51 protein-coding genes and 1 riboswitch (2 of these 52 only partly in view) are annotated in these 57,671 nt (G+C 52.6%); of the genes, 5 read left to right on the forward strand and 46 right to left on the reverse strand.

Annotation, left to right across the window (positions count from 1 at the left end; genetic code table 11):
* The 21 genes from BQ7367_RS13180 to BQ7367_RS13280 all read right to left on the reverse strand — a co-directional run.
* On the reverse strand, positions 1 to 1,000 hold the 5' portion of the coding sequence (locus tag BQ7367_RS13180) for a cobyric acid synthase (RefSeq protein WP_072525854.1). Its footprint begins 518 nt before the window's first position; the window shows 1,000 of its 1,518 coding nt (coding positions 1–1,000); it begins with the start codon at positions 998 to 1,000; its stop codon lies off the left edge, out of view.
* Complete coding sequence (locus tag BQ7367_RS13185) at positions 982 to 2,094, reverse strand: pyridoxal phosphate-dependent aminotransferase (protein WP_235837601.1); 1,113 nt, start codon at positions 2,092 to 2,094, stop codon at positions 982 to 984. Before BQ7367_RS13185 ends, BQ7367_RS13180 begins: the two co-directional genes overlap by 19 nt.
* A gap of 27 nt (positions 2,095 to 2,121) precedes the next feature.
* Complete coding sequence (cbiB, locus tag BQ7367_RS13190; protein WP_442855389.1) at positions 2,122 to 3,093, reverse strand: adenosylcobinamide-phosphate synthase CbiB; 972 nt, start codon at positions 3,091 to 3,093, stop codon at positions 2,122 to 2,124.
* A gap of 17 nt (positions 3,094 to 3,110) precedes the next feature.
* Positions 3,111 to 3,881, reverse strand: a complete 771-nt coding sequence (locus BQ7367_RS13195) for an adenosylcobinamide-GDP ribazoletransferase (RefSeq protein WP_072525855.1) — start codon at positions 3,879 to 3,881, stop codon at positions 3,111 to 3,113.
* Between the two features lie 8 nt (positions 3,882 to 3,889).
* Positions 3,890 to 4,948, reverse strand: coding sequence for a nicotinate-nucleotide--dimethylbenzimidazole phosphoribosyltransferase (cobT, locus tag BQ7367_RS13200; RefSeq protein ID WP_072525856.1), 1,059 nt, complete (start codon positions 4,946 to 4,948; stop codon positions 3,890 to 3,892).
* Position 4,949: 1 nt separating this feature from the next.
* Positions 4,950 to 6,473 carry a cobyrinic acid a,c-diamide synthase CobB gene (locus BQ7367_RS13205; RefSeq protein ID WP_072525857.1) on the reverse strand — a complete coding sequence of 508 codons (1,524 nt, stop codon included), beginning with the start codon at positions 6,471 to 6,473 and terminating at the stop codon, positions 4,950 to 4,952.
* Positions 6,470 to 7,711: a bifunctional cobalt-precorrin-7 (C(5))-methyltransferase/cobalt-precorrin-6B (C(15))-methyltransferase gene (locus tag BQ7367_RS13210; protein ID WP_072525858.1), complete on the reverse strand. Its 1,242-nt coding sequence runs from the start codon at positions 7,709 to 7,711 to the stop codon at positions 6,470 to 6,472. Before BQ7367_RS13210 ends, BQ7367_RS13205 begins: the two co-directional genes overlap by 4 nt.
* Positions 7,704 to 8,435, reverse strand: coding sequence for a precorrin-3B C(17)-methyltransferase (gene cobJ / locus BQ7367_RS13215; RefSeq protein WP_072525859.1), 732 nt, complete (start codon positions 8,433 to 8,435; stop codon positions 7,704 to 7,706). Before cobJ ends, BQ7367_RS13210 begins: the two co-directional genes overlap by 8 nt.
* 12 nt (positions 8,436 to 8,447) lie before the next feature.
* Positions 8,448 to 9,206, reverse strand: coding sequence for a precorrin-4 C(11)-methyltransferase (gene cobM, locus BQ7367_RS13220; protein WP_072525860.1), 759 nt, complete (start codon positions 9,204 to 9,206; stop codon positions 8,448 to 8,450).
* Positions 9,203 to 9,979, reverse strand: coding sequence for a precorrin-2 C(20)-methyltransferase (locus BQ7367_RS13225; protein ID WP_072526226.1), 777 nt, complete (start codon positions 9,977 to 9,979; stop codon positions 9,203 to 9,205). The genes cobM and BQ7367_RS13225 overlap by 4 nt, the downstream gene beginning before the upstream one ends.
* Before the next feature lie 46 nt (positions 9,980 to 10,025).
* Positions 10,026 to 11,207 carry a cobalt-precorrin-5B (C(1))-methyltransferase CbiD gene (gene cbiD, locus BQ7367_RS13230; RefSeq protein ID WP_072525861.1) on the reverse strand — a complete coding sequence of 394 codons (1,182 nt, stop codon included), beginning with the start codon at positions 11,205 to 11,207 and terminating at the stop codon, positions 10,026 to 10,028.
* A gap of 17 nt (positions 11,208 to 11,224) precedes the next feature.
* Entirely contained in the window at positions 11,225 to 11,689 is a 465-nt protein-coding gene (locus BQ7367_RS13235) for a DUF1648 domain-containing protein (RefSeq protein WP_072525862.1), read from the reverse strand.
* Positions 11,690 to 11,749: 60 nt separating this feature from the next.
* Positions 11,750 to 12,202, reverse strand: a complete 453-nt coding sequence (locus BQ7367_RS13240; protein ID WP_072525863.1) for a peroxiredoxin — start codon at positions 12,200 to 12,202, stop codon at positions 11,750 to 11,752.
* An 18-nt stretch (positions 12,203 to 12,220) separates the two neighbouring features.
* Complete coding sequence (locus BQ7367_RS13245; RefSeq protein ID WP_072525864.1) at positions 12,221 to 12,592, reverse strand: VOC family protein; 372 nt, start codon at positions 12,590 to 12,592, stop codon at positions 12,221 to 12,223.
* Entirely contained in the window at positions 12,589 to 13,071 is a 483-nt protein-coding gene (locus BQ7367_RS13250; protein ID WP_072526227.1) for a GNAT family N-acetyltransferase, read from the reverse strand. The genes BQ7367_RS13245 and BQ7367_RS13250 overlap by 4 nt, the downstream gene beginning before the upstream one ends.
* A 29-nt stretch (positions 13,072 to 13,100) precedes the next feature.
* On the reverse strand, positions 13,101 to 13,883 hold the full coding sequence (locus BQ7367_RS13255; RefSeq protein WP_072526228.1) for a sirohydrochlorin cobaltochelatase: 783 nt from the start codon (positions 13,881 to 13,883) through the stop codon (positions 13,101 to 13,103).
* A gap of 26 nt (positions 13,884 to 13,909) precedes the next feature.
* Positions 13,910 to 14,761, reverse strand: coding sequence for an energy-coupling factor ABC transporter ATP-binding protein (locus BQ7367_RS13260; RefSeq protein WP_072525865.1), 852 nt, complete (start codon positions 14,759 to 14,761; stop codon positions 13,910 to 13,912).
* 68 nt (positions 14,762 to 14,829) lie between these two features.
* Positions 14,830 to 15,594 (reverse strand): cobalt ECF transporter T component CbiQ, encoded by a 765-nt coding sequence (gene cbiQ / locus BQ7367_RS13265; RefSeq protein WP_072525866.1) that lies wholly within the window; start codon positions 15,592 to 15,594, stop codon positions 14,830 to 14,832.
* Complete coding sequence (locus BQ7367_RS13270; protein WP_072525867.1) at positions 15,581 to 15,898, reverse strand: energy-coupling factor ABC transporter substrate-binding protein; 318 nt, start codon at positions 15,896 to 15,898, stop codon at positions 15,581 to 15,583. Before BQ7367_RS13270 ends, cbiQ begins: the two co-directional genes overlap by 14 nt.
* A complete protein-coding gene (locus tag BQ7367_RS13275; RefSeq protein ID WP_072525868.1) occupies positions 15,899 to 16,657 on the reverse strand; it encodes an energy-coupling factor ABC transporter permease in 759 nt (252 codons plus the stop codon).
* A gap of 154 nt (positions 16,658 to 16,811) precedes the next feature.
* Positions 16,812 to 17,061: riboswitch (cobalamin riboswitch) on the reverse strand.
* An 8-nt stretch (positions 17,062 to 17,069) separates the two neighbouring features.
* Positions 17,070 to 17,597, reverse strand: a complete 528-nt coding sequence (locus BQ7367_RS13280) for a cob(I)yrinic acid a,c-diamide adenosyltransferase (RefSeq protein WP_072525869.1) — start codon at positions 17,595 to 17,597, stop codon at positions 17,070 to 17,072.
* Positions 17,598 to 17,816: 219 nt separating this feature from the next.
* On the opposite strand from BQ7367_RS13280, the gene BQ7367_RS13285 reads away from it, so the two are divergent.
* The 3 genes from BQ7367_RS13285 to BQ7367_RS13295 all read left to right on the forward strand — a co-directional run bounded on the left by BQ7367_RS13285 (position 17,817) and on the right by BQ7367_RS13295 (position 20,991).
* Positions 17,817 to 19,130, forward strand: coding sequence for an IS30 family transposase (locus BQ7367_RS13285; RefSeq protein ID WP_072525870.1), 1,314 nt, complete (start codon positions 17,817 to 17,819; stop codon positions 19,128 to 19,130).
* Positions 19,131 to 19,414: 284 nt separating this feature from the next.
* Complete coding sequence (locus BQ7367_RS13290; RefSeq protein ID WP_072525871.1) at positions 19,415 to 20,092, forward strand: helix-turn-helix domain-containing protein; 678 nt, start codon at positions 19,415 to 19,417, stop codon at positions 20,090 to 20,092.
* Between the two features lie 20 nt (positions 20,093 to 20,112).
* A complete protein-coding gene (locus tag BQ7367_RS13295) occupies positions 20,113 to 20,991 on the forward strand; it encodes an IS3 family transposase (RefSeq protein WP_235837623.1) in 879 nt (292 codons plus the stop codon).
* A gap of 170 nt (positions 20,992 to 21,161) precedes the next feature.
* On the opposite strand, the gene BQ7367_RS13300 is transcribed toward BQ7367_RS13295, so the two are convergent.
* The 14 genes from BQ7367_RS13300 to vanG form a co-directional block, all read right to left on the reverse strand.
* Positions 21,162 to 22,364 (reverse strand): IS256 family transposase, encoded by a 1,203-nt coding sequence (locus BQ7367_RS13300; protein ID WP_200786814.1) that lies wholly within the window; start codon positions 22,362 to 22,364, stop codon positions 21,162 to 21,164.
* A 408-nt stretch (positions 22,365 to 22,772) separates the two neighbouring features.
* On the reverse strand, positions 22,773 to 23,822 hold the full coding sequence (locus BQ7367_RS13305; RefSeq protein ID WP_072525873.1) for a coiled-coil domain-containing protein: 1,050 nt from the start codon (positions 23,820 to 23,822) through the stop codon (positions 22,773 to 22,775).
* Between the two features lie 300 nt (positions 23,823 to 24,122).
* Complete coding sequence (locus tag BQ7367_RS13310) at positions 24,123 to 25,157, reverse strand: coiled-coil domain-containing protein (RefSeq protein ID WP_072525874.1); 1,035 nt, start codon at positions 25,155 to 25,157, stop codon at positions 24,123 to 24,125.
* Between the two features lie 197 nt (positions 25,158 to 25,354).
* On the reverse strand, positions 25,355 to 26,950 hold the full coding sequence (locus BQ7367_RS13315; protein ID WP_072525875.1) for a glutamate synthase subunit beta: 1,596 nt from the start codon (positions 26,948 to 26,950) through the stop codon (positions 25,355 to 25,357).
* 12 nt (positions 26,951 to 26,962) lie between these two features.
* On the reverse strand, positions 26,963 to 31,495 hold the full coding sequence (gene gltB, locus BQ7367_RS13320; protein ID WP_072525876.1) for a glutamate synthase large subunit: 4,533 nt from the start codon (positions 31,493 to 31,495) through the stop codon (positions 26,963 to 26,965).
* Between the two features lie 306 nt (positions 31,496 to 31,801).
* Positions 31,802 to 32,722 (reverse strand): CPBP family intramembrane glutamic endopeptidase, encoded by a 921-nt coding sequence (locus BQ7367_RS13325; RefSeq protein WP_072525877.1) that lies wholly within the window; start codon positions 32,720 to 32,722, stop codon positions 31,802 to 31,804.
* A complete protein-coding gene (locus tag BQ7367_RS13330; protein ID WP_072526230.1) occupies positions 32,719 to 33,969 on the reverse strand; it encodes an alanyl-tRNA editing protein in 1,251 nt (416 codons plus the stop codon). The genes BQ7367_RS13325 and BQ7367_RS13330 overlap by 4 nt, the downstream gene beginning before the upstream one ends.
* Positions 33,970 to 33,971: 2 nt before the next feature.
* Positions 33,972 to 35,738: an arginine--tRNA ligase gene (gene argS, locus BQ7367_RS13335; RefSeq protein WP_072525878.1), complete on the reverse strand. Its 1,767-nt coding sequence runs from the start codon at positions 35,736 to 35,738 to the stop codon at positions 33,972 to 33,974.
* A gap of 895 nt (positions 35,739 to 36,633) precedes the next feature.
* The gene (locus BQ7367_RS13345; protein WP_072525880.1) at positions 36,634 to 37,545 is read right to left on the reverse strand and encodes a magnesium transporter CorA family protein; all 912 of its coding nucleotides are present in this window, start codon (positions 37,543 to 37,545) and stop codon (positions 36,634 to 36,636) included.
* A 61-nt stretch (positions 37,546 to 37,606) separates the two neighbouring features.
* Positions 37,607 to 39,670, reverse strand: coding sequence for a polyphosphate kinase 1 (gene ppk1, locus BQ7367_RS13350; RefSeq protein WP_072525881.1), 2,064 nt, complete (start codon positions 39,668 to 39,670; stop codon positions 37,607 to 37,609).
* Between the two features lie 121 nt (positions 39,671 to 39,791).
* Entirely contained in the window at positions 39,792 to 41,165 is a 1,374-nt protein-coding gene (locus BQ7367_RS13355) for a PhoH family protein (RefSeq protein ID WP_072525882.1), read from the reverse strand.
* 218 nt (positions 41,166 to 41,383) lie between these two features.
* A complete protein-coding gene (gene vanT, locus BQ7367_RS13360; protein WP_235837602.1) occupies positions 41,384 to 42,508 on the reverse strand; it encodes a serine racemase VanT catalytic subunit in 1,125 nt (374 codons plus the stop codon).
* Positions 42,474 to 43,043, reverse strand: coding sequence for a M15 family metallopeptidase (locus tag BQ7367_RS13365; protein ID WP_072525884.1), 570 nt, complete (start codon positions 43,041 to 43,043; stop codon positions 42,474 to 42,476). Before BQ7367_RS13365 ends, vanT begins: the two co-directional genes overlap by 35 nt.
* Positions 43,040 to 44,143, reverse strand: a complete 1,104-nt coding sequence (vanG, locus tag BQ7367_RS13370) for a D-alanine--D-serine ligase VanG (RefSeq protein WP_072525885.1) — start codon at positions 44,141 to 44,143, stop codon at positions 43,040 to 43,042. Before vanG ends, BQ7367_RS13365 begins: the two co-directional genes overlap by 4 nt.
* Before the next feature lie 387 nt (positions 44,144 to 44,530).
* On the opposite strand from vanG, the gene BQ7367_RS13375 reads away from it, so the two are divergent.
* Positions 44,531 to 44,743 carry a hypothetical protein gene (locus BQ7367_RS13375; protein WP_072525886.1) on the forward strand — a complete coding sequence of 71 codons (213 nt, stop codon included), beginning with the start codon at positions 44,531 to 44,533 and terminating at the stop codon, positions 44,741 to 44,743.
* 375 nt (positions 44,744 to 45,118) lie between these two features.
* On the opposite strand, the gene BQ7367_RS13380 is transcribed toward BQ7367_RS13375, so the two are convergent.
* The 7 genes from BQ7367_RS13380 to BQ7367_RS13415 form a co-directional block, all read right to left on the reverse strand.
* On the reverse strand, positions 45,119 to 46,336 hold the full coding sequence (locus BQ7367_RS13380; RefSeq protein WP_072525887.1) for a dicarboxylate/amino acid:cation symporter: 1,218 nt from the start codon (positions 46,334 to 46,336) through the stop codon (positions 45,119 to 45,121).
* A gap of 201 nt (positions 46,337 to 46,537) precedes the next feature.
* A complete protein-coding gene (locus BQ7367_RS13385) occupies positions 46,538 to 47,182 on the reverse strand; it encodes a TipC family immunity protein (protein ID WP_072525888.1) in 645 nt (214 codons plus the stop codon).
* Complete coding sequence (locus BQ7367_RS13390; protein ID WP_143142991.1) at positions 47,183 to 47,791, reverse strand: hypothetical protein; 609 nt, start codon at positions 47,789 to 47,791, stop codon at positions 47,183 to 47,185.
* 232 nt (positions 47,792 to 48,023) lie between these two features.
* Positions 48,024 to 48,773, reverse strand: a complete 750-nt coding sequence (locus BQ7367_RS13400) for an LXG domain-containing protein (RefSeq protein WP_072525891.1) — start codon at positions 48,771 to 48,773, stop codon at positions 48,024 to 48,026.
* Positions 48,774 to 48,829: 56 nt separating this feature from the next.
* The gene (locus BQ7367_RS13405) at positions 48,830 to 49,105 is read right to left on the reverse strand and encodes a hypothetical protein (protein ID WP_072525892.1); all 276 of its coding nucleotides are present in this window, start codon (positions 49,103 to 49,105) and stop codon (positions 48,830 to 48,832) included.
* 37 nt (positions 49,106 to 49,142) lie between these two features.
* A complete protein-coding gene (locus tag BQ7367_RS13410; protein ID WP_072525893.1) occupies positions 49,143 to 49,430 on the reverse strand; it encodes a hypothetical protein in 288 nt (95 codons plus the stop codon).
* 150 nt (positions 49,431 to 49,580) lie between these two features.
* Positions 49,581 to 50,447 carry a LysR family transcriptional regulator gene (locus BQ7367_RS13415; protein WP_072525894.1) on the reverse strand — a complete coding sequence of 289 codons (867 nt, stop codon included), beginning with the start codon at positions 50,445 to 50,447 and terminating at the stop codon, positions 49,581 to 49,583.
* Positions 50,448 to 50,606: 159 nt separating this feature from the next.
* On the opposite strand from BQ7367_RS13415, the gene proB reads away from it, so the two are divergent.
* Entirely contained in the window at positions 50,607 to 51,413 is an 807-nt protein-coding gene (proB, locus tag BQ7367_RS13420) for a glutamate 5-kinase (RefSeq protein WP_072525895.1), read from the forward strand.
* Positions 51,414 to 51,480: 67 nt separating this feature from the next.
* Here the strand turns inward: proB and carB are convergent, their stop codons facing one another.
* The 4 genes from carB to BQ7367_RS13440 form a co-directional block, all read right to left on the reverse strand.
* The gene (carB, locus tag BQ7367_RS13425) at positions 51,481 to 54,681 is read right to left on the reverse strand and encodes a carbamoyl-phosphate synthase large subunit (protein ID WP_072525896.1); all 3,201 of its coding nucleotides are present in this window, start codon (positions 54,679 to 54,681) and stop codon (positions 51,481 to 51,483) included.
* Entirely contained in the window at positions 54,681 to 55,751 is a 1,071-nt protein-coding gene (locus tag BQ7367_RS13430) for a carbamoyl phosphate synthase small subunit (protein WP_072525897.1), read from the reverse strand. The genes carB and BQ7367_RS13430 overlap by 1 nt, the downstream gene beginning before the upstream one ends.
* 142 nt (positions 55,752 to 55,893) lie before the next feature.
* Positions 55,894 to 57,153 (reverse strand): transglutaminase domain-containing protein, encoded by a 1,260-nt coding sequence (locus tag BQ7367_RS13435; RefSeq protein ID WP_072525898.1) that lies wholly within the window; start codon positions 57,151 to 57,153, stop codon positions 55,894 to 55,896.
* Positions 57,154 to 57,185: 32 nt separating this feature from the next.
* Positions 57,186 to 57,671, reverse strand: partial view of a peptidoglycan-binding protein gene (locus BQ7367_RS13440; RefSeq protein WP_072525899.1) — the 3' portion only. Its footprint extends 780 nt past the window's final position; 486 of the gene's 1,266 nt are visible here — the last part of the coding sequence; its start codon lies off the right edge, out of view — the gene reads right to left on this strand; its stop codon occupies positions 57,186 to 57,188.

Raw genomic sequence — 57,671 nt, forward strand, 5'->3', positions numbered from 1 at the left:
GATAGCCTCCGCAGATGCCAAACACGGTCCTGCCCTGCTCCGCATGGCGCAGGATCTTCGCCTCCAGTCCGTTCTGCCGCATCCAGAGAAGATCTCCGATGGTGTCCTTTGTTCCCGGGAGGATGACCGCGTCAGGAGCGCCGAACTCTTTGGCGGAAGAGACGTATCTCACCCGGATCTGCTCCACGGCCTCCAGAGGGGCAAAATCGGTGAAATTGGAGATCCGGGGCAGCCGGATCACCGCCACATCCACAAGGAATGACTCCCGCTGCCTTTTGAACCGCTCGGACAGACTGTCCTCCTCGTCCAGGTCCAGATGAAAATAGGGGATCACTCCCAGCACCGGTATTCCGGTCCTCTCTTCCAGCATATCCAGCCCCGGCTTTAAGATGGAGCGGTCGCCCCGGAACTTGTTGATCACGGTCCCCTTGATCCGGGCCCGTTCATCCCTTTCCATCAGCTCCGCCGTCCCCAGAATCTGGGCAAAAACGCCGCCCCGGTCGATATCTCCCGTCAGAAGTACCGGCGCGTCCAAAAGCTCTGCCAGCCCCATATTTACGATGTCATCCTGCCGCAGATTGATCTCTGCCGGGCTTCCCGCCCCTTCAATGACGACCACATCGCACCGGTTTGCCAGCTTATGATAGGCGTCCAGGATCCAGGGAATATACTCCTTCTTCTTCCTGTAATATTCCACCGCGGACATCATCCCCACCGGCTTTCCGTTTAAGATCACCTGGGATCCTGTGTCACTGGTGGGTTTTAACAAAATGGGATTCATGGCTGCCTCCGGCTCGACCCCGGCGGCTTCAGCCTGCATCACCTGTGCCCGCCCCATCTCCAGCCCGTTGGCTGTAATGAAAGAATTGAGCGCCATGTTCTGGGATTTAAAGGGCATGACGCGGTACCCGTCCTGCAGAAGCACCCGGCACAGCCCGGCTGTCAGAACGCTCTTTCCCACATTTGACATGGTTCCCTGTATCATGATCGGTCTGGCCATTCTGCACGCTCCTTTCCGCCTGTGTTCTCTCTTTCACCGGCTTCCCCGGCAGGGTGCTCCTGAAGAATCTCCTCCAGCGCCTTTAACAGCCGGCCGTTCTCCTGTTCTGTGCGCACCGCGATCCGGTACCAGCCTTTCCCCAGCCCCCGGTAATCGGAGCAGTCACGGATCAGGATGCCCCTCTGTGCAAATTCCCGGAACAGGTCATATTCGCTGTACAGAAGGATATAATTGGCCTGGGAGGGAATATAGTCAACCCCCAGTCCGGCCAGGGCATTTTCCAGTCTCTGCCGCTGCTCTCGGACCAGCACTCTTGTCCGCTCCACTCTCCCGTCATCCTCCAGCGCCGCCAGGGCGGCCTCCTGGGCCGGGACTGACACGCTCCAGGGCTGGGAGGCGCCTTCCATCCGTCTTATAAGATCCGGATCCGAAGAGATTCCGTATCCCAGCCGCAGTCCGGGCATGGCATGGAGCTTCGTAAAGCTTCTCAGGAGAAACAGTTTCCGGAAACGAGGAGCCTCTTTTCTGAGAGAGAAGGACTCTTCCTCCGGGAGGAACCCCATGAAACACTCATCCAGGACAAACCGGATCCCCAGATCCTCACACCGCTCCGCCGTCCGGACCAGGATCTCTCTTTTTGTCACCCGGCCTGCCGGATTGGAAGGCGCGCACAGAAAGAGCATGTCCATCCCCCCGTCCAGCCTGTCCGGAAATTCCTCCGTGATACAGAACAGATCCTTTTTCTCCGTCTCATAATACTCGATCCCGCAGCCTGCCGCCTGAAGAGCTTTTTCATATTCAGAAAACGCAGGGACCGCTACAAGGGCCCTCTTTGGCTTCTCCGCCAGCGCCAGAGTATAGATCAGGTCTGCCGCCCCGTTTCCGAACAGGAGAGAACCGCCGGGCACATCCAGCTTTTCTGCCAGCCTTGCCCGAAGTCTCCGGCACCTGATATCGGGATAGGCCTCCATGTGCCGCACCCCTTCCTCTGCCGCGCGCAGCACCCTTCCGGAAGGCCCCAGAGGATTTACGTTGACCGAAAAATCCAGCATGCCCTGATAGGTATAAATATCTCCTCCGTGTACCGTTCTCATCGGTTCTTCCTCCCTGTTTCCGCCGTTTTACATCAACAGCCCTGCCGCCGTCCGGATCCCTCCGAACACGGCCAGCATCAATACCGCTGTCACATACATCAGACGTCCTGCCCGGGGAATATCCTCCGGCTCAATGGGCCGCAGGGCATCCCCGATCTGTTCCTTCTGATATCGTTTTCCGAAATAAAAAGCGTCTCCCGCCAGCCTTACGCCCAGCGCCCCGGCACAGACAGACTCTGTCTGCGCCGCGTTGGGGCTGGCGTGTTTTCTCCGGTCCCTCTTCCAGATCTTCCGGGCGCCTTTTCCGTTCATCCCGGTCAGATACGCCGCCGCGATCATAAACACCGCGGTGACCCGGGCCGGGATGTAATTGAAGAGATCATCCATCCCGGCGGGAATCCGACCGAACCGAAGATATCTGTCATTCTTATATCCGACCATGGAATCCATGGTGTTCACTGCCTTGTACAGAAATCCCAGCGGCGCTCCCCCCAGCAGCAGGAAGAGCAGAGGTGCCGTTACGCCGTCAGACGTGTTCTCCGCCACCGTCTCCACGGCTGCCCGGTTCACTTCCTCCTTCGTCAGGTTCTCTGTATCCCTTCCCACGATCATGGACACAGCCCTGCGGGAGCCTTCCAGATCCCCGGCCTTCAGCCTGTCATATACTTTCATGCTCTCGTTCCACAGACTGCGCGCCGCCAGGATCTGATAACACCAGAACGCCTCCAGGGCAAAACACAGGGCCGGATGGACCCGACGGGCCCCGTACAGGATTCCCAGCGGAATAAGAAAAAAAGTCCCCGCCACCAGGATCCACATCACAGCGCCGGCCGCGGCAGGATGGCTTCTCCCGGGGCCTCTTCGCAACAGGGCCTCTAAAGCTGAGATCTCTTTCCCGATCAGCCGGACCGGATGGTACAGCCAGACCGGATCTCCCAGGATCAGATCCAGGAGAAATCCTGCGGCACAGGCCGCAGATACAATCAATCCGTCATTCAATCCTTCCGTCTCCTTTTCTATCCTGTAAGCACTGCCCCCGCCAGCATGGCCAGCTCGCAAAGCTGCAGAAAATATCCTGCCAGATCCCCTGTGGTTCCTCCAAACTGCCGTCTGCAGAGTCCATAGTAATACACGTACACCGCCCCGGCAAGAGCCAGCATCATGCATCCCTGCCTCCAGTCCGCAAGGATCATTCCTGCCGCGCCCAGAAGGAGCCAAACGGCAAGGATCAGGCGGACCGTTCCTTTCTGCGCCTTTTCCTGGAAGGTCCGCAGCAATCCCCGTTTCTTCGCGGGAGGAAAACTGACTGCCGCGATCCCGCTCAGCGCCCTGGATACCGGAAAGATCAGGGCGGTCAGGATCAGGATCCGCCGCGGATCTTCCTTTCCCGGGATCTCGCTTAAGAGGGCGAAGACGGCGAGGAAATAGCAGCACAGTCCGATCACGGCAAACGCCCCTGTATGCGGATCCTCCATGATGGCAAGTCTGCTCTCCCGGTCTTTGTGGGAGCTCAGCGCGTCAACGGTATCGGCGAATCCGTCCAGATGGATCCCTCCGGTGACCGCTGCGGGGATCAGGGTCATCACCGCAGCGAAAAGCAGCGCTCCGGCTGTGGTATATTCCAGGATCAGACTTCCCGCCAGAAGCTCTGCCGCGCCGATGAACACCCCCACTGCCGGGAAGAAACCCATCGCATACTTCATATTTTTTTCCTCCCACTCCACTCTGGGCACCGGAATCCTGGAATACATAGAAATGGCCACTGCCATCGCCTTTAAGATCGTCATATCCTGCCTCACCTGAATTCTTTATATTCTTCGATGTGGATGTCCGCAAATGTCGCCATCTCCCGGTAAACGGACAGCCCCATCTCCAGAAGCGGCAGTACAGCCACCGCGCCGCTGCCCTCTCCCAGCGTCATGTTACAGTCAAGGAACGGGGACAGCCCCAGCGCGTCCAGAACCATCCCTCCTGCCGGTTCCCCGGACCGGTGGGACGGCAGCATATAATCTGCCGCGTCCGGCGCCATCCGTGCGGCGCAGAGAGCGCCCACCGAGGAGATAAATCCGTCGACCACCACGGGAATGTGGTATATGGCGCCGCCCAGAAATACTCCGGCCAGTCCCGCAATATCCAGTCCTCCCACCTTTGAGAGCACATCCAGGACATCTTCCCGGCGGGGTTGGTGAAGCCGGATGGCCCGGCGGATCGTTTCCGTCTTTCTGCGCAGTCCCTGGTCACTCAAACCGGCCCCCCGGCCTGTCACTTTCTCCGGATCACAGTCCAGCAGGACAGAGGCCACGGCGCTGCTGGTGGTGGTGTTCCCGATGCCCATCTCCCCGGTGGCCAGGATGTCATATCCCTGCTCCGAGAGTTCTCCGGCCAGCCGGATCCCGGTCAGAACGGCCTGCTCTGCCTGCTCTCTTGTCATGGCCGGCTCCCGTGCCATATTCCGGGTGCCGAAGGCCACCTTATACTCCGGCTTCGTAAGCCCGGGCACATCCACTGCCATGCCGATGTCCACGGGAAAAAGGTCCGCCCCCGCCACTTCAGACATCATACACACGCTTGCCGCATGCCGCGTGAAATTTTCCGCCACGACAGCCGTTACTTCCTGTCCGGTCTGGGTCACTCCTTCTTCCACCACCCCGTTGTCCGCGCACAGGATCACCAGTCCTTTTTTCTTAAGCACAACATCCGCAGTTTTGCGGATACCGGCGATCCGGATCACCGCGTCCTCCAGCTTCCCCAGGCTGAACAAAGGCTTTGCCACCGATTTCCAGCGCTTCCCGGCCTGCTCCATGGCGGCCGCATCAGCGCCTTTGATCTTTCCCAGTATTTCTTCCAATTTCATCTCAGTACCTCCCCGGACAGCCTGTCTTCTCCCTGCCATCCCTTACGCTCTGTCTCCATGTCCCGCACCGGCCGGCAAACCGGCCGGCGAAAGCGGGAAGAGACGGAAGATAAAGGTGAGGAAATCCGGCGAACAGATTCCCTTCTGCCCGGATACATCGCCAGCTTCGCCTCCCGTCCGGCTTTTCGGCTACACAGCTTTTCGCTTCGGCGGTGCTGTCCCAATAGTGGAACTCATGTCCCCGGATTGTCTCCCCCGGCAGAAGATAGCTTTCGGTACCTTCTGCCTCGGATTCCCCGGAAAGTCGGATCTTCACATATCCGAACTGCTTCAGGCCCGTCCCGGGATAAGCGCTGCCTTTTACCACGCCCGCCATGGGCCAGTCCCGGCCCTCTCTGTCCCGGATCGTCTCGTGAAGATACAGATATCCTCCACATTCCGCCAGACAGGGCATTCCGGCCCCCAGAGCCTTCCGGACGTCCCGGAACATCTCTTTTCTCTCTGACAGTTCCCGGGCGTACAGTTCCGGATATCCGCCGCCCAGGATCAGCCCGTCCAGATCCTCCGGCAGCCTGTCATCTGAAAGCGGACTGAACGGGATGATCTCACAACCCAGACTGCGGAGCAGTTCCAGATTTTCCGGATAGGAAAAGCAGAATGCCGCATCCCGGGCCACGCCGATCCTCAGGCGATCCGGCCGGATGGACGGGATCTTCCCATCTTTTGTATCCCTGCCCTTCTCCTCTGTCCTCTCCCGGCACTTTCCGATGGCGTTCTTTCCGCCTCCGGCATTTCCCGGGTATCCCGCCAGTTCCAAGATCCGGTCCAGTTCCACAGTTCCCGAAAGAATCTGGCCCGCCCGGGCCATCTGTTCTTTCAGGCTGCGGATCTCCTGAGGAGTCACCAGCCCCAGATGACGGCTCTCGAAATGAAAGGCCTCATCCGTCGGGATCCGGCCCAGCACCGGAATCTTATACCCCATCCGGTCCAGTTCCCTCTCCAGCATGGACTTCATTCCAGGATAACGGGCTTCAGAGACCTGATTTAACAAAATACCTTTAATGGAACTGTCCGGCCGGTGTCCGGCCATGCCTGCGGCCACTGCCGCAAGGGAGAGCGCCGCTCCCCGGCAGGGAAGGATCAGTATAACAGGCAGTCCCAGAGTCCGGGCCATATCGTAGGAGCTGGCTTCCCAGGAGTCCACGGACAGGCCGTCATAATATCCCATGACTCCCTCCGTAATCACCAGATCCGCCCCGGTCCCGTGACGGACGTATCCTTCTTTCAGCTCCTCCCTGCCGGAGAAGAACAGATCCAGATTTCTGGAATCCAGTCCCAGCACTTCCCGGTGGAACATGGGGTCAATATAGTCCGGACCGCATTTGCACGCCTTTACCTTCAGTCCCCGGTCCCGGAAAGCCGCCATCAGGGCACAGGATACCGCCGTCTTCCCGCTCCCGCTGGCAGGCGCCGCGATCAGGAAACCCGGAACCGCCGCCCCTGTATTGCTGTCCTGTGTCCTCATTCCTTTCCACCTCCCGCGGAAAAGATATAAACCGGATTCATTCCCGTCATCAGATGATGCGTTCCTGCCTGCCTTGCCCGTGAGACGGTCATCTGGGTGACTTCCAGCTGTTCCAGAAGTCCTGCCTTCTCCGCCTGCATTACCTCCTCCACAGTCTCCAGAGAAACGGCATTGATCACGATCCGGGCCTGTGGATTTTTCCGCCGCACTTCCTGAAGGATCTCTCTTAACCGGCCGGAGCTTCCCCCGATAAACACATGGGTGGGCGGCTCCACATCTCTCAGGGCTTCCGGAGCTTCTCCCTCTATGATACGGATTCCGTCTGCCCGAAACTTCCTTCGATTCTCCTGCAGGAGCCGGACCGCTTCCGGGACTTTTTCCACCGCGTATACCCGGATGCACTCCCCTGACAGGGCGGCCTCCACCGAGACAGACCCGGTGCCTGCCCCTACGTCATAGACCACTGCCATATCCTCCAGTTCCAGCCGGGCGATGCTGACCGCCCGTACCTCTTCCTTGGTCATGGGCACGTCCCCCCGGATGAACTCCCGGTCCCTTCTGTGAGGGCCGCGGCGCAGACAGGGAGACGGATTGATGACAAAGACAGCGCAAAGTCCGTCCAGATCCTGTTCCCGGAAATCTCCCGGATGCCCGGACAGGATCTGTTCATCCGGATAGGCAAGCCTTCTGCCCACATACAGGATCACGTCCCCGAACCCGTATTCCCGCAGGCCCTCCAGCAGTCTTTTTCCGGAATCGCTGCCGCCCAGCAGCAGAAAGGTTTTGCTGTTCTGATCCACCATGCGGATAAAATTCCCCTCGGTTCCGTGAAGACTTGCCAGAACCGCGTCTTCCCAGGAGATCCCCAGCCGGGCTGCCAGATAAGCAGGCGTGGAGACTCCCGGAATAATCTCGGTCTCAAACCGGTCCGGCCGCCGGAAGAACGCTTTTCTTAACTTTTCCGCCCCGCTGAAAAATCCCGGATCCCCGGACAGGAGCACAGCCGCGTCCCGGTATTCGCCGTGTGTTTCCAGGAAAGAAACGATCCGGTCTGCCCGGTATTCCTCAAACTCCGGTTTCCGGGGCAGCTCCGGGATCTGCCGGGCGCACTGGAGCATCCGTCCGGCTCCGATCAGGCAGCTGCTCTCCCGGATCCTTTTCTCCGCCTGAGGCGTCAGCAGATCCGGCGTTCCTGTTCCGATCCCGATCAGGGCTATTTTCTGTCTGTTCTCATACATCTTTGTACCCCCTGGGCGTCACCATTCTTCCCTCCAGTTCCACTGTGCCGGAATTCCCGATGAATACCGTGGTAAACATATCTGCCGGTGTGTCCCTCAGCTGTTCCAGCGAAAGGATACGGCAGGACTCCTCTTCTCTTCCGATATTCTGCACGATCCCGCAGACATTCTCCGGCTTCCGGTACTCCAGAAGGATCTCACAGGCTTTTCGCAGATGATCTGCCCGCCTTCTGCTGGAAGGATTGTACAGGCAGATCACAAAATCCGCCCCGCCGGCCGCCCGGAGACGTTTTTCTATCACTTCCCATGGCGTCAGCAGATCGCTCAGGCTGATAACCGCGAAATCATGCATCAGCGGTGCTCCTAAAAGCGCCGCTCCGCTGATGGCCGCCGTAACCCCCGGTACGATCTCGATCCCGATCCCGGGATAGTCCCTCCCAAGAGCGCAGATTAGCCCTGCCATACCGTACACGCCTGCGTCGCCGCTGCACACCATGGCCACGTCGACACCCTTTTTTGCCTCCTCGAAAGCCATGCGACAACGCTCTGTCTCCCTCCGCATGGGAGTGCTCAGGAATCGTTTGTCCGGGAACATCTCCCGGATCAGATCAATATAAACCGTATACCCGATAATGACCGGACAGTGTTCCAGCACTTCTCTTGCCCGGACCGTCATCTCATCCGGGGCTCCGGGACCCAGGCCCGTCACATAGATCTTGCTCATTGTTTCTCTCCCTTATTTCTTTTCCACCTTCCGGAACTCTGTTGAAAAGGAAGGGTCATAGAGTCTGGATCTGTCATATTCCCCTTCCAGAATACGCCCGATGACGATCAGCGCTGTCTTGGAAATCTTCTCTATCTCCGCAGTCTCCGCCAGCGTCTCTACCGTACACCGCAGCACCTTCTCCTGGGGCCAGCTGGCTTTATATACAATGGCCGCGGGAGTGTCCGGAGCATATCCTCCGGATATCAGTTCCTCCGACAGCTGTTCCAGCATCCCGGCGCTCAGGAAAATGACCATGGTGGCCTGATGAACGGCAAAGCTTCGGATGGATTCCCGCTCCGGCACAGGAGTCCTTCCCGCCATCCGGGTGATGACCACTGACTGAGACACCCCGGGAAGTGTATACTCTGCGCCCAGAGCCGCCGCCGCGCCGCAGAAAGAACTGACACCCGGGCATACCTCCCAGGCGATCCCCTGCTCTTTCAGCGCATCCATCTGTTCTTTCACTGCCCCGTAGAGGGAAGGATCCCCGGTGTGGAGACGCACGATCTCCTTCCCCGCCCGGTCTCCTGAAAACATGACCTCCAGGACTTCCTCCAGGGTCATTTCCGCGCTGTTATAGATCTCGCATCCCTCCCGGCACAAAGACAGAAGTCCCGGATTGACAAGAGAACCCGCGTAAATGACAATATCCGCCTTCTCAAGAAGGCGCTGTCCCCGGACTGTGATCAGGTCTTTCGCTCCCGGCCCGGCTCCCACAAATGTGATCATGATCCTGCTCCCTTCTTTTTTCTCTCCTTTGCCACTACCAGGGAATAGTATCCTGCGTCTTCCGGTATCTCTTCCGCCGAGAAAAAGACACGCTCTCTGTCCATCCCGCAGTTCTCCACCATTCCCACATCCAGCTCCTGTCCGGTCAGAAGGCGCTTTACCTCCGCCATATTTCTTCCGGCTTTCATCAGCACCTTCGTCCCCTTCAGGGCAAGTCCGGCTTCGATGTCATAGGATGCCGGCAGGATATGCAGTTCTTCCCGGTTCTCAGCCAGTGCCATGTCCATCCGGGCCGCCGCTGCGCAGAAAGACGGAACACCTGCCGCCAGTGCCGTGGGAAATCCCTTGTTCTTCAGCCGCTTATGGATATACATACAGGTGGAATACAGCGTCGGATCACCCAGGGTCAGGAAGACCACATCCTTCCCCTGCTCCAGGACCCCGGCCACAAACTCTGCTCCCTTGTCATGGATCTCTTTGAGCGTCTCCCGGTCTTTGATCATCGGCATAGGCAGGAAAATCTTCGGCTTTGAGGAGATCTCCGGCACTGCCTGAAGCGCAGTCTGATAAGCCGCACAGCCCGCCAGATACCCATTTAGCCCTCTGCTGCCGGTTTCCTCCGGTTCCTTCCACGCAAGTGCCGGTTCTGTAAAATTTCTGTCTGACACCGGGATTGCCAGCACATCACACTCCCGGATCAGCCTCACCGCGGACAGTGTCAGCAGGCCCGGATCTCCGGGCCCTACCCCTGCCCCTGTAAATCTTCCTGTCATCCTTTCTCTGTCATCCTTTCTCTGTCGTCCGTTTCCCGGCATCCTGTCATCCTTTCTCCGATATCCTGGTGGCTTCCTGCCGGATCCGTTCCAGCAGGCAGTCCGATCCTTTGGTCTTCCCCAGGATTCCTTCTTCCGGTGTGAACACCACTGCTCCCACCTGCAGCTGCTGCCCGGCCCTCTGGCTCAGATGAAACCCGATCCGCTCCGTCACGGTCTTCATCACGGGCACCAACATCTGCTTCTCTTTCAGGATCCCGAAGGCCTCCGCTGTGCTGACACAGTCCATAAGCCGACACACGGTCTCCCGGCCGGCTCCGGCCATAGCCGCGTGGGATGCCAGCACTTCCATCCGGCAGTCCGCCTGCCTGGAATGAGTATTCATCACTCCTGCCGCCAGCTTCACGAATTTTCCCGCGTGCCCCGCCAGGAGGAGTCCTTTCATCCCCAGGATCCTCGCGTCATCAATGGCCTCGCCGATATAGTTGCTGCATTTTACGGCGTCTTTCTCCTCGATATGGAGAACGTCTCTTAAAAATTCCATCCCGTAATTTCCGGGGACTGCAAGACAATATGTATGTCCCTGCTCTTTTCGCATCTTCATCTCCAGCCAGATGGTATCTGTCAGTGCCTTCTCACTCATGGGTTCCACGATCCCGGTAGTGCCCAGGACCGACAGCCCACCCCGGATCCCCAGCCGGGGATTAAACGTGAGCAGAGCTGTCTTTTCTCCCTCCGGAATGGAGATGGTGACCCTGACCCGGCCCTGATATCCATAGCGGGAACAGATCTGGCTTACTTCCTGCCCGATCATCCTGCGGGGCACCGGATTGATGGCTGCCTGTCCCACGGACTGCTCCAGTCCCGGTCCTGTGACGCGCCCCACCCCGGCTCCGCCGTCAATGAGCACCTGCCCCTCACAAAAGCACAGTTCTTCCACTCTGCCCTCTGCCAGCCGTTCTACTCTGGCAAAGATCAACAGCCCGTCGGTGACATCCGGATCATCCCCGCTGTATTTTCTTATCCCACATTCCACAAAGTCTGCTGTCCTCGTGATCTTCTCTACCTCCAGGCAGAGCCGGATGCCCGCGGGGGTCGTCAGCTGTACCTGCGGGATCTCTTCCCCGGAAAACAGCATCCGGGCGGATGCCTTTGCCGCGGCCGCCGCGCAGCTCCCGGTAGTATATCCCAACCGGAGCCCAAAGCGGGTTCTTCCGATCTCCATCATGCGCAGCCCTCCTTCCGTCATCTGTTCCGGATCAGGCAGATCAGCCAGAAAGCAATATCTCCCAGAGTCAGTATCAGAGTGACCGGCAGAAACCATCCCGGAAGGGGTCCTCCAGTAGATGTATTGACTGTCAGATAGGACAGGACAGCCACCATGGCCAGCTTCAGTGTCCCGATCATATATTTCAGGATCCGGTAGACCCGGGCGCTGTTTTCCGGCGTGACACTGACCCCGGTATTCCACATGGCCGGATGCCTGCTCAGCAATGTGATGAACAGGTACAGGATCCACGTTACGGCCAGCGGAAAGAAGATCTCCCCCTTGGATCCCCAGCGGTCGATCTCTCCGGCCGCATTATAGTGCATCGGGATCTGGTCCGGGAAAAAGCTCCACCCGGCCAGGACATAGATCGTCACCCCTGCCAGGATCACCAGGCAGAGCACTTCGATCGCGATATCAATTCTGTTCCTTGGGATCTTCATGAGTCTTCACCTCGCTATTCCACAAAATCGTCAAATCCGCACAATGTCCAAAACTTCATTTTAGAGTTCTTCCAGCATCTGCGCCGGATTCTCAGCCGCTTTGACCTTTCCGAATGCCCGGATGATAATTCCCTCCTCATCGATCAGATAGGTCGTCCTCACAACACCCATAGTCTTTCTGCCATACATGTTTTTTTCCTTCCACACATCATAGGCCTGGATACAGGTCAGTTCCGGATCAGACAGAAGGGGAAACGGCAGGCCGTACTTCTCCTCAAATTTCTTGTGGGAAGCCACGCTGTCTTTGCTCACTCCGATCACCACCGCGCCCTTCTCTGTAAACTGGGGATATCGTTCCCCGAACCCGCACGCCTGTTTTGTGCAGCCGGGCGTATTATCCTTCGGGTAAAAATACAGGACCACCTTCCTGCCCCTGTATTCCTCCAGAGTGTGGGTCTGTCCATTCTGATCCGGCAGTTCAAAAGCCGGCGCTTTTGTTCCTACTTCCAGCATCATTTCTTCCTCCTTTTTTTAATTCATCTGTACAGGCGCTCCTACCTCAATGAGATTTCCGTCAGGATCATAGAATCGGATGGTTCTCTGTCCCCAGGGCTCTTCCCGCAGCCTGTTTACATATTGTATGGTTTTGTCATAGCTGTCCAGTTTTTCCTGAAATCCCCGGATATCAGTCTCTTCAAAGTAAAGTTCTGCCGCATTGTGATACAAAACTGCCTCCTTCCGGGTCAGCCTTTCCCAGATCGAAACTTCCTGAAGGACCAGTCCTTCCGTCAGGATCACATTACCGTCATGATCCAATACAACATCAAGTCCAAACAACTCTTTGTAAAATCTTTTTGACCGCTCCATATCCTTTACCACGATCAGGATATTTTTCAGCTTCATACCTTCGGCTCCTCCTGTGCTCTGCTGTCCGGCATGCCCTGTGCCCCGGACGTTTTCTTCCACTCCATGATATACTCCGCCTCTCCGGTCTCCGGATCGATATCCTCTTTTTGGATCGTGAAGTCTTCCCGCCGGTAGAATCTGACCGCCCTGCGGTTTTTCTGGTAAACATGTAAGGTCAGCCCGGAACGGATCTTTTTTACAAAATCCAGCAGCTGCTTTCCTGCCCCCTGTGACCGGGCTTTTCTTCGGACAAAAATCCCTTCTATATGATCCCCGTTCAGCCCGATAAATCCCAGGATTTCCGTGAACTTCTGTTCCTCCAGAACATACACTTCCGCCTGGGGAAGCATCTCCCCCACCTGGGCAAAATGTTCCTCCCAGTACGCTGAAGGGATAAAATCATGGGCCTCCGTGTTTGACTCCAGCCAGATCCGCATTACAGCATCTATATCTGTTTCCTGAAATTTTCTGATCATATCCTCCGTTTCCTTCCTGTCACTCCGGGTCAAACCGTGTCTTCACTTTCTGCCTCTTCGATGTGTTCCATGAAAATCTTCCGGATCCCGGAAAACTCTCCCAGCCCTTTCATGATCACCCTCACGTCGTACCCTTTCTCTTCCAGACGACTCTTCCAGGAATCCTCTTCCCCGGCCATGTCATTTTGGGCATGATCCCCCGCCACCAGCATGAATGGCATCAGGGCAGTCTTTTTCTTTCCAGATATCTCCAGCTTTGTCATTACATTTTTGAGCTCCGGGAAGTTCTCCACAGTACCCACCAGCACCTGCTCATAGCCGAGGGCATGGAAGGTATATTCCAGTGTAGGGTAGGCGGAATTTGCATGGTGGTCTGTCCCGTGTCCCATAAGCACCAGCATCTCTCCCTCTTCCAGCTTCGTTTGTCCCATCACCGCGTGAACTGCTTTCTTATAATCCTCCACACTGCTCAGCAGCGGCCTTCCTGCCCGGATTCGCCGAAACAGGCCCCTGTGTTCCCTCAGATCTTCCATCATCCGGTCATTCTCCACACCGTTGATGATATGGGTGGGCTGGACAATCACATCCTCTATGCCTTCTGCCGCCATGCGTTTCAGCGCCTCTTCCACGGTGTCTACCTTCCGGTTTTCCCGGCTCTTAAGTTTCCGGATGATCATATGACTTGTAAATGCCCGGTATACACGCCGGTCGGGAAAAGTTTCCGCGGCTTCTCTCTCGATCACGCCGATCGTCCGATCCAGTGTATCCAGATAACTGGTCCCGAAACTCACAATCAGAATCCCTTTGTTCATTTCTGCGTCCTCCTGTTCTGCAGTGGTCATGATACAGTCCCCGCACATAAAAACTGTTCCAGCTCTTCCAGATTCCGGGGCGGAGCTTCTTCTGAAAGGATCCGTTCCCGCTTCTTCATATTCTCCCATATCCGCAGCACCGCAGGCATTTCCAGTCCCGCAGCCTCAAGCGCGGCGCGGTCGGAAAATACCTGGAGAGGCGTTCCCTGCCGGATCACTCTGCCTTCCTGCATCAGAATGATCTCATCTGCCCAGCTGTATGCGTAGTCCACGTCATGGGTCGCCATAAGGACCGTGATCCCCTTCTCTGTCAGCCCTTCCGTGATCTCTCTTACTTTTTTCCTGTGTTTCGGATCAAGGGAAGACGCCGGCTCATCCAGTATCATCACTTCCGGATGCATAACAAGAATGTCCGCAATGGCCACCAGTTTCTTCTCGCCGCCGCTGAGAGCGTGCGCCGGACGGTCCTGAAAAGACATAATCCCCAGTTCCCTGATCACCTGCTCTACTTCCCGCCGGGCCTGTTCTTCCTCTGTTCCTAAATTGAGGATCCCGAAGGAGATTTCCTGATACACACTGGCAGAAAACAGCTGGTTGTCCGGCTCCTGAAAGACCACGCCCACTCTGCGCCGTACATCCATAAGCCCTCTGCGCGTGTATTCGATCGGTTTTCCGCCGATCCGGATCTCTCCGCTGTCCGGCCTGCGTATTCCGTTCAGGCAGAGGAACAGGGTGGATTTTCCGGAGCCGTTCCCGCCCATGAAGGCCGTCCTGGATCCCCGGCGCAGTCTGAGATCTACGTGATCCAGCGCTTTTTGCGTGCCGCCCTCATAAGTATAACAGAGCCCTTCTGTCTCTACGATCCAGTCCTTCTCCATGATCTGCTCCTCTCATTACTTTTCCTATTATACCTCATATTGAATGTTCCCGCTACAGAACCGGAATGTTATCCTGCCACAGCCAGACCGACGGCCGCCAGTGCGAACAGCACAATCAGAGCGATCTCTTTTTTCCTTGGCGGACGCTCCTGTGACAGTACACGAATCCTCCCGTCATAACAACGCGACTCCATCGCATCATAAAGGGCGTTGGCCCGTTTCAGCGCAAGGACAAAAAGCGCCGCGCCCATACCTCCAAAAGACCGGATCCTTGTCCGGAAATTTCTGTTTCCCAGTCTTGATTCCTGAGCAGTCATAATAGCTGACGCCGTCTCCAGAAATACGAAAATGAACCGGTAGATCAGAAGCATCAGTTCAATAATCAGAGCTGGAAGGTGCAGTTTCTTAAGCACCTCCAGAATATCTGTCATCGTTGTATTCAGCGCCAAAAAATAGAGACAGGCCACCGAGGCCATCGCGGTGGTGCACAGCCGGGCACCCTCTTTTATGGAGGCAAAACTCCCGGTAATGTACCAGCCTCCTACAGGAATTGCAAAGGCGTCCAGAGGTGTCCTGCCTACATCGATAAAAAGCGCCAGCGTCCCCGCAAGTAAAAATGCCCCGGGAATCAGCAGCAGTTTAATGTACCGGGACACAGGAATCTTCCCGATTCTCACGGTCAGAATCCCGTTCACTGCAAACACAAACATCGCTGCAAGATAAGACCGGCTTACAATACAGATCACCAGCCCAAGCAGAGTATATGCACACTTTTCTGCCGCGTTGACATATCTCAATCCGGACTGATAACAAAGCTTGTCAATGATAATCATCTTTTTTCATCCATTTTCTGCGCTCTACGAAACGGCCCATAAAAAACGCAATCACTCCGACTCCGATCCCGGTCTGCACGCAGAAGATCAGGCTCTCAATCTCTCCCGGAATCTCTCCGCCCAGCGCTTTTTCCAATACCGGAACAGCCCATGGTTCATACTCTCCACTGATCTCCTCTACCATCACACTCCCTGCGTCGTCGGAGCCTCCGAACTCTGCTCCTCTCAATGCCGCAAGCGGGATCACAGTAATCAATACTACAATAATAAGAAGAAGGATAACTGTCTTCGCATTTTTGGACATTTATATTCCCTCCTTACTTTCACGAATAAAACCGATCATTTTTAGTTCCGGACCCGCGTAGGTTTCCAGACCGATCACGATAACCACCGTAAGGATTCCTTCAATCACGGCAAGCGGAAGCTGTGTCGGAGCGAACACTCCCAGAAATTTTAACACGGAAGCAGCTACTCCACCCGTTTCTGACGGGTATGCGACAGCCAGCTGAATGCTTGTCACACAGTAAGTAAACAAATCCCCTGCAAAAGCGGCCAGAAAAACGCCTGTCCTACGGTTTATCCCCAGTTTCCGGCACAGCCTGTACAACCCGAAAGATACAACGGGCCCGGCAATGGCCATGGAGAATGTATTGGCACCCAGCGTTGTAAGCCCCCCGTGAGCCAGAAGCAGAGCCTGAAAGAGCAGGACGATGATACCCAGTATGCTGACAGCTGACGGGCCGAACAGAATCGCCCCCAGCCCGGTTCCCGTCATATGGGAACAGCTTCCGGTGACTGAGGGGATCTTCAGTGATGAGATCACAAAAATAAAAGCCCCTGCCATGGCGATCAGGGTAATATTTCTGCGGTTTTCCATTATTTTGTTTTTCAGTGAAATAAAACCTGCAATCAGAAACGGCAGGCAGACGGCTCCCCACGCCACGCAGTAGCCTGCGCTCAGGTAGCCTTCCATGATGTGCATCGCGTGCGAAACAGGCACGACAGCAGACATCGCGGCAATCGCGATGGATGCTTTGATCAGATTCTTTTCTGATGTTTTCATTTTTTCCTCCTTTTGTGACGATTTTTAAGTATGCCGCCGTTCTGGGAAAAACAGAAAACGCCATACTCTGTGAAAGTGGGAATTTCCTCCCATCTGATATTTCCGGCGCCACAAAAAAGAGATTTGCGGCATACACCGGTCATATCCCCGTAACCTCCAGACCCGGTTAAAAGTGAATATTCTGACTTAGGCGTCATCACAGACATCCCGCCTTCCCACAGGCTTGCCGCCCACAGTGACCTTCCGCTTTCCGGCTTTTGTCGTTTGGGACAAAAGACGCATCGCAGAAATGGGATGCTGCTCTTCCAATACAGCAACGGGTATTGTGCAGGATTCTCACCTGCTTCCTCGGCGGCCCTGCGCGTTTCGCACAGCAGCCACATTCTTTTAACCTGTATGCCGGATCTGGCTTTCAGTACTCAATCCCTTCTCTCGCCCGGATGCCCCGGTCGAAGGGATGTTTCACCTTGCGTATCTCTGACACATAATCTGCCAGTTCCACAAGACGGTCATCCGGATCCCGTCCCGTAAGGACGACCTCCAGACTGTCAGGTTTCTCTTTCAGGAACGAAAGCGCTTCCTCCCGGGGAATCAGCCCGTACTGCCAGGCTGCCATAAATTCATCCATGACCAGGACGCCATACGCTTCATCGGATATCCGCCCGAGAATTTCCTTCCACAGATCTCTGTAGGTTCTCCCCGCTTCTTCCTTTTCCTCTTCATTCAGTCTGTAAAAGAAACCATACACTTTATCCAGATGGATGACATCGATCTCCGGAATTGCGTCCAGTACGTTCAGTTCTCCCGAATCCTCATTCTTCAGGAAACGGGCAAAAAGAACCTTCTCGCCCCGTCCTGCCGCACGCACGGCAAGCCCCACCGCAGCCGAGGTCTTTCCTTTGCCGTCGCCACAGTAGATATGGATCAGTCCCTGGATCATATATACTCATCCTTTCTGTCAAGTTCCCATCCATTCTATCACACCCTTTCTTCCATGGCAAGGCGCCGGAATAAGCATGGCATCCCCCCAAAAATGAAATTTTAAATTCCACCTCCCCCAGGGGGAGTAGCGTTTACTTCTGCACAGTTGATATTTACTCTTTCATACATCCATGGTATGGTTATCTCTCCTTCTGACAGCAGTAGAAGGAGGCTCATCATGAGTAAATATATTCCTGGTAACCAAAAACACCTTACCCTTGAAAACCGTATCTATATTGAAAACGAACTGAATAAAGGCACTTCCTTTAAGGATATTGCCAGGTTCCTGTGTAAGGATCCGACCACAATCTCTAAAGAAGTCAGAGCTCACCGTCTCTCAGACTGGTATCACAAAGGGACTTTCTATAATGCCAAAAACTTCTGCATTCACCGCTTTCACTGTAAGAAGACGAACGCCTGCGGAAAGATTGTCCTCTGCGGAATCAAATGCGCATCCTGTCCTACCTGCAACCAAACCTGCAGAAACTTTGAAAAAGAGCGCTGCGTCAGGCTTGACCGGGCTCCCTATGTCTGCAACGGCTGTACGAAAAAAATCAATCACTGCACGATTGCCCACAAATACTCTTATAACGCCAGGTTCGCTGACAGGAAATACCGGGAAAAACTCCGGGATTCCAGAGCAGGGATCAACACGACTAAACGGGAGCTTCACAAAAAGGATCAGATCATTTCCCCGCTGATCGAACAGGGACAGTCTCCCTATCATATCCTGACAAACCACCCGGAACTGGACATGTCCGTCCGTACCCTGTATTCGTACCTTGACCAGGGGCTCTTTACGGCCAGGAACATAGATCTGAAGCGGAAGGTCCATTTCAAGCCAAGAAAGTGCCATAAAACACAGATCACGGACAGGGCAGTCTTTACCAACCGATCCTATCGTGACTTCTGTTCCCTTTCCCTTACAGGCTATGTCCAAATGGATACGGTTCATTCTTCCAGGGAATCAAAAAAGACCCTGCTGACCATGTTTTTCACCCAAGAAAAACTCTTCCTTGCTTTTCTGATGAACCGCTGCACGAAAGGCGCTGTCCGTCTTGTTTTTGACCGTCTGGAAAAGCGTATGGGAACCTATGAATTCGCTTCCGTGTTTGAATATATCCTGACGGACCGGGGCTCTGAATTTGGTGATCCGGATGCTTTGGAAACCGGAGTGGACGGAATACAGCGTTCCAGCATTTATTACTGTGACCCGATGCAGAGTGGGCAGAAGGGCGGATTGGAACAGGCACATACGATGCTGCGGATGATCCTCCCAAAAGGACCCAGTTTTGAATTCCTTACGCAATGGGACGTAAACCTGATTGTGAATCATATCAATTCCACACCAAGGGAAAGCCTGGGTGGAAGGACGCCATACAGCGTCGCGTTGGAAGCACTTGGAGAAGAGGTCTTAAACGCGTTTCAGCTTAGACCGATTGCCCCGGATGAGGTAAATCTGACGCCTAAGCTGATCCGCTTTAACCACTAATCAACTGATCGAAATCTGCTGTCAGACTGGAAGTAAACGTTTCACATTTTTTAGATGTGGCCGGTGGAATTCAGTCATGCACACTGTATTCCAGCGGTCCGTTTCCCATGCCCAGAAATCAAGTATTTTTCGATGAGTTTAGCTAATTATAACAGAAAACAGGAGATTTTGCTTAAAAATCCCCTGTAAAATCTGCAAAAAATAAAGTATGGTGGAATTGATATGCTCCCCTTTAGGTAGACAGTTGAAATAGTAAAACTGTTTATCTAGAAGGGAGTTTTATTATGCCTAGAGGAATATTACCAGAAGTGAAACTGCAGGCTGTAAAAGATTACATTTCAGGAAACGGATCCCATCTCTCTCACGCACGTGAACTTGGAGTGAGTAAAACCGTTTTTACTAGATGGGTTAACAAGTATAAAACATTCGGAGAATCCGCTTTCATCAGAACAGGTCACAATCAATCTTATCCAGCCTCCTTTAAAAAAGATGTTGTTGAAGCGTATCTAAACGGAGAAGGATCTTACTGGGAACTGGCAGTTACCTATAACATTCCTGCCGAAACTACAATCAGACAGTGGGTTTTGAAGTATAATGGACATGAGAAGCTGAAAGCTTCCGGAACAGGAGGAAATGCTATCATGACCAAAGGAAGAAAAACCACCTTCGATGAACGGGTTGAAATCGTGCAATACTGCATCGCTCATGATCATAATTATGCCAAGACAGCAGAACAGTTTGAGATTTCTTACCAACAGGCACGTAATTATACGATAAAATATGAGAAGCAGGGAGTGGAGGCTCTTCGTGACCGGCGAGGAAGGCGAAAACCAGAAGAGGAAATGTCAGAACTCGAAAAACTGCGGGCCGAAAATCGGATTTTGCGGGCCGAAAAAGAGCACGCACAAATGGAGGCGGACTTCTTAAAAAAACTTGCAGAAATCGAAAGGAGGCGGGGCTGAGCCGGCAAAGGAACAAACCCATTTATCAGGTGATCAAAGAGGAACATGAAGAACACCATTACTCAATCCGGTCTTTATGTAAACTTGGCGGCATTACAAGAGCAGCTTACTACAAATGGCTGAACCGTATAGAGACAGCAAATGACCGGCTGAACAAACAGATTTCCGACCGGTTGGAAGCAATCCATCAAGAACATCCTGACATGGGATATCGGAGATTGAATGATAAACTCCGTCACGATAATGGCATCAAAGTAAATGATAAGAGGATCCTGCGTATATGCAGGAAACAGCAGATAAGGTCAAACTTGAAATATCGTTATGACGGCTGTACAAGACCATCGAAAAATCCAGCTTTTATAGCAGAAAATATTTTAAACAGAGATTTTCATGCAGATGGTCTGAACAAGAAATGGGTAACTGATGTAACAGAGTTTAAGTATGGCACTTCATTTGACCATATCCATAAGCTATACCTGAGTGTGATTCTGGACTTATGTGATCATCGTCCAGTTGCATATGTGTTAAGTGATCACAATAACAATCAGCTTATATTTGATACTTTCGATCAGGCAGTAAGAAATAATCCGGGAGTTCATCCAATCTTTCATAGTGACCGGGGTTTCCAATACACTTCCCGCGTGTTTCACCAAAAGCTAATAGACGCGGGAATGACACAGAGCATGTCCCGAGTAGCACACTGTACGGATAATGGGCCTATGGAAGGATTCTGGGGGATACTAAAACGCGAAATGTATTATGGGAGGAAGTATCATACCAGAGAGGAACTTGTACAAGCGATAATGGCATATATAGACTATTACATAAATGACCGCCCGCAAAGGTGCCTTGATGTATTAACACCGTTTGAATTTCATGAACGGTTATTAGCCGCATAAAAGAGACCGTTTCAAGTTTTGTGTAAACTAAAAAACTGATATAAGATATGTCATTAGTTACTTTGGGCAGAGCCAATTTTTTGAGGTTCTGCCCTTGCTTGTATTATAATGCAGTTTCCAGACATGTCAAGCAGGGCTGGCTAATCCAGCCCTCTCAGACGGGAAGCTGCTTATAATCCGGATAGTCTTTCTTCAAAGAAAATCTCCAGCTGCGAATGGATCTGCCCCCAATCCTGCCGGTGGCCTGTCCATTTTTTCGTGATATCCATCATGGCTAAATACAGCATTTTTAAGAGACTCTCATCAGAAGGAAACACTGTCTTAGATTTTGTGACCTTTCGGAGCTGGCGGTTAAATCCCTCGATTGCATTGGTGGTATAGATCAGACGGCGGATCGCTTCCGGGTACTTAAAATAAGTCGAAAGATTCGCCCAGTTATCTTTCCAGGATTTCGCTATTTTCGGGTATTTTCCGCTCCATTTGTCATCAAAGCTGTCCAGCTCTGCTAATGCGATTTCTTCTGTTGGAGCTGCATATACACGTTTCAGATCAGCCATCAGGGGCTTGATCTCCTTATAGGAAACGAACTTCGTGGTATTCCGAATCTGATGAATGATACATTGCTGGATTTCTGTCTGGGGAAATACCGCCTCAATTGCCTGAGGAAATCCTGTCAGCCCATCCACACATGCAATTAGGATATCTTCTACTCCGCGGTTCCTTAGCCCGTTCAAAATAGAAAGCCAGAATTTCGCGCTTTCATTTTGTCCAACATACATGCCAAGCACGTCTTTATGTCCTTCCATGTCAATCCCAATGGCGCTATAAACTGCACGTCTTACAATCCGTCCTTCATTGCGCACATGATAATGGATGGCATCCATGAAAACCACAGCATAAATTTCTTCCAATGGTCTTTCCTGCCATTCTTTCACAATGGGAAGAATCTTATCCGTGATCCGGCTAATGGTGCTGTCAGAGATTTCGATGTCGTACAGTTCACGCATATGGCTTTCAATATCATTTGTGGTCATTCCTTTGGCATACATGGAGATGATCTTTTCCTCCATGTCCTGAGTGACGGTATTCTGGTATTTCTTGACAATCTGCGGTTCAAACCCGCCTTTCCTGTCCCTGGGGATGTCGATTTCCATGTCTCCATAGCTGGTATGCATTGTCTTCTGAGAATGTCCATTTCTGGAATTATCCGTTTCCTTGTTACGATAATCATACTTAGAATAGCCTAATTCCTCGTCCATCTCCTGGTCCAGAGCACCTTCCAGAATGATGGACATCATATCCCGCATGATGGAGTTAACATCTGTCCCATCTTTGACTTTAACATTGTTTTCTTTCATGTAGTTACCCATCATTTCTCGAAGGGCTGCTTTTTGTGGGGTATCCTTTTTTCTTGCCATAAAATAAACCTCCAAACTGGTAAGTCTATCTTACATCAGTTTGAAGGTTTACACAAACTTTGGGATACTCCCGCATAAATGATTGCCCGGCACAAACCGGGCAATACAAAAATTTTATATTTTTTTCATTGTCTACTTGACGGGTAGCACACCAAATTTACCTCTTCACTGGAATTTAAAATTTCAATTTAGCGCATGGCATCCCCCGGGTAATCCACACTTATAAAAATACCGGTCTCCCTTTTCGGAGACCGGCTTCGTTTCCGCAGTTAACTGCTGCTCTTTTTTACAATTCTATCAACTTTAAATATAAATCTCCCTGACCGCACTGACAGAATAAAAACAGTTCAGCAGGGTTCCCTCTTAGTACCTTACATAAATCATACCGCTCTGCACCGATCCGATTATGACGCCGATGCCATAATCCGCACAGTGGATCATCAGACCGTCCCCTATGTATATTCCACAGTGACCTGCATTCACACATACATCACCGGGCTGAGGATCACTTACCTGGGTCCAGCTCAAGAACGTATATGTATTTCCCAGCCTCTGATACTGTCCGGTCAGACAGTATGCCACGAATCCGGAACAGTCAAAAAGGCCCGGACTGCATGCCCCCATACTGTACTCTGCTCTTCCAAGCCAGCTGTACGCACGGTCAACAATGGCATTCCCTGTTACCTCATCATAAGATGGCTCTGAATAGGAAGGACTCCCGTCATTTCCCGCAGTCTCATCGGTACCGCTGTTTCCGCTGTTCTCCGCGGCAGCCGCTTCTTCTTCCGCCTTCCGTTCTTCCTCTGCTTTTCTTGCGGCTTCCTGGATCAGCTCATCCAGATTATCTATTTCATCCTGCTTGGAAGAGATCGTTTCTGTCAAAGTCGCCTGCTGCGCCTCATACTCTGCTTCCGTCGCCTTCAGATTTTCCAGCTCTGTCTCAAGCTTTGTCTGAAGATCTTCGATCTCTGTCACTGTATCCGCATATTCCTGGAGCTGTTCCCTGTCATATTCATGAACCTGCTGAGAATACTCCGCCTGAGAGAGCATATCCGTAATATCCCCTGAGGTCAGCACCTTTTCCATAGTAGCCGTGCCGCTCCCTGACTCATACATATACTTGATACGGAGCTTCATAGCCTCGTACTGCTCCTCTTTCTTTGCTTCAGCAACTTCTAAATCTTCCTGTGCCTGTGTGATCTCCTGTCCGGTATTGATCAGCTCGGTCTCCAGCTCACTGGCCCTGATGATCAGCTCATCCAGCTCCTCTTGAAGATCTCCCAGCTCATCCTGCGCGCTGGCTTTCTGTTCTTCCAGTTCATCCTGCGTCGGCTCGGCTAATACCGGGGTCACGGACAGTGAACAGACAAGAGCAGTTGCCAGCAACATCCTGCGTATTCTTTTCAAATTCATCTTTTCACCTTTTTATAAGTTTTCTTCAGCATTTCTACAGCATTTTCCTTAATATGTTATAAATTATAATAAACTTCCGCCAAAATATCAATCAATTTTTAACATTCTCGTAATATTTCACAAAATAAACATATCTACAAAAAAGCGCTTGGCCTTACCATAATGGAGATCGTCCCTGCCAAATAAGCTTGCTCCTTTTCGGGACACAGAAAAACCAGTTATTGAACCGGAGCCATATGTGAAAAAGGGCCCTGTGGCTAAAACACAGGGCTCTTAAAATATCTCTCAAAATTATTTTATTTAATAACGAACATAGATCATCCCGCTCTGCACCGGCCCGATCTTCACCACATCGCCCGGCTGAGGCGCATGGATCATCTGGCCGTTTCCAATATAGATGCCACAGTGTTCCCAGTTCACACAGATATCGCCTGGCTGGGGATCACTCACCTGCGGATATCCCATAAAAGTATATGTAGTACCGAGACGACTGTAACTTCCTGTCAGACAGTAACCCACAAGTCCGGAACAGTCAAAAGAACTGGGGCCGGTAGCCGCCCACACATAGGGCAGTCCGAGACATCCGTACGCGCGGTCGACAACGATATTCCCTGTCACTGCATTGTAGGGCGGAGCTGTGTAATTACCGCCTCCTGAAGACACTGTACCGCTATTATTGTTATTCGCAGCCGCAGCTGCCGCTTCCGCAGCTCTACGCTCTTCTTCCGCTTTTCTCGCAGCCTCCTGGATCATCTCATCCAGATTGTCTATTTCATCCTGCTTGGAGGAGATCGTCTCTGTCAATGTTGCCTGCTGAGCCTCGTATTCCGCTTCCGTTGCCTTCAGATTTTCCATCTCTGTCTCCAGCTTTGTGTGAAGATCCTCGATCTCTGTCACAGTATTCGCATATTCCTGAAGCTGGGCCCGGTCATACTCATGTACTTTCTGCGAATATTCGGCCTGGGACACCATATCTGAAAAATCACCGGATGTCAGCACCTTCTCCATAGTAGCTGTACCGCTGCCCGATTCATACATATACTTGATGCGAAGCTTCATGGCCTCGTACTGCTCTTCCTTCTTCGCCTCGGCCTCTTCCAGGTCTTCCTCCGCCTGCAGGATCTCTTCACCGGTGCTGATCAGTTCTGTCTCCAGCTCATTGGCCTTCGCGATCAGAGTGTCAAGCTCTGTCTGAAGGTCGCTCAGTTCACTCTGGGCTGCTGCCTTCTGATCTTCCAGCTCCTCCTGCGTCGGCTCCGCCAGAACAGGAGTAACAGCCAGCGAACAGGTAAGAGCTGCTGCCAGGCATGCGCTATGTACCTTTTTAAATTTCATTTTTTCACCTTTCCCTATTTTATTATTTATGTCCCCACATATATTTGCATAATACAACAGAAAGAAGGTTTTTTCAACAATATTCCCAAAAAAACCGCGCCTGCGGGGTAAATCATCTCTCCAGTTATCTGTTATGTAATGAATTATAATAAATTTCTATCAGAAATTCAATATATTTTTAACATTTTTGTAATATATTACTGGACTGACAGATTTGTATACCCCATCAGGCTTTCATCCACTTCTTTGGCGGCCTCCCGCCCCTCGCGTATGGCCCATACCACCAGGGACTGTCCTCTGTGCATGTCCCCGGCTGTAAATACCCGTTCTGCGCTGGTGGCATACCGGCCCGCCTCCGTCTTCACATTGGTCCGTTCATTGACCTCCACGCCGAAAGCTCCGGTCACATAGCTCTCGCTCCCCAGAAAGCCCGCCGCGATCAGGACCAGATCCGCTTCCACGGTGTACTCGCTCCCCGGGATTTCCACCATTGCCATCCGGCCTGTCTTCTCGTCCTTTCTGCTCTCCAGTTTTACCAGCACGGCTTTACAGACTTTTCCCCTTTTATCCTTGATGAATTCCTTCACTGTCGTTGTGTACACCCGGGGATCCTGTCCGAACACTGCGATGGCTTCCTGCTGTCCGTAGTCGGTCTTGCACACTTTGGGCCACTCCGGCCAGGGATTGTTCTCTGCCCTTGTATCCGGGGCCTTCGGCATCATCTCCAGCTGAAGGACGGATCTGGCTCCATGGCGGATGGCGGTCCCCACGCAGTCATTTCCGGTATCCCCGCCGCCAATGACGATGACATGTTTCCCCGCCGCCGAAATAAAACTTCCCTTTTTCAGCAGAGACACCGCTGTCCCGTTCTGAGGTGATGTCTTCACCGACTGCGTCCCGTCTCCGGACTGTCCCACGTCTTCTGAGGCGGCGTCCGGCGCAGCCGGCTTTCCGTCCTTCCACAGTGCTTTTGTCGTAGATTTCAGGAAATCCACGGCAAAATAAATTCCTTCCGCGTCCCGTCCCGGCACCTTGATGTCCCTGGGATTCGACGCCCCGCAGGCCAGGATGACCCGGTCAAACTCTTTCAGCAGCTGAGACGGCTTTATGTCCTTCCCCACATTGCAGTTCAGCCGGAAAGTGATCCCTTCCTCTTCCATAATGCTGATCTTGCGGTCAATGTACTGTTTCTCCAGCTTCATGTTCGGAATTCCGTAGCGCAGAAGCCCTCCCGGCTTGTCCTCCCGCTCGAACACCGTCACAGTGTGCCCCCGCCGGTTCAGAAGATCCGCGGCCGCAAGTCCGGACGGACCGCTCCCGATGACTGCCACCTTCTTGCCCGTACGCACCTTCGGGGGACGGGCCTTCGCGTATCCTTTCTCATAGGCGTTCTCGATGATGGCGTACTCATTGCCCTTTGTGGCCACCGGTTCCTGATTCAGGCCGCAGGTACAGGCATTCTCACAGAGGGCCGGGCAGACCCTGGACGTAAATTCCGGGAAGTTGTTTGTCTTGGCAAGGCGGTAGTATGCCTCCTCCCAGTTCCCATTGTAGATCAGATCATTCCACTCCGGCACCAGATTGTGGAGCGGGCAGCCGCTGGCCATGCCCATCAGGTTCAGGCCGGACTGACAGAACGGAACGCCGCACGCCATACAGCGGGCTCCCTGAAGTTCCTGCTCTTCTTTTGAAAGAGGCGTGTAGAACTCGTTAAAATGTCTGATCCGCTCAAGCGGTGCTTCCGCTGTTTTATCTCTTCTCGCGTAATCCAAAAATCCTGTCGGTTTTCCCATCTTAAGCGCCTCCTATTTCCCATTCTTTACCATGTTGAATGCTTCGATCTTGGCTTTTTCTCTGCTTAGTCCCTTTTCCTCCATCTGGATGATCGCGGACATCATCTTTTCATAATCTTCCGGAATGATCTTCTTGAACTTCGGCAGATATTCCGAGAAATGATCCAGGATCCGCTTGCCCACTTCTGAATTTGTATAGGACACATGCTCCTGTATCATCCCCTTTAATTCCTGCACGTCGTATTTGTCCGTAACGCGCCGGATCTTTACCATATCCTTGTTGACCCTTGTGTAGAGCGTGCTGTCCATATCCAGTACATAGGCGATGCCGCCGCTCATTCCCGCGGCGAAGTTCTTGCCCACCTGTCCCAGGATGACCACGCATCCTCCGGTCATATATTCACAGCCGTGGTCTCCCACGCCTTCCACCACTGCATGTACTCCGGAATTGCGAACGCAGAATCTCTCACCGGCCACGCCGCTGATGTATGCCTTCCCGCTGGTAGCTCCGTAAAAGGCGACATTGCCGATGATGATGTTTTCATCTGATTTAAATGTGGCACTTTTGGGGGGATAGACGATCAGCTTGCCGCCGGACAGCCCTTTCCCGAAATAATCGTTGCTGTCCCCCGTCAGTTCCAGCGTCAGCCCTTTCGGGATAAATGCCCCGAAGCTCTGGCCGCCGGCGCCTTTGCACTTGATCACGAAGCTGTCCTCTTCCAGCCCGTCAGGATATCTCTTTGTGATCTCGGAGCCGAAGATCGTGCCGAATGTACGGTCCGTGTTTGTCACATCCACTTCCAGGCCTCTCTTCTGTCCCTTCTCAAGGGCGGGGAGAAGCTGCTTTACGAGAACCCGTTCATCCAGTGTCTTCTCCAGCTCAAAATTGAAGACTTTCTTGGGGTCAAAGATCATGCCCTTCTTCTGCTTCGCGTACGGGTTGGAAAGGATCCGGCTCAGATCCAGCGACGCCGCACGCCTGGACGTGGGATGGTCTTTTACCTTCAGAAGATCGGTCCGTCCCACCAGCTCGTCTACCGTGCGCACGCCCAGCCGGGCCATATATTCTCTCAGCTCTTCCGCGATAAACTTCATAAAATTCATGACATATTCCGGTTTCCCGGCAAAGCGCTTCCGAAGTTCCGGATTCTGTGTGGCCACGCCAACCGGACAGGTGTCCAGATTGCAGACGCGCATCATCACACACCCCATCGTCACCAGAGGCGCCGTGGCAAATCCGAATTCCTCCGCTCCCAGAAGCGCGGCGATGGCCACGTCCCGTCCGCTCATCAGCTTGCCGTCCGTCTCGATGCGCACCCGCTCCCGCAGGCCGTTCTGGATCAGAGTCTGATGGGTCTCGGACAGTCCCAGCTCCCAGGGAAGTCCCGCGTTCTGGATGGAACTTCTGGGCGCCGCTCCTGTCCCGCCGTCGTAGCCGGAGATCAGGATCACGCCTGCTCCCGCCTTGGCCACGCCCGCGGCCACCGTGCCGACTCCTGCTTCAGACACAAGCTTTACGGAGATCCTGGCGTCTTTGTTTGCGTTTTTGCAGTCATAGATCAGCTGTGCCAGGTCCTCGATGGAGTAGATGTCATGGTGAGGCGGCGGAGAGATCAGGCTGACGCCCGGTGTGGAGTGCCTGGTCTTCGCGATCCAGGGATACACCTTGCCTCCCGGGAGATGTCCGCCCTCACCGGGCTTCGCTCCCTGGGCCATCTTGATCTGGATCTCCCGGGCGCTCACCAGATATCTGGATGTGACGCCGAACCGGCCGGAAGCCACCTGCTTGATGGCAGAACTGCGGTCCGTGCCGAGGCGCTCGATCTCCTCTCCTCCTTCACCGGAGTTTGATTTCCCATGCAGACGGTTCATAGCAAGGGCCAGGGTCTCATGGGCTTCCTTGGAGATGGATCCATACGACATGGCCCCTGTCTTAAACCGGGTCACAATGGAGTCCACACTTTCCACTTCTTCAATGGGCACGCCTTTCTTGGGATAATTGAAATCCAGCTGTCCCCGCAGGTTGATCTTCTCTCCCTCTTCATCCACCATACGGGTATACTCCTTGAACATTTGATAGTCGCCCCGCCTTGTCGACTGCTGGAGCATGTGGATCGTCTGGGGGTTGTATAGATGTTCCTCCCCGCCGCTCTTGTATTTGTGCCGTCCCACGCTGTCCAGCGTCATGTCGCTGTCCAGCCCCAGCGGGTCAAAGGCCTGGGTATGGAAGGCGGTATAGTCCTCCGCGATCTCCTCGATGCCGATCCCGCCTACACGGCTTACAGTATCAGTAAAATACTGGTCGATAAACTCTTTCTTCAGGCCCACTGCCTCAAAGATCTTGGCGCCCTGATAAGACTGGATCGTGGAGATCCCCATCTTGGACGCGATCTTGATGATCCCGTGGATCACCGCGCTGTTGTAGTCGTCCACCGCCGCGTAATAGTCCTTGTGGAGCAGCCTTGACTGGATCAGCTGGCGGATGGACTCATGGGCCAGATACGGGTTGATGGCGCAGGCGCCGTATCCCAGAAGAGTGGCAAAATGGTGCACCTCCCGGGGCTCCCCGCTTTCCAGGATCATGGCCACAGAAGTCCTTTTCTTCGTCCGAACCAGATGCTGCTGCAGGCCGGATACAGCCAGAAGAGACGGGATCGCCACATGGTACTCGTCCATCTCCCGGTCGGTCAGGATCAGGATATTGGCTCCCTCGCGGATCACTCTGTCTACCTCCACGAAGAGGTATTCGATGGCTTTCTCCAGGCTTGTGTTCTTATAATAGGTGATCGGGATCTCCGCCACCTGAAATCCTTCCACATCCATATTTTTGATCTTCAGAAGATCCGTGTTGGTCAGGATGGGGTTATTGACCCGGAGCATCTTGCAGTTTTCTTCTTTCTTTTCCAGAAGGTTTCCGTCCTTGCCCACATAGATCACCGTGGAGGTGACGATCTCCTCGCGGATGGCGTCAATGGGCGGATTGGTCACCTGGGCAAACAACTGTTTGAAATATCCGAACAGCGGCTGCCGTTTCTCTGAAAGCACGGACAGCGGCGTATCCACTCCCATGGCCGCGATCCCTTCCGCCCCGTTCTTCGCCATCGTCAGGATCGAAGTCTTGACATCCTCGTAGGCATAGCCGAAGGCCTTCTGGAGACGGGTACATTCTTCTTTCGTATATGTGGGAATGTCCTTGTTCGGGATCGGAAGATCCTTCAGCTGGATCAGGTTGCTGTCCAGCCACTCACCGTAAGGCTCCTCGTTGGCATATTTTTCTTTCAGCTCCTCATCGTCGATCACTCTCCCGGCAACCGTGTCCACCAGAAGCATCTTGCCGGGGTGGAGACGCTCTTTGACCAGGATCTTTGAAGGATCGATATCCAGGACACCGACTTCCGACGAAAGGATCAGATTGTCATCGTCTGTAATATAATACCGGGAAGGACGCAGTCCGTTCCTGTCCAGCACGGCTCCCATCACGTCTCCGTCGGAGAACAGGATCGAGGCGGGGCCGTCCCAGGGCTCCATCATCGTCGCATAATACTGATAGAAGTCTTTTTTGTTCTGGGACATGCTGCGGTTGTTGACCCACGGTTCCGGAATGGCGATCATCACCGCAAGAGGAAGCTCCATGCCGCTCATGACCATGAATTCCAGGGCATTGTCAAGCATGGCCGAATCAGAACCGGAGGTGTTGATCGCCGGAAGCACTTTGTGCAGCTCTCCTTTCAGACAGCCTGCCTCCATCGTCTCCTCACGGGCCCGCATCTTGTCCGCATTTCCCCGGATCGTATTGATCTCACCGTTGTGCACGATAAAACGATTGGGATGGGCTCTCTGCCAGCTGGGCGCGGTATTGGTGCTGAAACGGGAATGGACCATGGCTATGGCAGACTCATAGTCCTCATCCTGAAGATCCGCGAAAAACTGGCGGAGCTGTCCTACCAGGAACATTCCCTTATACACGATCGTACGGCTGGAGAGGGAGACCACATACGTGTTGTCACTGCTCTGCTCAAAAACCCGGCGCACCACATACAGCCTGCGGTCAAAGGGCAGACCCTTTTCCATATTTTTCGGCCGCTCAATGAAAGCCTGCATGATACAGGGCATGCAATCCAGAGCAGTCTTCCCCAGCGCTTCCGGATGGATCGGTACTTCTCTCCAGCCCAGGAAATTCAGGCCTTCTTTTTTCACGATCACCTCAAAAATATTCTTGGCCTGGCTGCGTTTCAGCTCATCCTGAGGGAGGAAGAACATCCCCACGCCGTAATCCCGCTCTCCCTTGAGCCGGATCCCCAAAGGCTGACAGACCTTCCGGAAAAATTTATGAGAGATCTGCAGAAGGATCCCGACTCCGTCTCCGGTTCTGCCCTCTGCGTCCTTCCCGGCTCTGTGTTCCAGGTGCTCTACGATCTCAAGGGCCCCGGCAACTGTGCTGTGGCTCTTCCTGCCCTTGATGTTCACGATCGCGCCGATCCCGCAGTTATCATGTTCAAAACTCTCACTGTACAGACCCTGCGGTGTTTTCTCTGATCTTTTCATGACTGCTCTCCTCTCCTTTTTGCTTTATGAAATGACTATACACGAATTTTTTCCGTTTGTAAACTAAAAAACTCCTCGAATTATCTGATAATTCGACTATTTTATAATTTTAATATTATTATCTGATAATTTATGCATATATAAAAGTCAGGAATAATTTCTATAATACAAATTTATCCTTGAAAATCCTTGATTTTATAATAAAAAATATGGCAGAAGATCTCTCCTGCCATACACAATTTCAAATTGTTTTTTTATCAGAACAAACACAAAGCTTCTCCTTTCCCCTGCTGCCGGGGCTTATTACTACCGGAACATATCCAGGGGATCCGGCTTGTCCGGAGGTGTTTCTTTTTCCTTTGGCCCTTCCATTCTCTGGATCAGCACAAATACAGCCGAACAGATAAACGCGCCTCCGATCGAAGCTCCTGCCATCCTCATCGGATCTGTCCCCAGCCATGTGAACACACCTGCCGCCGTAAATATCACGGAAGCACAGTTCACAACGATATGGAGAAACAGCGGCGCCCGGAAGGAATTGTACTTTTCATAGAGATAGGAAAGCATCAGCCCCAGAAGGAAGGTGTATATCATCTGCGTCATATTGGTATGCATCAGACAAAAGAGCAGTGAAGAACACAAAGCCGAATACCAGAATCCCTGTGTTTCCCGGAAACGCTTAAATAAAATTCCCCGGAACATCAGTTCCTCAGCCACCGGCACCACGATCCCCAGAACCAGGATCTGCATCGGGAATCCGGCAGAATACATCACCTGGGCTGTCTGCTCATACTGAGCATCTGAAAATGCCGCCTGCGCCATGACCATCAGGCAGGTCGCCGCGATACAGCCTGCGATCCCGAACAGCAGGATCTTCCAGTAAGAGTACAGGGGAGCCTTTTTCCCCGGCGCGATGCCGGCTGCCTTCTCTTTTTTTCTGTCTCTTCCAAACAGGATCCCCGTCAGCACAAGGGTACACAGAGATGAGATCCCCATGATCTCCACCTGGTATTTCAACATGGCTTCCACAGCCGGCTCCAGGGCGTTCATATAGATCTCTGACAGATCCCGCGTCCCGGACTGTATGGCATCCATATATGCCCGCATGATATACGGAAAGCTGATCACAGTCTGGGCCAGAGTCTGGACCACCCACTGGATCCCCAGATAGGCAAGCAGGGGGCCTGCCAGCCTCCAGAAAGAACTCTTTCTCCGAACCTGATTCATCGCAATTCCTCCGCTTTCTCCAGAAACCACTTTCTGATCTCGTCTTCTTCTCCGACCGCTGTTCCCTGGACCATCCCGGCCTTTCCTCCGCCGCGTCCCTGGAATGTGCTGTTCAGATCCTTTGCCAGAGGACGCACGTCTATATCTCTGCTCCCTATAACATAACGACATACCTTCTCCGGCCGCGCCCCTTTTTTCTCTCCCGTCCTTTTCTCTTTTCCCGCTTTGCTCACCGAGCCGCTTTCCGGATGGAACACCGCGCACAGGCTGTGTCCGGAATCCAGCGCCGCATTCATGAGCAGGCGCATGGACTCCCCTTTAATATCTTCAGTAAATATGCAGACCGCATCCTCCCCTTCCGGGATCCGCTCTGCCTCATACCTGATCAGCTTCTTTTCCTTTTCTCCCAGTTCATATTTCACGGCGCTGCACTCTTCCTTCAGGCGGCGGACTCCCTCCGCCGTCTCATTGTCTTTCGCACAGAGCATCGCGCAGATCTCTTTTTCCTGCCGCTGTTTCAGCGCATAGTCCGCCAGCGCGCGCACGCCGCAGAGCATGGTCACCCGGGCTCCCCCTTTATAGCGCTGCACGTTCGTCAGTTTGATCACTCCGATCTCTCCGGTATAAGCCACATGAGGAGCGCAACAGGCGCACCTGTCATAACCCGGGATCACGATGATCCTGACCTGTCCCTCGATCTCGATCTTGCTCCGGTACTCCATCTGCGCCAGTTCTTCTCTCGGTGGATAAATTGTCTCTACCTTCAGATTCTTCCAGACGGCACGGTTCGCTTCAAGCTCGATCTCAGAGAGCTGCTCCTCCGTGATCTCTCCGTTAAAATCCATGGTACAGTCTTCACTTCCCAGATGGAAGCCGACATTATCATACCCGAACCGGGCATGTACCAGGCCGGACACAATGTGTTCTCCTGTGTGCTGCTGCATCTTCATAAAACGCTCTTCCCAGTCGATGCTTCCCTCGACCTGAGCTCCGTCTTCCAGCGGGCCGTCCGTAAAATGGATGACTCTGCCGTCTTCCTCCTGCACATCCGTCACCCGGACGCCGCCGAGAATACCTGTATCCGCATACTGGCCTCCGCCCTCCGGAAAAAAGGCCGTCCGGTCAAGTTCCACCCGATATCCTGTCCTTCCGGCGGCCTGATCCGCTTTATCCGCTTCCCCGCAGGCCAGAACCCGGGCCTCAAACGCCGCCAGATGGCTGTCCTGGTAAAATAGTTTCTCTGTCATCATTACATCCTTTCCGGCGCTTCAAATCCAAGCAGATCGATACAGGTTTCAAGCACCCGTTTCGTCAGGATCAGCAACGCGATATACCCGGCCCTTCTGTCCTCATCTTCCTCGGAGAGGATCTTTGTCTCATGATAGAATTTATTGAACTCGTTGGCCAGCTCATATAGATACGCGCAGAGCTTATGGGGCGCTGTCTCCCCATACACAGCCTCAAAAACATCGTTGAATTTCAGCACCTGCAGCATAAGAGCCTTTTCATATTCATTGGACGCGGGCCTTACTTTCAGCCCGTCAAGGCTCCCTCCCGTCTCCTGGTACTTATTCAGGATGGACTTGATCCGCACGATCGTATACAGGATATAAGGCCCTGTATTCCCCTCAAATGACGTAAACCGGTCGACGTCGAAAACATAGTCCTTCGACGCCTGATTAGACAGATCGCCGTATTTGATGGCGGCCAGACCCACGATCTGTGCCGTCCGCTCCGCCTCTTCCTCCTCCACGGTGCGGTTATCCATGATCTTCTTATACATTTCTTCATTGATCTCACGGATCAGATTCTCCAGGCGCATCACACCGCCTTCCCGGGTCTTAAAGGGCCTTCCGTCCCTGCCGTTCATCGTCCCGAACCCGAGAAATGTAAGTTTTGTCTCTCCGGGAACGATCCCCGTCTTCCTGGCGCAGCGGAACACCTGTGTAAAATGCAGCTCCTGCCGCTTGTCCACCACATAAATGATCTCGTCAGGATCATAGTCAGCCTCCCTCTCTACCAGAGTGGCCAGATCGGTCGTATCATACAGCGCCGCCCCGTCGGACTTTAAGATCATGCAGGGAGGCACTTCCATGTTGTCGGTCTCCTCCTGCACATCCACCACAAGGGCTCCCTCATCGTAGCGTGCGTACCCTTTATCCTTCAGCATCTGCACCATTTCCGGAATATATTTCTGGGCGTCGGACTCTCCTTTCCAGAGATCAAATTCTACATTGAGCTTCTCATAGTTCTTCTTCAGATCCGCCACAGACACATTCATAATATGGTTCCAGACCGCCCGGTATCCCCGGTTTCCGCTCTGCAGCAGATACGTGGCATGGAGCGCCTCTTCCCGGTACTCCTCATTCTCCTTCGCATATGCGCTGGCGGTTGGATAGATCTCTTCCAGTTCATTGATGGTAAACGGCGCCTCCCAGGGATACTCCCCTTCATAGGAATCATCAAAATAGGGAAGATCCGGCTGGCGCTTCTTCAGCTCAGTAATGATCAGTCCCATCTGATATCCCCAGTCTCCAAGATGGATATCTCCGATCACCCGATGCCCTTTGAACCGGGCGATCCGCTTCACGCTCTCCCCGATAATGGCAGAACGCAGATGCCCCACATGGAGCGGCTTGGCCACATTCGGGCCGCCGTAATCGATCATGATGGTCCTGGGGTCTTCCGCCGTTTCCACTCCCAGCTTCTCATCCTCCGCCATCTCGTTCAGGTAGGCCGCCGCCTGTTCCGCTGACAGCTTCAGGTTAATGAATCCCGGCTTCACCACGTCCACCGACTCAAAATACACGCTGTCCTTCAGATTCGCGGCCACATCCTCCGCGATCAGGAACGGAGCCTTTTTATATTTTTTCGCCCCGGCCATAGCGCCGTTGCACTGATATTCACAGAGATCCGGGCGGTTCGAAAGAGTCACCTTTGCCAGTTCTTCGTCATATCCTGCCCTGGAAAAAGCATCCCGCATCTCTGTCGTGATCAGATCCAATAACGTCTTCAATTTCTTCCACACTCCTTTGTCCGTATGAATGTTATTCTATCATGTCTGCCGCCTGACAGCAAGATGAATCTGGGTTTGCCGGGGGATTCAGAACCCGCCGGAGGGAATGGCAAAGTGGAAGGATCCGAAAAAGCTGCACATTGGAAAAACGTATTCTGCGGCGACAGAACAGGTGTCCCTTGCTCCGTTCCGGAATCCGGGAAAACATAAAGGGACTTCAGCTCCGCCTAAAAACAAGGGAGGCCGATGGGCAACTCGCATTCGCTCAGACAATCCCATCGGCCTCCCTGACGGCGGAGACTGAATCCCTTAAGTTTTTCCTGCGGATTCCTCCAAAGTCGCCGGTCCACCTGCCTGCCGCCGCAGAAAGGCCTTTCCGTCCGCCGCTCTTTCCCCTCCCTCCGCTCTATCCATCCCCTCCGGCGTAAAGACCCTGTGCAAGGGGAGCTGTATTGGGGAAAATAACATTTCAGGGCACCAGACATATGCATCCGCCTTCTGGCGTATACCTCTCCTGGGGCGTGATCGTTGATATGGCCGAGGGCGTTCCCCTTGCACTGGGCCCTTAAATCGCGAGATTGTGGAGGATAAGGGGATGTTTGTCAGGAGCGGAGAATGTGCTGATCGGAAGAGACAGCCGAGGAAAGGGTCGGCTGCAGAAGCCGTGTATCGGCATGGAGCGTTCCGAATACACCTGGCGCTCCTTGTTAAGAAACTGAAGTGGGAGTCCCTCTGGACGATCACTTCGGTTTCTGTTACAAGGACTCCAGGGGATGAGGTAGAGCGGGCCGGAACGGCGCTGCAGCTGATCCTTTCCACGGCGTCCTTTTCTGATCATATCATTTTCTGTTCCTGCCGGACACATCCTTATCCCACAACAATCTCAGATTTGCCCTTAAAGGATGTGTTTCTTTTTGAAGATGATCACGCAGGCCAGTATGACAACGATGCTCAGCACGATTACCCCGGGATATCCGTTTTCAAGCCCCGGCATATCCTTGAAGTTCATGCCGTACCACCCGGTGATCAGGGTCAGCGGGAAGAAGATCGTGGAGATCACGGTCAGATACTGCATATTACTGTTCTGTCTGGCGTCGATCTGGGCCTGACAGGCTTCTTTTACCTGCTGGGCATATTCCAGAAGGTGGCTGGTCCGGCTCATCAGTCGGTCTGCCCGGTCAGTAAGAGTACCGAAATATTTCAGATGCTTTTTCAGGAAAAACCCGTTTTCGTTTTCTTCCAGTTCCTTGCTCAGGTCCATAATCTCATCATAATAGCTGCGCAGGTTCAGAAGTTCTCTGCGGATCGGCATCAGCCTGCTCTGGAAATTGGCAATGTGCTCCTGGCTGACATCCTCCTCCATGCGCAGCAGCCTTCTCTCATAGGCCACAAGCATCTCCAGATCCCGGCTCATAAATTCAGCGATATAATTGTATAAAAACCTCTCTTTCGTCTCCCCCTGATGGGTCCGCTTCTGCTGGATCCTGTGGATGAGCCGGATCGTAAAATCCTCATCGTCTACGATCACGATGTTTGTGCGGTTGACAAAAAAGTACATCCGGTATCGGCTTCCCAGCACATCCAGAAGCTTGGGGATGCACAGTGTCCCTACCACACAGTCCTGCTGATTCTCCAGCCTGCAGAACCCGATCTTGGAAATCTGGATCTCGTTTTCATAGATGATACCCGCTTTTGCCAGGATTCCTTCCGCGTGCCGGGAATCCGTAACAAAAACTGCCGGACCGGGATCTGCTTCCCAGTCCGCCAGTTCCATTGGCATCAGTTGTTCTCCGAATTTGAATATCATATTATCACCCTGCTGTCATTTCATTCTGTTCTCCGGGGCTGCCGTATGCCCGCCATTCACTTCACTCCGCCGCCTGGCCTCTGGCCGCTGCTCTGTCATAGGCTTCCTGATACAGCTGTTCCTGCGCGTTGACAGGTTCGCCCTCGCATTTTCTCAGAGTATAATTTCCCTCTGCGTCTTCTTCTCTGGCCTTCTTATTGTCTCTCAGCATCAGATCAAAGATGCCGCGGACACGCTGTTTTATCTTCCCGGAATAGACCGGAGCCGCCACTTCGACTCTCTTGACGGTATTTCTTGTCATAAAATCCGCGGAACCGATATAATATTTCGCTCTCTCTCCGCATCCGAAGATGTAGATCCTGGAATGTTCAAGAAATCTTCCCACAATGCTGATAACGTGGATATTTTCCGTCTGTCCTTCCACGCCCGGGATCAGACAGCAGATGCCTCTCACGATCATATCGATGCGCACTCCCGCGCAGGAAGCTTCCACCAGTTTATCGATGATCCTCTTGTCTGTCAGAGAGTTCAGCTTCAGGCCGATATAGGTCTCTTCCCCGTTCCGGGCGCGTCTGATCTCTTCGTCGATCATGTCCGTCACTTTAGACTGAAGGCACTTCGGCGCCACAAGCAGGTGCTCTGTCTCTTCCACGATCTCTCCCTTGGTCAGCGCCTGGAACACCCGGGCCGCCTCCATTCCGATCTGCTCATTAGCGGTCATAAGCGACAGGTCCGTATAGAGTCTTGCTGTCTTTTCGTTGTAGTTGCCGGTTCCGATCTGAGTGATATACTCGATCCCGTCCTCGCCCCGGCGCGTGATCAGGCACAGCTTGGAGTGGACCTTATATCCCTCCAGTCCATATATGATCTGACATCCTGCCTTCTCCAGCATCCGGGACCAGCGGATGTTGTTTTCCTCATCAAAACGGGCCCGCAGTTCCACCAGCACGACCACTTCTTTCCCGTTTTCCGCCGCCTCGCAGAGAGCCTCGATGACTTTGCTCTGTTTTGCCAGACGGTACAGGGTCATCTTGATGGAGATCACATGGTCGTCCTCTGCCGCCTCGTTCAGCATGTTCAGGAACGGACGGATAGATTCATAGGGATAGGACAGGAACCGGTCCTCCTCCCGGATCTGCTCCAATATGCTTTTTCCGTCCCTGAAATCCGATGATTTCTGGGGAACTCTCTTCTCATAGAAAAGCTCCGGATTCATCCGCAGGAGATCCTGGATCTGGAAAATAAAAGATACATCCAGCGGGGCTTTGCTGCGGAATACGCGGGACGGCGTGATTTCCAGATATCTGCACAGAGTCTCTACCACGTTCCCGTCGATCTCTCTTGACATATCCAGCCGGACCGGAGAAAGTTTCTTTCTTTCCTTCATGAGATCCGCCATAAATTCCCGGTAATCCAGATCTTCGTCATAGAGCGCGTCCGCGTCGATATCGGCATTTCTTACAACACGGATGAGAGACTTTCCTTTCACCTTATAGCCTTTAAACACCTCTCCGATATAGTGGAGGATCAGTTCCTCGGACAGCATATATCTGCCTTTGCCCCCGGGAAGCTCGATCAGTCGCTCCAGCATGTTGTTGGTGCATGGGATGATCCCCAGCCGCTCCTTGCCGTTTTTCGTCTCCAGCACCACTACGGCGTAGATCTCTTTGTTACGGAGGAAGGGAAACGGCTGGCGCTTTCCTACAACAGTAGGCGAACTCAGAGGCAGGATATCCTGTTTAAAATACTGTTCCAGATATTTCTTTTCCTCAGCATCCGCATCCTGGAAACGGATCAGCTCGATCCCGTATCCGGCCACCTTCTCCATAAGATTTTCATAAGCCTCGTCTTTTCTCTTGTTCAGACGCTTCACTTCTTTTAAGATCGCCTTGATCTGCTCTTCTGCCGTCATGTTTGTCTTATTGTCCCGGATCTTCTGGTTGAGCAGCATCTGATCCTGGAGCGACCCCACACGCACCATAAAGAATTCGTCCAGATTGCTCTGATAGATCGAGATAAATGACATCCGCTCACAGAGGGGCACCTCGTGGTTCTCCGCCTCCTCCAGCACCCTCTCATTGAATTTCAGCCAGGACAGTTCCCTGTTCATATAAATCGTTCCCATATTCTCCTCCTTTGTGACCAAGTTTCACAAAACGGACGGGGTTATGAATTTCCCGCTCCTGTTCTTATTTTTCTTATTTTATCTTACACTTTCCTGTATCAATAATCAACGGAGGGTTCGCCTAAAGCCTCCGTACCGCCTCCAGCGCAAGCGATGACCGTTCGCATTCTTCAGCGGCCATGGTGATCTGCCAGCAGAGACTGCTTCCCTTCATATGCTCTGAAGCGTAGCTCAGCCCGTTGGTCCGTTCATCCAGAAACGGCCGGTCGATCTGGTTGGGGTCTCCCAGCAGGATGATCTTTGTGTCCTTCCCCGCTCTTGTAATGATCCCCTTGATCTGATCGGGCGTCGTATTCTGCGCCTCGTCGATAATGAGATAAGTTTTCACAATGGAGCGTCCCCGTATGTAGTTGAGGGCTTCCGCCTGAATGATCTTCCGGGCAAAGATCTCATCCACTTTCCCCTTCAGTTCCTCTTCATCCTGATATCGCTCTTCTTCACTGGAATCGATGAGCTGTTCCAGATTGTCGATAACCGGGCGCATGAGGGGCGAGATCTTCTCCTGCTCATCTCCGGGAAGGAAACCGATGTCGTCGTCGAACTGAGCGTTTGGCCTGCAGATCAGGATCCGCCTGTATTCTCCCGTCGGATGGTTCAGAAGTTTCTCAAGGCCTACCGCCAGAGAATAAAATGTCTTGCTCGTCCCGGCCATCCCCTTTACGATGACAAGAGGAGCCTTCTCCGCGGGCTGCATAAGCGCTTCCTGGAGAAAATACTGGCCTGCGTTTCTCGGGGAAATCCCGTAAGGGGAACTCTTTCGGTACTCCAGCTTCCGGATCACGCCGTTTTCCACCCGGCCAAGCTGCGTCTTCCTGTCAGACTGGTCTGCCCGGAGGATGACAAACTGATTCTCTTCCAGTTTCGGGACATAGCTTTCGCCTCCTGCGTCCAGCATGTACACCTGATCCACCGGAACCCCTTTCTTTTTAAACGTCTTAAACGCCTCCTCGGGCACATACAGCTCGCATCTCCCGCTGTACTGGTTTTCATGTTCCAGCACCTGATCTGTTGTGAAATCTTCCGCGCAAAGCCCCAGGATCTGGGCTTTGATCCTGAGCAGAAGATCTTTTGTGACAAGGATGACCTGCTCCACATTTGCTTCGGAAAGCCCCAGACAGACTCTCAGGATCCGGTTATCCGCCACTTCATCGGACAGATCTTCGGGCAGCCTGACATTGACAAAATTCTTTTCCACCCGGAGGCATCCCCCGTTTTCCAGAGGCACCCCTTTTAAAAGATCGCCTTTCTGCCGCAGCTGTTCCAGATACCGGATGACCCGGCGGGCATTCGCCCCAATCTCGCCTTCTGCCTTTTTAAAATGATCCAGTTCCTCAAGGACCACCATGGGCAGCACCACAGAATTGTCTTCAAAACTCTCAATGGCGTAGGGAGCCTGAAGCAAGATATTGGTGTCTACTACATAAATTTTTATCATATGGTTTCCTCTCTGTTTTCTCATTGATATATGTAGTCTATTGTATAATAAAGCGTGACGCCATGGGATAAGAAAAATGTTAAATATATGTAAAACTGCCGGATCCACGCGTTTTTCCCTGTCGGGACAGCCCGGATCCGGCAGCTTTTCTGTCGCTTTCTTACTGTCTTCTTACTGCTTTCTTACTTCTGTTTCCGTATGTTCCATACTTTTTCCGTTTATACTTCCAGCCTGGTGAGGCGCTCCCCCAGCCGGCTGAGGATCTCATTGGAGATGGTGTCCGCCTGTTCCGCCATTTCCTCCGCCGTCAATACAAGCTCTCCCGACCTTCCGATAAAGACCGCTTCATCCCCCGGCGCCGTACAGGGGATGTCCGTCACATCCGCTGTCAGCTGATCCATACAGATCCGTCCGATGACGGGCGCCTTCTGCCCCCGGATCAACACGTATCCCCTGTTGGAAAGATTCCGGGGGATCCCGTCCGCATATCCGGCTGCTATGATAGCTATCTTCCGTTCATCTCTAGCCGTATAGGTTAGTCCATATCCCGCCGATTCTCCCCGGGACAATTTCTTCACACATTCTACCCGCGCTTTCAGTGACAGAACCGGGCGCAGAGAGACATCCACCAGAACCTGATCCGACGGCGAGCTTAAGACTCCGTACAGGGCGATCCCCGGACGGGCACAGTCAAACCGCTCCTCCGGATAGTTCAGGATACCGTAGCTCCCCTGAATGTGTGTTTCAAATCCCCGGATCCCTCTCCCGCGCAGCTGCCCTGCAAGCTTCCGGAATGACCGGAACTGCCGGCGGGTATAACATTTCTCTTCCTCTGTACTTCCGTCGGAAACACAGAGATGAGAAAACATTCCCGTCACTCGCAGATTCGGAAAGGACCATACCGCCGCCACTGCATCCGGATCCTCTGCCGGAATCCCCAGCCGGTGCATTCCCGTATCCACTCCTACATGGACAAAGACAGGCCTGCCGTATCGGGACAGTCTGCGGGCATACCCGGCGTCCACCACAGTCTGTGTAAGCTGATATTCGCCAAGCTCATGGAACAGTTCCGGATCTGTATATCCCAGGATCAGGATCTGTCCGGTGATCCCGGCCTGGCGGAGCCGGATCCCCTCTTCCACAGACGCCACGCAGAAATCCCGGATCCCCTGTTCCTGCAGGATGCGGGATACAAGAATATCTCCGTGCCCGTAGGCATTTGCTTTCACCGCAGGCATCAGCCTGCAGCTGTCTCCTGCGATCCTGCGGAACTCTTCTGTATTGTGGATCAGATTTTTCCTGCTGATCTCAGCCCAGGCCCTGCCTTCTTTGTACATCTGCATACTCCTCCAGTACGATCTTCTGCTCCGTCATGATCACGGAATGGGGCAGCCCTACATACCGGAAATGCCACGGCTCGGCTCCGATCCCGGTCACTGGTTCTTTTCCTTTCGGATACCTTTCGATAAATCCATAATAAGGCGCCTTCTTCCGAAATTCTCCGCATATTCCGGTGTATGGGAAACTGGGACAGATAAAGTCGATCTCCTCCGTATTTTCCGCCAGGTCTATGGCAAGCCCCGTCTCATGTTCGCTGCATCCCGGCAGCGCGACAAATTTTCTGGCAAACGCCTCCCCTCTCTCCCCGGCCGTCTCCCTCCAGATCTTCCGCTGTTCCTGTCTGGAACGCCAGCCGCTCACCGGGACAATGGCGCCTCCGCTTCGGATATCCCGCAGCAGGGCCTTAAGCGCCTCCGCGGCCGGACGTGCCATCCGGACATCCGGATAGTCCTCCGAAACACAGACAAGTTCTTCTTCCTTCACAGAATATCTGAGAGGATTCCTCGCATTGACAAGTACAAGAGCGTCTTCTGTCATTTTTCCACCTCCCGCTTTGTCTCCATCTCGATCAGACGGCTGATCAATGCCCTGAAAGATATGCCCGCCGCCTTCAGCATCCCCGGATAACGGCTGTGTGCGGTAAACCCGGGAATGGTATTGACTTCGTTAAAGTAGATCTTTCCCTCCGGCGTAAGAAACATGTCCACTCTGGCAAAATCCCGGCACTTCAGCGCCCGGTATATAACGGCCGCGGCATGCCGGATCTCATCCGCCTTTTCCCTGGAAATGCGGGCGGGGACATGGATATCGGAAGTTTTCAGTGTGTATTTTTCTTCATAGTCAAAGAATCCTTCCGACAGCTCGATTTCATCCACTTCTCCGATGGTCAGGGTTTCATTTCCCAGCACCGCGCATCCGACCTCGAATCCTCTGACCTCCTCCTCGAGAAGCACTTCCCGGTCATGCTCAAAAGCTGCCTCCACCGCAGGGAGCAGTTCCTCCGGAGCGCAGACCTTTGTAATGCCAAAGGAAGAGCCGGCGCGCACAGGCTTGACAAACAGCGGATATCCCAGTTTCTCTCCGGATGCCGCCACTTCTTTTGCGTCGTAAGGCTTTGTGATGACAGCGGAGTCCGCCACCGCAACGCCGGCCGCGGCCGCAACACGGTGAGCCAGCTCTTTGTCCATCCCTGCCGCAGAAGGAAGAACGCCGCACCCGATGACCGGAATATCGGCCAGTTCCAGCATACCCTGTACTGTACCGTCCTCCCCGTTTTTCCCATGCAGGACCGGAAACGCCGCATCCACGGAAATCACGTCTGGTTTCCCTGCTTCCAGAAAACACAGTCCATGGACGGTCCGGTCTGTAGACACGTATACCGGCGTACAGGTCTCCTCAGAATACCATCTGTCCTCCGGGATCATTTCCGGCTCTCCCCGGTACAGATACCACTGCCCCGTGTCCCGGCAGATGCCGATCATCAGCACTTCATAAAGCGCCGTGTCAATGTTCGTAATGACCGCGTAGGCGGACTGGAGGGAGACCTCGTACTCCGTGGAACATCCCCCGAACAGGACCGCGATCTTCTTTTTCCCGCCGGTTTTCTCATTGCCGATTTCCTGATTGCTGCTTTTCATTTGTATCTTCTCCTTTTCCAGATCTTTGACAGACGCCGTCCGACTCACTGCGATCAGCGCCGGCGCAGCTGTCCTCTATATAAAAAGAATAGACTTGCGGGATTAATGTTTTTGAAGGAACTGGTGATATTTTTATTGATAAATCTTTAAGATTTTTTTAATCGACAAGAGATTTCTTAAAATACGGTGCATTGCCTCGCCTTCAGGCTCCATTACCCATTGTTAGATTTATGCCAAATAAATAGTGGCGTTATGCTTATAATTCGTCAATCATATTCAGCATATTGTTCACATATAATATTCGTTATAGTAATATTCATTTATAGAGATGAAATAATGAATTTGGGCTTAAAAGAAGCCAGAAAAATCTGGCTTTATAATTGAGCTATGATAATTATATTGAATAAAACAGAAATAGCGCTCCTGATCAATACAGAAATACATTTCGAGCGGAAAAAAGAGTACAGCGATGATGAGGCATTTGATTTGCTGGATAAAGTTTATGAGAGAGAGGTATTTTTTGTGCAGGATGGTAACAGTCAGAAAGCAGCTGCCTATGCCGACCTTGCAGATAAAATTCAGGAGCAAATACCTGACTGATACAAGCAAAATACCGAATAGACGGTCGAAAATTCAACGGCTGCACATTGACAATAATATACTTACCCAGGGAGCCGATGAGACGCTATACCAGCCACCCAGCAGAAAGGGGGTTGGTGCTTATGATAACATGGTCTGACTTATTCAGCTTTGTCATTATGCTTTGCGCAGTTATTACCCTTGTTCTCAATAACAGACGCAAAAAATAGCGCCCCCACTCTGGTAAAGTAAGGCGCTATTAGCAGTACATATTGCCGGGTGGCCAGGTGTACGCTGGCTATCGGCTCCCTTGTTAAGTATATTATAGACAATATTTCAATATGTGTCAAATGATATCTCCCATTGATCCCCGCCGTTCCTGGGCAGGATCTTATTTTACAGGTCAATCTTCAGGTTCTGTTCCTTGATATTATGCCTTCTGGCATATCCGGACAGGATCATCGTCAGAGCCCCGTCTCCGGTAATGTTGCACGCTGTACCGAAGCTGTCCTGGAGAGCGAAGATCGTCAGCATCAGAGCTGTCCCGCTCTCATCGAAGCCAAGCACCCCGGTGATCAGTCCCAGAGAAGCCATCACGGTACCTCCGGGAACACCCGGCGCGCCAATGGCAAATACGCCCAGCAGAAGACAGAACAGGATCATGGTCCCCAGGGAGGGCATGGATCCATAGAGGATCTGCGACACGGTCATAACAAAAAACACTTCTGTCAGCACAGAGCCGCACAGATGAATGTTGGCGAACAGCGGGATCCCAAAATCCACCATGTCGTCCCGCAGCGGAGGTTCAGACTTTTTCGCGCAGCGGAGCGCCACCGCCAGCGTCGCTGCAGAGGACATCGTCCCCACTGCCGTGATGTAAGCCGGACCATAATTTTTAATTACATCCAGCGGATTGCTCCTGGAATAGATCCCTGCCGTAATGTACAGTACTGCCATCCAGATAAAGTGTCCGGCCATAACGATCAGGATGATCTTAAGGAATACCGGAAGCTGTCTGGTAATCGCCCCTTCATAGGAAAGGGCGCAGAATGTAAATCCGATAAACACCGGAAGTACCGGGATCACCACCCTTGTGACGATCTCCAGCACGATCTTCTGGAACTCTTCCAGAAAGCGTGTCGTCACCTCCGCTTTGGTCCATGTCGCCGCCAGCCCTACAAGGACAGATAATACCAGCGCGCTCATCACGGACATGATCTCCGGGATCTCAAGCTCAAAGATAACCTCCGGCAGCTCTTTCAGGCCATCCACTGTGGACACGATCGATAAATGCGGGATAATGCCGTATCCTGCCGCCATGGACAGAAGCGCCGCAAGAATGGATGAGACATACGCGCAGAAGATCGCCACGCCCAGCATCCTCGACGCGCTGCGGCCCAGCCTTGTGATCGAAGGCGCAATAAAACCTATGATGATCAGCGGAACACAGAAATTAATCAGTTCCGACAGGATGAATTTAACAGTTACGACTATATTCATCACGGCGTCCCCGGCAGTTTTTACAGATTCCATGCCTGCCAGCTGCCCGATGATGATCCCGATCACCACTCCCAGAAGCAGTTTGAACGGAAGACTGCTGAATATCTTTTTCATATAAACTCCTCTCTCCCTCTTGTATCAGACTGTCCGGGGCCTTCCGGCTCCGGCAGGAGATACTTCGGATAAGTAATATGGACTAATTATAATCAATATATACTCATATAGCAAGACATATCATCTGCAATCATCTGCTGCCGCTCATCGCGAAACATAAGCCGGCAGCACATAGACGACACACAGGCAGCCCGCGCTGCGTCAACTGGGAAAATCAAAGGTATGATCCTCGATCTGTAAGTCTTCATAATCCCGTTCCGTTAATTCCCGTTCATAATAGTTTCGCCGTACCCAGGTCTGCATAACAACATCGTACAGTATATAATTCTGATACTCTTTTATATCCTGTTCTGTCACCCCACACTCATCCAGAAGTTTTCGGATGGCTTCCCCTTCTGTATGATATGTTCCATCATCTTTTCCGTCTTCTGACTCCTCATACATTTCCAGGGGTTTTAAAATAAGTGTTTGATCTTCGTGTTGATAATCCATAAACATATTAATTTGCACTGTATCGGATATTCGGATTACATTATCAATTTCAATACCATGTTCATCGTTCGGAAGGAATAAACTAACCTCAAAATTATCTCTTAAGAATTCTTGTTTATAAGGTATATAAAATCCTTTAATAAACTCAATTTGACCGCTTACAGAATCATACGTAACAATTTCCAGTTCCTTCACTTTTTTAAATTCCGAATATCCGCCTTCCTTAATACTTGCACGATACATATCTTCCATCACATTTCCCTTCCCAAATAAACCACAACCCATAATACCTGTTATTATACATATCAGTAAAATACATATATACCATCTGTTTCTTTTCCCAGTTTTACCCATTTAATTACTCTCTCCTTCATCAATCTTCTTTAATCTCGCCAGAAAATCATAAGTCTCTTCATAAACCTTATTATTTTTCAGGTCATCCAAATCTTTTATCCCGTTTCCATTTGGATCATTAAATTCAATTCTTTCAAACACAGCGGCCTCTACTTCTTCATACGGATTATTTTTCAGGAACTCTTTTGTACGACCTGCATTTTCTCCCTGGGGATCTTTACTGATATCCGAATAATACTCATTGACCGCGTCTGCCAGCCTCGTCTTTTTCGTTACTCTTTTAGCAATATTGTCTGCATCCAGATCTGCAATATAATCATCTTCTCCAAAAGAGGTTTTATATTCATCTCCTTTATAGACAGCATCTCCGAGCCATCCGACAATATCTTTTCGTTCGCCTTTTGTTGCCCATGACATACCCTGAGCGCCCCAGTTATTCCAAACATTATCAACTTTATGGCCTTTATCTATTAAATTAGCAGAAACTGTATACATCATATGTGAAAAATCTTCTTTTGAACCCATTTGAATATAAAGTTGTTTATAAAAATCTTTGTACTCACTATCGGAATAGCTTCTTCCCATTGCTTGCTCCATTGTTTTTTCCATTCATTAAAATGTTCCTTATTTTTTCTTGAAAGCATTTCTAATCCATTATAACTGTATTGCTCTGGATCGCTGGTCATAAAATGCTGCAGACGCACCATCTGACGTATGTATTTATAATCTCCTTCGCTCAATCCCAGCTTTTTACAGAAGAACTCTTCTTCCTCGTCATATTTATAAGCCCAGCCGGCGCCTTTCCTCCATGCATGCGTTTCTACCGAAAAGAACAGGATTTTTACCGGTTTATCATTATAGTCCCCAATTGGCTGATCGCTCTGACAAAATACCAGTCTCTTTCCTTCTGAGGCAGATCCGCATACAGCTTCTGGACGGCTTCGTATATATCCCACAGGATATCGACCGTCCGGTCATCGAACCCGAACTGTTCTTTCATATTCTTTTTAAACATTTCTTCCGTAGTCCCGCTGCCTTTCGTGCTCAGCGGCAGGACTTTTACTCCCAGAGTACTGTCATAGACTGCTGTGTGCAGCAGATTTACGGCCTGCTGCATGGCGGACACGTCAACCCCCGAATATACGCTGCCGCTGGCAGACACAAAGGCATAGAGCCGCTCCAGCTTGTTCCGCCGGTTCTGCTCCAGTTCCGCCAGAAGGCCCTCATAGGCATACAGCTGCAGCCTCTCTGCCATCCCGCGAAGATACTGAATCTGGTTCAGCTGGTCGATCAGGACATCTTCATTGACTTCCGACTCTCCCGGCAGATATTCATCGAGCAGGGCGATATGCTGCTCATTCGCCCGCATGAATTCCCGTATAACCGTCTTCTGAGCGCGCACCGCGGCAAGATGTCCCCGCTGCATATAGTCTTTGGAAGCAGTATATGCTTCACCCTGCAGTCCTTCTTCTCCTGCGTATGAGGCAATGCTCTCCTCATATGGAACGGCCAGCTCCATCATCTCCGCGAGCCTTTTATTTAGTGCTCTCAGGCCGGCTTCCAGCTCATAAGTCCTTACATAATATCCCATTCAGGTTCCCCCTTCCCTGTTCCTGATCCGTTTTACCGGTGTTTTCCAGACATGTTTCAGCCGCGTCTTATGTGTCCGCCGATTCTCCCGTCACTGTGCTGGATCTTCTTCCAGCTGGCGAAGCTTCCGCATTTTTTCTTCACAGGTATCCTCCTTCTGCATCCGGAGCCGTGCCATCTCTGCGTCCAGTCTCTCCTGTTCCTCTCTGAACTGTTCCTCTGTCCGGAGCCCGGCGGCTGCCGCCTGTTCATTTGCATAGAAAAAGAACGCGCTCTCACCTTCCCCGGCGGTTTCGGCCAGCCGGGAACAGAGCTCGTCCAGATCTTTTTCATATTCTGTTATCCTTGATCACCCCCGCCATCTTGTGGATCACAGCCGCGCTTCTGTCTGCCGGTTCGCACTGCCCATCCGATGATCTGCCTCATCAAAAAACACAGCCAGCGATTTGATCTGTCTGCTGTCCTCCAGCGCTGCCGCGCCATAGTCGGATATCCCGCGGCTGATCTCCTCGATGACTGTGTTTACCTGCTGACATCCGGGCGCGTTGCTCCCTGTAACAAAAGGCAGTATGACCTGGGTATAATTGCTGATCCCGGCGCTCACCTTCGCACTGTGTGTTTCTGCAGTCTGCACATCACTTTTCAGTATATGACTCATATTTTGCCCTCCTCATATCCCGTCTCCCGGTCTGACGACCTTCCTATGCTATTATATCACATTTGGTTAATATTAACAGATAAAATTATGTTTTATGATATAAAAACAGAAAATTCAGCGATTGATACCGAATGATTTTATCAGTGCAATCTACCGATAATCCAGATATTCCATAAACCGCCTGACCGCCAGGGATTCTCCTCTTTTTGACTTCCAGGCCAGCCCGATATTGCGATAGGAAGGGATCTCCAGCTCCCGGACCGCCAGATGATAGGGCGTGCGCTTCAGGATCAGCTCCGGAAGAATACTGACCCCCAGGCCGCTCTCCACCATGGCCATAATGGCATAGTCGTCCCATGTAGTAAAATGCACCTTCGGGCTCACACCGCTGCGCTCGAATATTTCCGATATTTCCGCTTTTCCTCCCTTTTCCATAAGCAGGAAAGGTTCATTTCCCAGCGCACTGACAGGTATTTTTTCAAGGGCCGAAAGGGGATGGTCCTCCGGGAGGACGACCAGAAGCCTGTCCTGTTCCAGGAACAAGGTCTCCAGCTCCGCGCCGGCCGGAAGCCGGAGGAAACCGCAGTCCACCCGGCCTTCCAGAATCCAGGTTTCGATCTCTGTGTAATCTCCCAGCAGAAGTTCATAGTCGACGGCAGGATATTCTTTCTGAAATTCCCGGATAATGTTGGGCAGCCAGTGGGTCGCTACACTGGAAAATGCGCCGATCCGGATAAGTCCGGAACGCAGGCCGTTGATCTCATCCACTTCCGCCTGCAGTTTTTCATACTCCTGACAGACATTTCTTGCATACGGAAGGAGACGGATCCCGTCGCCTGTCAGATTCACCCCGCCTCTGCCGCGCTCCAGCAGAGTCACATTCCATTCCGATTCCAGATCTTTGATCATCCTGCTGATGCCGGACTGAGAGTAATTGAGCAGTTCTGCCGCTTTCGTGAAGCTGCCGCACTCTACTGTCTTTACAAATGCCAGGTATTTCTGGATGTTCATATCCATTTTTCTCATCTCCTTAATGAAACTCTATATATCTGTTTTTATTATGTTTTTCATGATAAACATTCACTTTTGTAATTTATAAATCTATGATACGATAGTCCGGTAGATCAGTCAAATAAAATCATGGAAAATAAAGGATAATAGGAAAAGGAGAAGATCATGGGACTTTACAACAACAGGATCGTAGTGAAGGTAGGCACATCCACCCTCACCAACGACGCGGGAAAAAGTGACTTGAGGGCCACAGACCGGCTCGTATGTACACTCTCGGACATCCACAACATGGGATATGAGGTCATCCTCGTATCGTCAGGCGCCATCGCGGTGGGCAGAAATAAGCTGAACATGCAGTCCAGGCCGGACAGTATGCGGATGAAGCAGGCGGCCGCGGCCGTCGGACAGTGCAGCCTGATGTACCTGTATGATAAATTTTTCGGGGATTACGACAAGACAGTGGCGCAGATCCTGCTGAATGCCGAGGATATCGAGCAGGAAGAGAAAAAGGAAAACCTGACCAACACGTTCAATGCTCTGCTGGAGATGGGCATCATCCCCATCGTCAACGAGAATGACTCTGTAAGCTATACCGAGATCGAATCCGAAGACCGGCTCTTCGGAGACAACGACATGCTCTCCGCGGTAGTCGCCGTTCTCTGCCGGGCAAGGCGGCTGGTCATCCTGTCTGATATCGACGGTTTTTATGACAGTGATCCCCGGCTCTATCCCAACGCCAGGCTGATCGAACAGATCGATCACATTGATGAGAGCATCAGCTCCCTGGCCGGAGGCGCCGGAAGCCGGCGCGGCACAGGCGGTATGCGGACCAAAGTGCAGGCGGCTCAGCTGGCTACCTCCCAGGGGATCGATACGATCGTCACCAACGGGAAACGCCCGGAAGCCCTGTACGATATCATCCGCGGCGTACATGCCGGAACTCTCTTTACCGGGAAAAGTGAAAACAGATAAAATGTGAAAAAACTGTGAACGGGGACGTGTACCTTTTAAAAGGTACACGTCCCCGTTCACAGTTTTTTCACACTTTCGCGATATCGATCAGTGTCAGTTTCTTGATATCTGTATTCTCCAGGCTGGTGATCAGCGCCCTGGCGGTATCGATAGCCGTCAGCACGTTCACGCCTGTCTCTATGGCATTCCGGCGGATGACGAACCCGTCTTTGGAGTGTTCTGCTCCCTGTGCCGGAATATCGATGACGAGGTCGATCTTATGTCCCAGGATCAGGTCCAGAAGGTTCGGCGACTCCTGCTCGATCTTCCGGACTGCCGTTGCCTTCACGCCCGCCTCATTGAGCGCCCGGGCTGTCCCGGCAGTGGCGAAGATACGGTATCCGATGGCCGCGAACCTGCGTCCGATCTCCAGAGCCTCTTCTTTGTCTTCATCCCGCACGGTCATGATCATATTGTTGAATTTCGGAAGCCGGATGCCTGCTCCGAGAAACGCCTTGTACAGCGCTTCGTCAAAGGTCCCGGCGATCCCCAGGCATTCTCCGGTGGACTTCATCTCCGGTCCCAGACTGATGTCCGCGCCCCGGATCTTTTCAAAGGAGAACACCGGCATCTTGACCGCCACATAATCTGCCTCCGGCTGAAGTCCCGGTGTGTACCCCAGCTCCCGGATCTTCTTTCCGATGATCACCTGAGTGGCCAGCGGTACGATGGGAATCCCTGTCACCTTGCTGATGTAGGGCACGGTCCGGCTGGATCTGGGATTGACTTCGATGACGTACACATCTTCTTCCCCGCAGACGATGAACTGGATATTGATCATCCCGATCACATGGAGGGATTTTGCCAGCCTTCTGGTGTACTCCGCGATCTTTGCCCTGGCTCCCGCTGTCAGGCTCTGAGCCGGATACACGGAAATACTGTCGCCGGAATGGATCCCTGCCCGCTCGATATGCTCCATGATGCCTGGGATCAGAATATCCGTTCCATCGCAGACTGCGTCCACCTCGATCTCCTTGCCCTGAAGATATTTGTCCACCAGGATGGGGTGATCCTGCGCGATCCGGTTGATGATGCCGATGAACTGGTCAATGTCATTGTCATTGATGGCAATCTGCATCCCCTGTCCTCCCAGCACATAGGAGGGACGCACCAGCACTGGATATCCCAGACGGTTTGCCACTTCTTTGGCCTCCTCTGCCGTAAATACAGTTCCGCCCGTCGGGCGCGGGATCTGGCACTCTTCCAGGATCTCATCGAAGAGCTCCCGGTCCTCGGCTTTGTCCACGTTCTCCGCGGAAGTTCCCAGGATCGGCACGCCCATCTTCATAAGCGCTTCTGTCAGCTTGATGGCGGTCTGTCCCCCGAACTGGACCACCGCCCCGTCGGGCTTCTCAATATCGACGATGCTTTCCACATCCTCCGGCGTAAGAGGCTCAAAATACAGCTTGTCCGCAATGTCAAAGTCCGTACTCACCGTCTCCGGATTGTTGTTGACAATGATCGTCTCGTATCCTTCTTTTGCAAAGGCCCAGGTACAGTGTACAGAACAGAAATCGAACTCGATGCCCTGCCCGATCCGGATCGGTCCGGACCCGAGGACAAGGACTTTCTTCCGGTCTCTTGTCTCTTCGACTTCATTTTCGCTGCCGTATACCGAATAATAGTAGGGCGTCTCCGCAGCGAACTCGGCAGCGCAGGTATCCACGATCTTGTAGGCTGCCACAATGCCGTTCTCATGACGCATGTCGTGGATCTCCCTCTCATCCTTCCCGGTCAGCCGGGCGATCACATTGTCCGGGAACTCGATGCGCTTTGCCTCTTTCAGCAGCTCCGGCGTGAGTTCCTGCGTCTTTAGGGCCTGCTCCATCTCCGCGATGATCGCCAGCTTGTCGATAAACCAGCGGTCGATCTTCGTAATATCGTATAGTGTATCATAGTCCACGCCCCTGCGGATCGCCTCCGCAATCCTCCAGATGCGCATATCGTCCACAATGGCCAGCTGTTCCATCAGATCGTCCATAGAAAGTTCTGAGAAATCATAGGACAGCAGGCAGTCCACATGCTGCTCCAGGGACCGGATGGCCTTCATCAGCGCGCCTTCAAAATTATCACAGATGCTCATGACCTCGCCCGTAGCCTTCATCTGCGTCGTCAGCGTCCGTTTGGCGCTGATAAATTTGTCAAAAGGAAGGCGGGGAAATTTCACGACTACATAGTCCAGCATCGGTTCAAAACTGGCGTACGTCTTCTTCGTGATCGCGTTTTTGATCTCGTCCAGCGTATACCCCAGGGCGATCTTTGCCGCCACCTTGGCGATCGGATATCCGGTTGCCTTGGAAGCCAGGGCGGAAGAACGGCTCACACGGGGATTCACCTCGATCACACAGTATTCGAAAGTATCCGGATTCAGGGCATACTGCACGTTGCACCCGCCGGTAATGTTCAGTTCACTGATAATGTTCAGCGCGGAAGTACGCAGCATCTGGTATTCCTTGTCTCCCAGCGTCTGGGACGGCGCCACAACGATGCTGTCTCCTGTATGCACGCCCACCGGATCGATATTTTCCATGTTGCAGACCGTAATGCAGTTCCCTTTTCCGTCCCGCATCACTTCATACTCGATCTCCTTCCAGCCGGCGATACACCGCTCCACAAGCACCTGCCCCACACGGGACAGCCGCAGACCGTTCTCCAGGATCTCCACCAGCTGATGAGGATCATGGGCGATCCCGCCGCCGCTTCCGCCTAGAGTATAAGCCGGGCGGAGCACCACCGGATAGCCGATCTTATTGGCAAAGGCCAGTCCGTCGTCCACATTTTCCACTACAAGAGACGCTGCCACCGGCTCCCCGATCTTCTCCATCGTGGCCTTGAACTCCAGACGGTCCTCAGCCTTTTTGATGGTCTCGGATGTGGTGCCGATGAGACGGACGCCGTTTTCCTTTAAAAATCCGGCTTCCTCCAGCTCCATGGCAAGATTCAGGCCGGCCTGTCCTCCCAGCGTCGGAAGCACGCTGTCAGGTCTTTCTTTTAAAATGAGCTGCTCCACCACTTCCACAGTCAGCGGTTCAATATATACCCGGTCCGCAATGTCCTTGTCTGTCATGATGGTGGCCGGGTTGGAGTTCAGAAGCACCACCTCAAGCCCTTCCTCTTTCAGAGAACGGCATGCCTGGGTTCCCGCATAGTCAAACTCCGCCGCCTGCCCGATGACGATAGGGCCGGAACCGATCACCAGAACTTTCCTGATACTTAAATCTCTTGGCATTATTTCGCTCCTCCCATCATCTCAATGAATCTGTCAAACAGGTATCCGGAATCCTGAGGCCCGGGACATGCCTCCGGATGGAACTGAACGGTAAAGATATTTTTCCCCACATAGGAAAGTCCCTCGTTGGTGCCGTCATTTACATTGACAAAAGCCGGCGCGGCCACTGCGGGGTCAATACTCTTATCATCCACCACATACCCATGGTTCTGGGATGAGATGTAGACTCTCCCCGTAGCCAGGTCTTTCACCGGATGATTGCCGCCTCTGTGGCCGTATTTTAATTTATGGGTAGACGCGCCTGTGGCAAGAGCCATAAGCTGATGTCCGAGACAGATGGCGAAGATCGGGATGTCTGTGTTGTACAGTTTTCTGATTTCTTCTATGACAGATGTACAGTCCGCCGGGTCTCCGGGGCCGTTAGAAAGCATGATGCCGTCAGGATCTGATGAAATGATCTCTTCCGCGGTGGTGTGAGCCGGATAAACGGTCACTTCACAGCCGCGGCTGTTTAAAGATTTCGCGATATTGTTCTTTGCCCCAAGGTCCAGAAGAGCCACCCGCTTCCCTGTTCCTTCAAGCACGTATTTTTCTCTGCATGTCACTTTGGAGACAACGTCCCCTACCCTGTATTCTTTCAGTCTGGGAAGGATTTCATTCAGATCATACTCCTCATTGATGGTGATCATGCCATTCATGGTCCCTTTCTCCCGCAGGATCTTGGTAAGAGCCCGGGTGTCGATCCCCGCGATGCCGGGAATGTCCTGCCCTTTCAGGAAATCCTGTATGGTGCCCTGGCACCGGAAATTGCTGGGCATCCTGGAAAGCTCCCGGACAATATAGCCGTCCGGCCACGCCCTTCCCGATTCCATGTCCGGCGTGATGCCGTAATTCCCGATCAGCGGATATGTCATGACGACCGCCTGTCCCGCGTAGGAGGGATCCGTCAGCACTTCCAGATAGCCTGTCATCGAAGTGTTGAACACGATCTCGCTGATGCAGTCCCTTGTGGAGCCAATGCTTGTCCCGGTAAATACAGTACCGTCTTCCAATATTAGAAATGCCTTCATCTGTCCACCCTTTCCTTTTGTAAATTACATAGTAAAGGCACTCTTGGAGTCTTTCCGTCCAGAGCGCCCTCGTTCTCAAATTGTAAATATTGTACTACAACTGATCTTATATTTCAACACCAATTTTCCTGACTTATTTCCCTCAGCTTCCGTAATCCCAGAACACCATGATCTTATTGTGGGTCTCATCCTCGATATAGGTATACTTCACGCTTTCCAGCCCGTAGACAGAAGCCAGAGTCCGGGCAGCCTTCGGGAACAGATCCTCTTTCATCACAGCCGCGGCCCCGGCATACACTTCCCGGGACGGGAATTTGCACAGGAACATCTCTTCCCCCGCATAAATGCTGCTGTTCATCGCCTCAAGGATGATCTGGGCGTCAAAAGAGTCATAGTACAGCCCGTTCAGCCTGTAATAATCCAGGTCATTGGAATCACAGACAGGATAGGCCACCTCCCGGGACGGCGTATGGTCCAGCAGGATCACCTCATCCGTGCAGCAGAGATAATCATAGTTGATGATATTCTCCGGCAGTTCCTCCCCTGTCTCAGCGGACAGAAATACCGGATCCCCGAACGTCACATCCATCTGATAATATGCTTCCCCGCAGTTTACAATATTCCACGCATGGGACTCCTGTCCCTGGGCTGTCCCCACCACATAGATGCACTCGATCCCCAGTTCTCCCAGAAGGTACTGGGCGGCCCGGGAATACCCGGCGCATACCGATCTTCCTCCTGCCAGAGCACTGTAGATATTCTGATTGTCCGGCGCCGTCTCGTCATAGTCCACCGTCTCGATCAGATACTCGTAAACATACCGGATCTTGTCATACTCAGACATCCCGGAAGCGACTTCCTCCATACAGGCGGACACCGCCTCATCGATCCGGAGCTGTTTCTCAGCCTTTTCTTCCGGCGTACAGGTATAATCCGGGCAGAATTCTGTATGGTCGTCATAGACTGTCATCCGGGAGCTTCCCGCACACCAGAAAAGTTCCGGGCGGTCATACAGCAGGTATTCATAGATCTTTTCCGGCCGGTCCTCCCGGCCCGCATGAAGAAGGATGCTTTCTTCCATGTTTCGGACGCCCTGCAGCAGTTCCCGGTAAATGAGCTGTTCTTCTTCTCCCAGCTGGAGGTAATAAAAATCACTCTCTGACTCTTCCGCCGTGACTGTCAGCTCCGGAAATTCCGTTTCCTGACGGATCGTGGCATTGACTGTCTCCTCCACGGTTTCATCCAGCGCCGCTCTCAGCGCGCTGCCAATCTGCCTGAATGTGCCGGGCAGGACAAGGCTGCCAAGGACCATGACTCCCGCGGCGGCTGCCAGGATACACAGGCAGCCGGTCAGCCGGAAACGCCTCTTTCTTCTCTTTCTTCTCCGATCTCTGTCTGGCATATATCTCCTCTCTCTGTATTGGATGTATCATCTTACGTCAGTTCCGCGATCCGGGACACCCCGACATAGATCTCGGATATCTTATACCATGTGGAGTAATCTACTTTTCCTGTCACCGGCAGGCCGAACACAGACTGGAATTTTCTCACTGCCTCCGCCGTGGCGGGACCGTACACGCCGTCCGCGGTGATCCTGGGAAGGGCCGGATACGCGCCAGCGATCACATTGAGCTGTTCCTGCATCTGCCGGACTTTCTCGCCGCTGGAGCCCTCCTCCAGAGTATACCCCGGCCAGGACGCGGGTATACCGGATATCTCCTCCGCAGTATTGATGTACATGTCATCTCCATAGAAATACCGGAGGATCTCAATGGGAGAGTACCCCTGGTCGCCCAGTTCCTTCGAGCCCCATTGCGTCATCCAGTTGGGACAGGTCACCCGCCGCCCGTCGCAGTACTGCGTAAGGATCGGCTGCCGCACGTTGGGCCGGGAAAGATAATTGGCAAACAGTTCATCCAC

This window comes from Clostridium sp. Marseille-P3244, from assembly GCF_900120155.1.
Classification (GTDB): Bacteria; Bacillota; Clostridia; order Lachnospirales; family Lachnospiraceae; genus Mediterraneibacter.

Coding starts and splice junctions, on each gene's coding strand:
- BQ7367_RS13185 (WP_235837601.1), bottom strand. CDS start 2,094: ATGAGAACGGTACACGGAGGAGATATTTATACCTATCAGGGCATGCTG.
- BQ7367_RS13195 (WP_072525855.1), bottom strand. CDS start 3,881: ATGACGATCTTAAAGGCGATGGCAGTGGCCATTTCTATGTATTCCAGG.
- cobT (WP_072525856.1), bottom strand. CDS start 4,948: ATGAAATTGGAAGAAATACTGGGAAAGATCAAAGGCGCTGATGCGGCC.
- BQ7367_RS13205 (WP_072525857.1), bottom strand. CDS start 6,473: ATGAGGACACAGGACAGCAATACAGGGGCGGCGGTTCCGGGTTTCCTG.
- BQ7367_RS13210 (WP_072525858.1), bottom strand. CDS start 7,711: ATGTATGAGAACAGACAGAAAATAGCCCTGATCGGGATCGGAACAGGA.
- cobJ (WP_072525859.1), bottom strand. CDS start 8,435: ATGAGCAAGATCTATGTGACGGGCCTGGGTCCCGGAGCCCCGGATGAG.
- cobM (WP_072525860.1), bottom strand. CDS start 9,206: ATGATCACATTTGTGGGAGCCGGGCCGGGAGCGAAAGACCTGATCACA.
- BQ7367_RS13225 (WP_072526226.1), bottom strand. CDS start 9,979: ATGACAGGAAGATTTACAGGGGCAGGGGTAGGGCCCGGAGATCCGGGC.
- cbiD (WP_072525861.1), bottom strand. CDS start 11,207: ATGATGGAGATCGGAAGAACCCGCTTTGGGCTCCGGTTGGGATATACT.
- BQ7367_RS13235 (WP_072525862.1), bottom strand. CDS start 11,689: ATGAAGATCCCAAGGAACAGAATTGATATCGCGATCGAAGTGCTCTGC.
- BQ7367_RS13240 (WP_072525863.1), bottom strand. CDS start 12,202: ATGCTGGAAGTAGGAACAAAAGCGCCGGCTTTTGAACTGCCGGATCAG.
- BQ7367_RS13245 (WP_072525864.1), bottom strand. CDS start 12,592: ATGAAGCTGAAAAATATCCTGATCGTGGTAAAGGATATGGAGCGGTCA.
- BQ7367_RS13250 (WP_072526227.1), bottom strand. CDS start 13,071: ATGATCAGAAAATTTCAGGAAACAGATATAGATGCTGTAATGCGGATC.
- BQ7367_RS13255 (WP_072526228.1), bottom strand. CDS start 13,883: ATGAACAAAGGGATTCTGATTGTGAGTTTCGGGACCAGTTATCTGGAT.
- BQ7367_RS13260 (WP_072525865.1), bottom strand. CDS start 14,761: ATGGAGAAGGACTGGATCGTAGAGACAGAAGGGCTCTGTTATACTTAT.
- cbiQ (WP_072525866.1), bottom strand. CDS start 15,594: ATGATTATCATTGACAAGCTTTGTTATCAGTCCGGATTGAGATATGTC.
- BQ7367_RS13270 (WP_072525867.1), bottom strand. CDS start 15,898: ATGTCCAAAAATGCGAAGACAGTTATCCTTCTTCTTATTATTGTAGTA.
- BQ7367_RS13275 (WP_072525868.1), bottom strand. CDS start 16,657: ATGAAAACATCAGAAAAGAATCTGATCAAAGCATCCATCGCGATTGCC.
- BQ7367_RS13280 (WP_072525869.1), bottom strand. CDS start 17,597: ATGATCCAGGGACTGATCCATATCTACTGTGGCGACGGCAAAGGAAAG.
- BQ7367_RS13285 (WP_072525870.1), top strand. CDS start 17,817: ATGAGTAAATATATTCCTGGTAACCAAAAACACCTTACCCTTGAAAAC.
- BQ7367_RS13290 (WP_072525871.1), top strand. CDS start 19,415: ATGCCTAGAGGAATATTACCAGAAGTGAAACTGCAGGCTGTAAAAGAT.
- BQ7367_RS13300 (WP_200786814.1), bottom strand. CDS start 22,364: ATGATGGGTAACTACATGAAAGAAAACAATGTTAAAGTCAAAGATGGG.
- BQ7367_RS13305 (WP_072525873.1), bottom strand. CDS start 23,822: ATGAATTTGAAAAGAATACGCAGGATGTTGCTGGCAACTGCTCTTGTC.
- BQ7367_RS13310 (WP_072525874.1), bottom strand. CDS start 25,157: ATGAAATTTAAAAAGGTACATAGCGCATGCCTGGCAGCAGCTCTTACC.
- BQ7367_RS13315 (WP_072525875.1), bottom strand. CDS start 26,950: ATGGGAAAACCGACAGGATTTTTGGATTACGCGAGAAGAGATAAAACA.
- gltB (WP_072525876.1), bottom strand. CDS start 31,495: ATGAAAAGATCAGAGAAAACACCGCAGGGTCTGTACAGTGAGAGTTTT.
- BQ7367_RS13325 (WP_072525877.1), bottom strand. CDS start 32,722: ATGAATCAGGTTCGGAGAAAGAGTTCTTTCTGGAGGCTGGCAGGCCCC.
- BQ7367_RS13330 (WP_072526230.1), bottom strand. CDS start 33,969: ATGACAGAGAAACTATTTTACCAGGACAGCCATCTGGCGGCGTTTGAG.
- BQ7367_RS13345 (WP_072525880.1), bottom strand. CDS start 37,545: ATGATATTCAAATTCGGAGAACAACTGATGCCAATGGAACTGGCGGAC.
- ppk1 (WP_072525881.1), bottom strand. CDS start 39,670: ATGGGAACGATTTATATGAACAGGGAACTGTCCTGGCTGAAATTCAAT.
- BQ7367_RS13355 (WP_072525882.1), bottom strand. CDS start 41,165: ATGATAAAAATTTATGTAGTAGACACCAATATCTTGCTTCAGGCTCCC.
- vanT (WP_235837602.1), bottom strand. CDS start 42,508: ATGCAGATGTACAAAGAAGGCAGGGCCTGGGCTGAGATCAGCAGGAAA.
- BQ7367_RS13365 (WP_072525884.1), bottom strand. CDS start 43,043: ATGACAGAAGACGCTCTTGTACTTGTCAATGCGAGGAATCCTCTCAGA.
- vanG (WP_072525885.1), bottom strand. CDS start 44,143: ATGAAAAGCAGCAATCAGGAAATCGGCAATGAGAAAACCGGCGGGAAA.
- BQ7367_RS13375 (WP_072525886.1), top strand. CDS start 44,531: ATGATAATTATATTGAATAAAACAGAAATAGCGCTCCTGATCAATACA.
- BQ7367_RS13380 (WP_072525887.1), bottom strand. CDS start 46,336: ATGAAAAAGATATTCAGCAGTCTTCCGTTCAAACTGCTTCTGGGAGTG.
- BQ7367_RS13385 (WP_072525888.1), bottom strand. CDS start 47,182: ATGGGTAAAACTGGGAAAAGAAACAGATGGTATATATGTATTTTACTG.
- BQ7367_RS13390 (WP_143142991.1), bottom strand. CDS start 47,791: ATGGAAAAAACAATGGAGCAAGCAATGGGAAGAAGCTATTCCGATAGT.
- BQ7367_RS13400 (WP_072525891.1), bottom strand. CDS start 48,773: ATGGGATATTATGTAAGGACTTATGAGCTGGAAGCCGGCCTGAGAGCA.
- BQ7367_RS13405 (WP_072525892.1), bottom strand. CDS start 49,105: ATGAAAAAGATCTGGACGAGCTCTGTTCCCGGCTGGCCGAAACCGCCG.
- BQ7367_RS13410 (WP_072525893.1), bottom strand. CDS start 49,430: ATGAGTCATATACTGAAAAGTGATGTGCAGACTGCAGAAACACACAGT.
- BQ7367_RS13415 (WP_072525894.1), bottom strand. CDS start 50,447: ATGGATATGAACATCCAGAAATACCTGGCATTTGTAAAGACAGTAGAG.
- proB (WP_072525895.1), top strand. CDS start 50,607: ATGGGACTTTACAACAACAGGATCGTAGTGAAGGTAGGCACATCCACC.
- carB (WP_072525896.1), bottom strand. CDS start 54,681: ATGCCAAGAGATTTAAGTATCAGGAAAGTTCTGGTGATCGGTTCCGGC.
- BQ7367_RS13430 (WP_072525897.1), bottom strand. CDS start 55,751: ATGAAGGCATTTCTAATATTGGAAGACGGTACTGTATTTACCGGGACA.
- BQ7367_RS13435 (WP_072525898.1), bottom strand. CDS start 57,153: ATGCCAGACAGAGATCGGAGAAGAAAGAGAAGAAAGAGGCGTTTCCGG.